Origin of the sequence: Sphingomonas sp. ASV193, from assembly GCF_040203355.1 — a bacterium.
Lineage (GTDB): Bacteria > Pseudomonadota > Alphaproteobacteria > Sphingomonadales > Sphingomonadaceae > Sphingomicrobium.
Genome location: NZ_JBEHBW010000004.1, coordinates 54,322 through 109,852, shown reverse-complemented (window position 1 = coordinate 109,852; position 55,531 = coordinate 54,322). Strand labels below are relative to the sequence as shown.

General features: G+C 69.4%; 55 protein-coding genes, 1 tRNA gene and 1 pseudogene (2 of these 57 running past the window's edge). 17 read left to right on the top strand and 40 right to left on the bottom strand.

Annotated features, from left to right (window positions below; genetic code table 11):
* The 4 genes in view from lptC to rpoN are tightly spaced (at most 13 nt apart) and all read left to right on the top strand, a layout consistent with a single transcriptional unit that may run on beyond the window.
* Positions 1–554: the 3' portion of an LPS export ABC transporter periplasmic protein LptC gene (gene lptC / locus ABDK56_RS08935; RefSeq protein ID WP_349807919.1), read on the top strand. Its footprint begins 82 nt before the window's first position; the window shows 554 of its 636 coding nt (coding positions 83–636); its start codon lies beyond the left edge, outside the window; the stop codon is at positions 552–554.
* Positions 551–1,087 carry an LptA/OstA family protein gene (locus ABDK56_RS08930; RefSeq protein WP_349807918.1) on the top strand — a complete coding sequence of 179 codons (537 nt, stop codon included), beginning with the start codon at positions 551–553 and terminating at the stop codon, positions 1,085–1,087. Before lptC ends, ABDK56_RS08930 begins: the two co-directional genes overlap by 4 nt.
* A 9-nt stretch (positions 1,088–1,096) precedes the next feature.
* Entirely contained in the window at positions 1,097–1,870 is a 774-nt protein-coding gene (gene lptB / locus ABDK56_RS08925; protein WP_349807917.1) for an LPS export ABC transporter ATP-binding protein, read from the top strand.
* 13 nt (positions 1,871–1,883) lie between these two features.
* On the top strand, positions 1,884–3,332 hold the full coding sequence (gene rpoN, locus ABDK56_RS08920) for an RNA polymerase factor sigma-54 (RefSeq protein WP_349807916.1): 1,449 nt from the start codon (positions 1,884–1,886) through the stop codon (positions 3,330–3,332).
* A 10-nt stretch (positions 3,333–3,342) separates the two neighbouring features.
* Here rpoN and ABDK56_RS08915 read toward each other — a convergent pair whose 3' ends face one another.
* The 12 genes from ABDK56_RS08915 to ABDK56_RS08860 all read right to left on the bottom strand — a co-directional run bounded on the left by ABDK56_RS08915 (position 3,343) and on the right by ABDK56_RS08860 (position 19,135).
* Positions 3,343–4,110, bottom strand: coding sequence for an endonuclease/exonuclease/phosphatase family protein (locus ABDK56_RS08915; protein WP_349807915.1), 768 nt, complete (start codon positions 4,108–4,110; stop codon positions 3,343–3,345).
* Positions 4,111–4,147: 37 nt separating this feature from the next.
* Complete coding sequence (gene gyrB, locus ABDK56_RS08910) at positions 4,148–6,622, bottom strand: DNA topoisomerase (ATP-hydrolyzing) subunit B (protein WP_349807914.1); 2,475 nt, start codon at positions 6,620–6,622, stop codon at positions 4,148–4,150.
* A 79-nt stretch (positions 6,623–6,701) separates the two neighbouring features.
* Positions 6,702–8,186 (bottom strand): DEAD/DEAH box helicase, encoded by a 1,485-nt coding sequence (locus ABDK56_RS08905; protein ID WP_349807913.1) that lies wholly within the window; start codon positions 8,184–8,186, stop codon positions 6,702–6,704.
* A 192-nt stretch (positions 8,187–8,378) separates the two neighbouring features.
* Positions 8,379–9,437: a DNA replication/repair protein RecF gene (gene recF / locus ABDK56_RS08900; RefSeq protein WP_349807912.1), complete on the bottom strand. Its 1,059-nt coding sequence runs from the start codon at positions 9,435–9,437 to the stop codon at positions 8,379–8,381.
* 142 nt (positions 9,438–9,579) lie between these two features.
* Positions 9,580–10,683, bottom strand: coding sequence for a DNA polymerase III subunit beta (dnaN, locus tag ABDK56_RS08895; RefSeq protein ID WP_349807911.1), 1,104 nt, complete (start codon positions 10,681–10,683; stop codon positions 9,580–9,582).
* A 114-nt stretch (positions 10,684–10,797) separates the two neighbouring features.
* Positions 10,798–13,548: an ATP-binding protein gene (locus ABDK56_RS08890; protein WP_349807910.1), complete on the bottom strand. Its 2,751-nt coding sequence runs from the start codon at positions 13,546–13,548 to the stop codon at positions 10,798–10,800.
* 181 nt (positions 13,549–13,729) lie between these two features.
* On the bottom strand, positions 13,730–14,302 hold the full coding sequence (locus ABDK56_RS08885; protein ID WP_349807909.1) for a fasciclin domain-containing protein: 573 nt from the start codon (positions 14,300–14,302) through the stop codon (positions 13,730–13,732).
* Positions 14,303–14,316: 14 nt separating this feature from the next.
* The gene (locus ABDK56_RS08880) at positions 14,317–15,399 is read right to left on the bottom strand and encodes a hypothetical protein (protein ID WP_349807908.1); all 1,083 of its coding nucleotides are present in this window, start codon (positions 15,397–15,399) and stop codon (positions 14,317–14,319) included.
* 69 nt (positions 15,400–15,468) lie between these two features.
* On the bottom strand, positions 15,469–16,713 hold the full coding sequence (locus ABDK56_RS08875; protein WP_349807907.1) for a spinster family MFS transporter: 1,245 nt from the start codon (positions 16,711–16,713) through the stop codon (positions 15,469–15,471).
* A complete protein-coding gene (locus tag ABDK56_RS08870; protein WP_349807906.1) occupies positions 16,710–17,870 on the bottom strand; it encodes a kynureninase/PvdN C-terminal domain-containing protein in 1,161 nt (386 codons plus the stop codon). Before ABDK56_RS08870 ends, ABDK56_RS08875 begins: the two co-directional genes overlap by 4 nt.
* On the bottom strand, positions 17,867–18,628 hold the full coding sequence (locus ABDK56_RS08865; RefSeq protein WP_349807905.1) for a tryptophan 2,3-dioxygenase: 762 nt from the start codon (positions 18,626–18,628) through the stop codon (positions 17,867–17,869). Before ABDK56_RS08865 ends, ABDK56_RS08870 begins: the two co-directional genes overlap by 4 nt.
* A gap of 48 nt (positions 18,629–18,676) precedes the next feature.
* Positions 18,677–19,135, bottom strand: a complete 459-nt coding sequence (locus ABDK56_RS08860; RefSeq protein ID WP_349807904.1) for an outer membrane protein assembly factor BamE — start codon at positions 19,133–19,135, stop codon at positions 18,677–18,679.
* A 115-nt stretch (positions 19,136–19,250) separates the two neighbouring features.
* Here ABDK56_RS08860 and ABDK56_RS08855 point away from each other — a divergent pair, with 115 nt between their 5' ends.
* The gene (locus ABDK56_RS08855; protein WP_349807903.1) at positions 19,251–19,757 is read left to right on the top strand and encodes a ubiquinol-cytochrome C chaperone family protein; all 507 of its coding nucleotides are present in this window, start codon (positions 19,251–19,253) and stop codon (positions 19,755–19,757) included.
* A complete protein-coding gene (locus tag ABDK56_RS08850) occupies positions 19,754–20,269 on the top strand; it encodes a YceD family protein (RefSeq protein ID WP_349807902.1) in 516 nt (171 codons plus the stop codon). The genes ABDK56_RS08855 and ABDK56_RS08850 overlap by 4 nt, the downstream gene beginning before the upstream one ends.
* Positions 20,270–20,275: 6 nt before the next feature.
* Here the strand turns inward: ABDK56_RS08850 and ssb are convergent, their stop codons facing one another.
* The 5 genes from ssb to ABDK56_RS08825 form a co-directional block, all read right to left on the bottom strand.
* Complete coding sequence (gene ssb / locus ABDK56_RS08845) at positions 20,276–20,782, bottom strand: single-stranded DNA-binding protein (RefSeq protein WP_349807901.1); 507 nt, start codon at positions 20,780–20,782, stop codon at positions 20,276–20,278.
* Between the two features lie 10 nt (positions 20,783–20,792).
* Positions 20,793–22,643 carry a ferrous iron transporter B gene (gene feoB, locus ABDK56_RS08840; RefSeq protein ID WP_349807900.1) on the bottom strand — a complete coding sequence of 617 codons (1,851 nt, stop codon included), beginning with the start codon at positions 22,641–22,643 and terminating at the stop codon, positions 20,793–20,795.
* On the bottom strand, positions 22,640–22,894 hold the full coding sequence (locus ABDK56_RS08835; protein ID WP_349807899.1) for a FeoA family protein: 255 nt from the start codon (positions 22,892–22,894) through the stop codon (positions 22,640–22,642). Before ABDK56_RS08835 ends, feoB begins: the two co-directional genes overlap by 4 nt.
* 79 nt (positions 22,895–22,973) lie before the next feature.
* Positions 22,974–23,630, bottom strand: a complete 657-nt coding sequence (locus ABDK56_RS08830) for a COQ9 family protein (protein WP_349807898.1) — start codon at positions 23,628–23,630, stop codon at positions 22,974–22,976.
* Between the two features lie 5 nt (positions 23,631–23,635).
* Positions 23,636–24,547, bottom strand: coding sequence for a DMT family transporter (locus tag ABDK56_RS08825; protein ID WP_349807897.1), 912 nt, complete (start codon positions 24,545–24,547; stop codon positions 23,636–23,638).
* Positions 24,548–24,575: 28 nt separating this feature from the next.
* On the opposite strand from ABDK56_RS08825, the pseudogene ABDK56_RS08820 reads away from it, so the two are divergent.
* Positions 24,576–25,667 (top strand): annotated as a pseudogene (locus tag ABDK56_RS08820) (alkene reductase).
* A 33-nt stretch (positions 25,668–25,700) separates the two neighbouring features.
* Complete coding sequence (locus tag ABDK56_RS08815) at positions 25,701–26,339, top strand: SOUL family heme-binding protein (protein WP_349807896.1); 639 nt, start codon at positions 25,701–25,703, stop codon at positions 26,337–26,339.
* Here the strand turns inward: ABDK56_RS08815 and ribH are convergent.
* The 10 genes from ribH to ABDK56_RS08765 all read right to left on the bottom strand — a co-directional run bounded on the left by ribH (position 26,336) and on the right by ABDK56_RS08765 (position 35,227).
* Positions 26,336–26,752: a 6,7-dimethyl-8-ribityllumazine synthase gene (ribH, locus tag ABDK56_RS08810; RefSeq protein WP_349807895.1), complete on the bottom strand. Its 417-nt coding sequence runs from the start codon at positions 26,750–26,752 to the stop codon at positions 26,336–26,338. The genes ABDK56_RS08815 and ribH overlap by 4 nt on opposite strands.
* Positions 26,752–28,035, bottom strand: coding sequence for a 3,4-dihydroxy-2-butanone-4-phosphate synthase (ribB, locus tag ABDK56_RS08805; protein ID WP_349807894.1), 1,284 nt, complete (start codon positions 28,033–28,035; stop codon positions 26,752–26,754). Before ribB ends, ribH begins: the two co-directional genes overlap by 1 nt.
* A gap of 45 nt (positions 28,036–28,080) precedes the next feature.
* Entirely contained in the window at positions 28,081–28,683 is a 603-nt protein-coding gene (locus ABDK56_RS08800) for a riboflavin synthase (protein WP_349807893.1), read from the bottom strand.
* 9 nt (positions 28,684–28,692) lie between these two features.
* Positions 28,693–29,646 (bottom strand): bifunctional diaminohydroxyphosphoribosylaminopyrimidine deaminase/5-amino-6-(5-phosphoribosylamino)uracil reductase RibD, encoded by a 954-nt coding sequence (gene ribD / locus ABDK56_RS08795; protein ID WP_349807892.1) that lies wholly within the window; start codon positions 29,644–29,646, stop codon positions 28,693–28,695.
* A gap of 10 nt (positions 29,647–29,656) precedes the next feature.
* Positions 29,657–29,971 (bottom strand): hypothetical protein, encoded by a 315-nt coding sequence (locus tag ABDK56_RS08790; RefSeq protein ID WP_349807891.1) that lies wholly within the window; start codon positions 29,969–29,971, stop codon positions 29,657–29,659.
* A gap of 34 nt (positions 29,972–30,005) precedes the next feature.
* The gene (locus ABDK56_RS08785; RefSeq protein ID WP_349807890.1) at positions 30,006–30,662 is read right to left on the bottom strand and encodes an energy transducer TonB; all 657 of its coding nucleotides are present in this window, start codon (positions 30,660–30,662) and stop codon (positions 30,006–30,008) included.
* A gap of 86 nt (positions 30,663–30,748) precedes the next feature.
* Positions 30,749–32,062, bottom strand: coding sequence for a glutamate--tRNA ligase (locus ABDK56_RS08780; RefSeq protein WP_349807889.1), 1,314 nt, complete (start codon positions 32,060–32,062; stop codon positions 30,749–30,751).
* Between the two features lie 45 nt (positions 32,063–32,107).
* The gene (locus ABDK56_RS08775; RefSeq protein WP_349807888.1) at positions 32,108–32,806 is read right to left on the bottom strand and encodes a hypothetical protein; all 699 of its coding nucleotides are present in this window, start codon (positions 32,804–32,806) and stop codon (positions 32,108–32,110) included.
* A 1-nt stretch (position 32,807) separates the two neighbouring features.
* Positions 32,808–33,536 (bottom strand): hypothetical protein, encoded by a 729-nt coding sequence (locus ABDK56_RS08770; protein ID WP_349807887.1) that lies wholly within the window; start codon positions 33,534–33,536, stop codon positions 32,808–32,810.
* 38 nt (positions 33,537–33,574) lie between these two features.
* Positions 33,575–35,227 (bottom strand): NAD+ synthase, encoded by a 1,653-nt coding sequence (locus ABDK56_RS08765; protein WP_349807886.1) that lies wholly within the window; start codon positions 35,225–35,227, stop codon positions 33,575–33,577.
* A gap of 91 nt (positions 35,228–35,318) precedes the next feature.
* Here ABDK56_RS08765 and ABDK56_RS08760 point away from each other — a divergent pair, with 91 nt between their 5' ends.
* The 4 genes from ABDK56_RS08760 to rplT all read left to right on the top strand — a co-directional run bounded on the left by ABDK56_RS08760 (position 35,319) and on the right by rplT (position 37,684).
* The gene (locus ABDK56_RS08760) at positions 35,319–36,251 is read left to right on the top strand and encodes a ribose-phosphate pyrophosphokinase (protein WP_349807885.1); all 933 of its coding nucleotides are present in this window, start codon (positions 35,319–35,321) and stop codon (positions 36,249–36,251) included.
* Positions 36,252–36,295: 44 nt separating this feature from the next.
* On the top strand, positions 36,296–36,955 hold the full coding sequence (locus ABDK56_RS08755; protein WP_349807884.1) for an SDR family oxidoreductase: 660 nt from the start codon (positions 36,296–36,298) through the stop codon (positions 36,953–36,955).
* Between the two features lie 144 nt (positions 36,956–37,099).
* Positions 37,100–37,303: a 50S ribosomal protein L35 gene (gene rpmI / locus ABDK56_RS08750; RefSeq protein WP_349807883.1), complete on the top strand. Its 204-nt coding sequence runs from the start codon at positions 37,100–37,102 to the stop codon at positions 37,301–37,303.
* 12 nt (positions 37,304–37,315) lie between these two features.
* Positions 37,316–37,684: a 50S ribosomal protein L20 gene (gene rplT, locus ABDK56_RS08745; protein ID WP_349807882.1), complete on the top strand. Its 369-nt coding sequence runs from the start codon at positions 37,316–37,318 to the stop codon at positions 37,682–37,684.
* Positions 37,685–37,808: 124 nt separating this feature from the next.
* Here rplT and aceB read toward each other — a convergent pair whose 3' ends face one another.
* From aceB to aceA, 3 genes are read right to left on the bottom strand one after another with little or no spacing between them, the layout of a single operon-like run.
* A complete protein-coding gene (gene aceB / locus ABDK56_RS08740; protein WP_349807881.1) occupies positions 37,809–39,377 on the bottom strand; it encodes a malate synthase A in 1,569 nt (522 codons plus the stop codon).
* Complete coding sequence (locus ABDK56_RS08735; protein ID WP_349807880.1) at positions 39,374–39,568, bottom strand: DUF4170 domain-containing protein; 195 nt, start codon at positions 39,566–39,568, stop codon at positions 39,374–39,376. The genes aceB and ABDK56_RS08735 overlap by 4 nt, the downstream gene beginning before the upstream one ends.
* 37 nt (positions 39,569–39,605) lie before the next feature.
* Entirely contained in the window at positions 39,606–40,880 is a 1,275-nt protein-coding gene (aceA, locus tag ABDK56_RS08730; RefSeq protein ID WP_349807879.1) for an isocitrate lyase, read from the bottom strand.
* A gap of 136 nt (positions 40,881–41,016) precedes the next feature.
* Here aceA and ABDK56_RS08725 point away from each other — a divergent pair, with 136 nt between their 5' ends.
* Genes ABDK56_RS08725 through pheT form a run of 3 tightly spaced genes read left to right on the top strand, consistent with a single transcriptional unit; the run spans position 41,017 to position 45,897 of the window.
* Entirely contained in the window at positions 41,017–42,420 is a 1,404-nt protein-coding gene (locus ABDK56_RS08725; protein ID WP_349807878.1) for a helix-turn-helix domain-containing protein, read from the top strand.
* 46 nt (positions 42,421–42,466) lie between these two features.
* Positions 42,467–43,531 (top strand): phenylalanine--tRNA ligase subunit alpha, encoded by a 1,065-nt coding sequence (gene pheS, locus ABDK56_RS08720; protein WP_349807877.1) that lies wholly within the window; start codon positions 42,467–42,469, stop codon positions 43,529–43,531.
* Positions 43,528–45,897 (top strand): phenylalanine--tRNA ligase subunit beta, encoded by a 2,370-nt coding sequence (pheT, locus tag ABDK56_RS08715; protein ID WP_349807876.1) that lies wholly within the window; start codon positions 43,528–43,530, stop codon positions 45,895–45,897. Before pheS ends, pheT begins: the two co-directional genes overlap by 4 nt.
* On the opposite strand, the gene ABDK56_RS08710 is transcribed toward pheT, so the two are convergent.
* From ABDK56_RS08710 to ftsE, 5 genes are read right to left on the bottom strand one after another with little or no spacing between them, the layout of a single operon-like run.
* Complete coding sequence (locus ABDK56_RS08710) at positions 45,894–46,331, bottom strand: PaaI family thioesterase (RefSeq protein ID WP_349807875.1); 438 nt, start codon at positions 46,329–46,331, stop codon at positions 45,894–45,896. The two genes, pheT and ABDK56_RS08710, sit on opposite strands and share 4 nt — an antisense overlap.
* Positions 46,332–46,354: 23 nt before the next feature.
* Positions 46,355–47,047, bottom strand: a complete 693-nt coding sequence (locus ABDK56_RS08705) for a lysophospholipid acyltransferase family protein (RefSeq protein ID WP_349807874.1) — start codon at positions 47,045–47,047, stop codon at positions 46,355–46,357.
* Position 47,048: 1 nt separating this feature from the next.
* Positions 47,049–47,579 (bottom strand): YdcF family protein, encoded by a 531-nt coding sequence (locus ABDK56_RS08700; protein WP_349807873.1) that lies wholly within the window; start codon positions 47,577–47,579, stop codon positions 47,049–47,051.
* Complete coding sequence (locus ABDK56_RS08695; RefSeq protein ID WP_349807872.1) at positions 47,576–48,451, bottom strand: cell division protein FtsX; 876 nt, start codon at positions 48,449–48,451, stop codon at positions 47,576–47,578. The genes ABDK56_RS08700 and ABDK56_RS08695 overlap by 4 nt, the downstream gene beginning before the upstream one ends.
* Positions 48,448–49,152, bottom strand: a complete 705-nt coding sequence (ftsE, locus tag ABDK56_RS08690) for a cell division ATP-binding protein FtsE (protein ID WP_349807871.1) — start codon at positions 49,150–49,152, stop codon at positions 48,448–48,450. The genes ABDK56_RS08695 and ftsE overlap by 4 nt, the downstream gene beginning before the upstream one ends.
* Before the next feature lie 113 nt (positions 49,153–49,265).
* Between ftsE and ABDK56_RS08685 the strand changes: the two genes are divergently transcribed.
* Positions 49,266–50,123, top strand: coding sequence for a zinc-ribbon domain-containing protein (locus ABDK56_RS08685; RefSeq protein ID WP_349807870.1), 858 nt, complete (start codon positions 49,266–49,268; stop codon positions 50,121–50,123).
* A gap of 7 nt (positions 50,124–50,130) precedes the next feature.
* Here the strand turns inward: ABDK56_RS08685 and ABDK56_RS08680 are convergent, their stop codons facing one another.
* On the bottom strand, positions 50,131–50,412 hold the full coding sequence (locus tag ABDK56_RS08680) for a hypothetical protein (RefSeq protein ID WP_349807869.1): 282 nt from the start codon (positions 50,410–50,412) through the stop codon (positions 50,131–50,133).
* 157 nt (positions 50,413–50,569) lie between these two features.
* Between ABDK56_RS08680 and ABDK56_RS08675 the strand changes: the two genes are divergently transcribed.
* Positions 50,570–50,656, top strand: a tRNA-Leu gene (locus tag ABDK56_RS08675).
* Between the two features lie 91 nt (positions 50,657–50,747).
* On the opposite strand, the gene ABDK56_RS08670 is transcribed toward ABDK56_RS08675, so the two are convergent.
* From ABDK56_RS08670 to ABDK56_RS08655, 4 genes are all read right to left on the bottom strand, one after another.
* Positions 50,748–53,471, bottom strand: coding sequence for an MSCRAMM family protein (locus ABDK56_RS08670; RefSeq protein ID WP_349807868.1), 2,724 nt, complete (start codon positions 53,469–53,471; stop codon positions 50,748–50,750).
* A gap of 31 nt (positions 53,472–53,502) precedes the next feature.
* Positions 53,503–54,315: a fimbrial biogenesis chaperone gene (locus ABDK56_RS08665; RefSeq protein ID WP_349807867.1), complete on the bottom strand. Its 813-nt coding sequence runs from the start codon at positions 54,313–54,315 to the stop codon at positions 53,503–53,505.
* Between the two features lie 169 nt (positions 54,316–54,484).
* On the bottom strand, positions 54,485–55,027 hold the full coding sequence (locus ABDK56_RS08660) for a DUF4402 domain-containing protein (protein ID WP_349807866.1): 543 nt from the start codon (positions 55,025–55,027) through the stop codon (positions 54,485–54,487).
* Between the two features lie 249 nt (positions 55,028–55,276).
* Positions 55,277–55,531, bottom strand: the 3' portion of a protein-coding gene (locus ABDK56_RS08655; protein WP_349807865.1) for a DUF4402 domain-containing protein. 300 nt of this gene lie beyond the right edge of the window; 255 of the gene's 555 nt are visible here — the last part of the coding sequence; the start codon falls outside the window, past its right edge — the gene reads right to left on this strand; the stop codon is at positions 55,277–55,279.

The window sequence follows — 55,531 nt, the reverse complement described above, 5'->3', positions numbered from 1 at the left end:
CCAAGTGGGGGCTGCCCGGCGCGGCGATCGCGCTCGGCGCGCTGCTGCTGATCGCGCCGCTTGGGCACAAGCAGGAAGTCAGCTTCATCCTCGACAAGAAAAAGGTCGACTCGACCAAGGAACGGATGTGGCTCGAGGACGCGAAATATCGCGGCGCGGATAACGAGGGGCGCGCCTTCGCGATCAACGCGACGCGCGCGATCCAGCCGTCGAGCAGCCAGCCGGTCGTGGTCATCCACGGCATGTCGGCGAACCTCGACCTGCCGCGTGGGCCGGTGACGATCGCCGCCGATCGCGGCCGCTACAACCTCGACAAGCAGCTGGTGAACGTCGACGGGCCGGTCGGCGTGTCGGGCCCCGACGGCTACAAGCTGGCGACCCGCGACGTGGTGGTCGACCTCAAGACTCGTCGGATCGACAGCACGGGGCCTGTCCAGGGCGTGACCAGCCTCGGCCCGTTCAGCGCCAACCAGATGACCGCCGATCTCAATTCGCACAGCGTGGTGCTGTCGGGGGGCGCGCGGTTGAAAATCGTTCAAGGGGCGGTCAGATGAGGATCATGAAACGCACCTTTTCCCTCGCCGCAGCGGGCGGACTGACGCTGCTGATCGCCGCCGTCGGCCCCGCCGCCGCGCCGACCTCGGCGCTGAAGGGGCACAACAGCAACGCCCCGGTCGACGTCAACGCCGACCGGATGGAGGTGCAGGACCGCGCCGACCGCGCGATGTTCGTCGGCAACGTCCATGTGAAGCAGGACGAGCTGACGCTCGACACCGCGCGCCTGACGATCGCCTATTCGTCGGCGGGCAAGATCCAAATCCAGCGGCTCGACGCGGCGGGCGGGGTGGTCGTTCGCAGCCCGACCGAGACCGGGCGCGGCAATTTCGGCATCTACGACCTCAACCGCAAGCTGATCACGCTGATCGGCGACGTCCGACTCGACCGCGGCGGATCGAGCCTGATGGGCCAGCGGCTGGTGATCGACCTCAACAGCGGACGCGCGGTGGTCGACGGCGGACCGCCCGGGGTCAACGGCGCCGGCGGGCGCGTGTCGGGTCATTTCACCGTGCCGCAGAAGAACGGCTGACCGGCGGCGATGAACGACGTCCAAGCCATCGAGCGCTCAGAGCCGCGCGGTGACGCGGGCTTTCGCGGGCTCGAGGTCCGCTCGATCGCCAAGGCCTACGACCGGCGCGCGGTGCTCCACGACGTCAGCATGCGCGTCGCGCGGGGCGAAGTGGTCGGGCTGCTCGGCCCCAACGGCGCGGGCAAGACCACCAGCTTCTATTCGGTGATGGGGCTGGTGAAGCCCGACGCGGGGCGAATCCTGCTCGACGGGCAGGACATCACCGGGCTGCCGATGTATCGCCGCGCGGTCCTCGGGCTCGGCTACCTGCCACAGGAAACCTCGATCTTTCGCGGGCTGACGGTCGAACAGAACATATTGTCGGTGCTCGAGATCAGCCAGCGCGATTCCGCGGTGCGGGCCGCGCGGCTGCAACAGCTGCTCGACGAATTCGGGCTCGACCGGCTGCGCGAATCGCCCGCGACCGCGCTGTCGGGGGGTGAGCGGCGCCGCTGCGAAATCGCCCGCGCGCTCGCCGCCGACCCCAAGATCATGCTGCTCGACGAGCCGTTCGCGGGGATCGACCCGATCTCGATCAGCGACATTCGCGACCTGGTGAAGGATCTGAAGCGCCGCGACATCGGCGTGCTGATCACCGACCACAACGTCCGCGAAACGCTCGACATCGTCGACCGCGCCTGCATCATCTACGACGGGCAAGTGCTGTTCGAGGGCACGCCGCAGGCGCTGGTGGCCGACGAGCAGGTCCGCCGCCTCTACCTCGGCGAGAGCTTCGCGCTCTGATAAAGCCCTGACCATGGGCCTAGGTCCGCGTCTCGATCTTCGCGTTTCCCAGTCGCTGGTGATGACCCAGCAGCTGCAGGCGGCGATCAAGCTGCTGGCGCTGACCAACCAGGAAATCGAGGCGGTGATCGCCGAGGAACTGGCGAAGAACCCGCTGCTCGAGGCGCAGGGACTCGGCGGCGAAGGCGCGGTGGTGGTGCGCGAGGACCGCGAATATGGCGACGAGGCGGCCGACCCCGACGGCAGCGACCGGCTGATCGAGCGGCTCGGCGGGGTCGACGACGGCGCGCTCGACGTCGACTGGCGCGAGGCCGCGCTCGACAATGACTCGGCCAGCGACGCCGCGCGCGGGGGCGACGTGGACGGTTTCGACTTCGACCGGCTGGCGGCGTGCGAAACCGGGCTGTGCGAACATCTGATGGGCCAGCTACACGGCATCGGTGGAACGGTCGGTCGGCTGGCGGCGGGGATCGTCCACGAGCTCGAGGAAACCGGTTATCTCGATACGCCCCTCTCGGTGATCGCCGACGAGCTTGGCGCGACGGCGAAGGAGGCCAACGAGGCGCTGGCGCTTGTCCAGTCGCTCGACCCGCCGGGGGTCGCCGCGCGCAGCCTCGAGGAGTGCATCGCGCTCCAGGCGCGCGCCGCCGACCGCTACGACCCGGCGATGGCGCGGCTGATCGCCAACCTCGACCTGCTCGCCAAGGGGCGCACCAAGGATCTGAAGCGGATCTGCGGGGTCGACGACGAGGACCTCGCCGACATGATCCGCGAGCTTCGCGGCTACGACCCCAAGCCCGGCTGCCGCTTCGCCGCGAAGGAGCCCGACAGCATCGTCGCCGACGTGCTGGTGCGGCGGACGCGCGAGGGGTGGGCGGTCGAGCTCAACGCCGCCGCGCTGCCCCGCGTGCTGGTCAACCGCCGCTACCATGCCGAGCTGAAGCGCGGGGCGAACGACAAGGCGTCGAAGGCGTGGCTGACCGACCAGCTGCAATCGGCCAACTGGCTGATCAAGGCGCTCGACCAGCGCGCGCGGACGATCGTCAAGGTCGCGACCGAGATCGTGAGGCAGCAGCAGGGCTTCTTTGAACAGGGCATCGCGGCGCTGAAGCCACTGACGATGGGCAAGGTCGCCGAGGCGATCGAGATGCATGAATCGACCGTCAGCCGGGTCGCCGCGAACAAATATCTCGAATGCGAGCGCGGGCTGTTCGAGCTTCGCGCCTTTTTCGGCTCGGGGGTGGCGAGCGGCGACGGCGAGGGCGCGGCGGCCGAGGCGGTCAAGGCCGAGATCGGCAGGCTGATCGAGGCCGAGACCGACATTTTGAGCGACGACGCGATCGCCGGGCTGCTCAAGGCCAAAGGCTACGACATCGCCCGGCGCACGGTGGTCAAATATCGCGAGGCGATGGGAATCGGCTCGTCGATCGAGCGGCGGCGGCGGCGCAAGATCGCCGGCTAGGGCCGCTTCGTCAGAGCTTCAGCCGCGCCCAGACCGGCAGGTGATCGCTCGCCTTTCGCGCCTCGGCCGAGCGGTGGGTGCCCGCCTCGTCGATCGTCAGCCGGTGGTCGACAATGATCCGGTCGAGCGCGGCGACCGGCTTGCGACTGTGGTAGCTCGGTCCGGTCGGCGCGATCCGGTAATGGCGGCCGAATTCCTGCAACGCGCCGTTCGCGTTCCGCCATTCGTTGGTGTCGCCCATCAGCACCGTCGGCATCGCCCGGTGGCGGCGCGCGATATGGTCGAGGATGGCGCGCACCTGTCGCCGCCGCATGACGCCCGACAGGTCGAGGTGCATCCCGACGATCCGCAAATCCTGCCCCCGCACGTTGAGTTCGGCGATCACCGCGCCGCGCGGCTCGATCGTCGGCAGGTGCAGCGCCTCGTAGCCGGTGACCTCGATGTCGTGCTTTACCAGGATGGCGTTGCCGTGCCAGCCGAGGTTTCGCGTCGCTAGCCCGAGCCGGTCCTCGATCGCCTCGCCGAACGGGATCGCGTGGGCGAGGCGCGAATGCGACACGCCGAACTCGACCGGCTTGTAGAGGCCGTGATCGTCGATCAGTGCGTGCGGCACCGCCGAGGCGCGAGTGCCGAAGCGGCGGTCGGCCTCCTGCAACGCGACCACGTCGGCGTCGATTTCCTGGAGCACGTGGAGCACCCGGTCGGGCCGCCGCCGCCGGTCGGTCCCGATCGCCTTGCGCATGTTGTACGACGCGACGGTGATGGTGCGGGAAGTCACGCCCTCGCCAACCCGTGCCGTCACCACCCGGTTCCGCCTAGACGTCGAGGTTCGCGACGCTCAGCGCATTGTCTTGGATGAATTCGCGGCGCGGTTCGACCACGTCGCCCATCAGCCGGGTGAAGATCTCGTCGGCGACGTCGGCCTGCGACACCTCGACCCGCAGCAGCGAGCGGTTCGACGGGTCGAGCGTGGTTTCCCACAATTGCTCGGCGTTCATTTCGCCGAGGCCCTTGTAGCGCTGGATGCTGAGGCCCTTGCGGCCCGCGGCGAGCACGGCGTCGAGCAGTTCGGACGGGCGGGTGACCTTGGTGGACTTCTTGGTGTCGACTTCGGCTTCCTCGCCCTCCTCGGTCGCCTCGACCTTGGCGGCGGAGGCCTTGACCGACCGGAGCGTCGCCGGACTGGCGTAAGTTTCGGCCTGCTCGGCGGCGAGCGAGTGGAGCTTGCGCGCCTCGGCCGAGACAAGGAAGCTCGGCTCGACGATCGTCGCGTCGGTCACCCCGCGCCAGCGACGACGCAGGACATAGCCGCCCTCCTCGGCGACTTCGCCCGACCAGGCTGCTTCGAGATCGCCGCGACCGAGCCATTCGGCAACAAGCGTCGCGGCCTCGCCTTTGCGCGTCTCGGGAAGCGTCGGGTCGAGCGCGCCCAGGAGCGCCAGCGCCTCGATCAGCGCCGGGTCGTATTTCTTGGGGGCGTAGCGCATCAGCGTGCGCATCCGCCGGGCATGGTCGACCAGCGAGCGCAAATCGTCGCCGCTGCGCTGTCCGCCCGCCCCGTCGAGCACCAGCCCTTCGAGCCCGGCGTTGACGAGATAGTCGTCGAGCGCGGCATCGTCCTTGACGTAGACCTCGCTGCGCCCGCGCGACACCTTGTAGAGCGGCGGCTGGGCGATGAAGAGATGCCCCGCCTCGATCAGCTCGGGCATCTGGCGGTAGAAAAAGGTCAACAGAAGCGTGCGGATATGCGCGCCGTCGACGTCGGCGTCGGTCATGATCACGATCTTGTGATAGCGCAGCTTGTCGAGCTTGAAGTCCTCGCGCCCGATGCCGGTGCCGAGCGCCTGGATCATCGTCCCGATTTCCTTCGAGCCGAGCATCCGGTCGAACCGCGCGCGCTCGACGTTGAGGATCTTGCCCTTGAGCGGCAGGATCGCCTGGTTGTGGCGGTTGCGGCCCTGCTTGGCCGAGCCGCCGGCGCTGTCGCCCTCGACGAGGAAGAGCTCGGAAAGCGCCGGGTCCTTTTCCTGGCAGTCGGCGAGCTTGCCGGGGAGCGAGGCGATCCCCATCACCGACTTGCGGCTGGCCTCGCGTGCCTTGCGCGCGGCTTCGCGCGCCGCGGCGGCGTCGATGATCTTCTGGATGATCGTCCGCGCGTGCGCCGGGTTTTCCTCGAGCCATTCGGCGAGCTTGTCGGCCATCAGGCTTTCGAGCGGCTGGCGCACTTCGGAGCTGACCAGCTTGTCCTTGGTCTGCGATCCGAACTTGGGGTCTGGAAGCTTGACCGACACGATCGCGGTCAGGCCCTCGCGCATGTCCTCGCCGGTGAGGCCGATCTTCTCTTTCTTCAATATGCCCGACTTGTCAGCGTAATTGTTGAGCGTGCGGGTCAGCGCGGCGCGGAACGCGGCGAGGTGGGTGCCGCCGTCACGCTGCGGGATGTTGTTGGTGAAGCACAGGACGTTCTCGTAATAGCTGTCGTTCCATTCGAGCGCGACGTCGATGCCGATGTCGTCGCGTTGCCCGGTGACCGAGATCGGCTCGGGGATCAGCGCGGTCTTGGCGCGGTCGAGCCACTTCACGAACGCCGCGATGCCGCCCTCGTAGAACAGCTCGACTTCCTTGCGCTCCTCGTGCCGCGCATCGGCGAGCACGAGCCGGACGCCCGAGTTGAGGAACGCCAGCTCACGATAGCGATGCTCGAGGCTTTCGAAGTCGAACTCGGTGATCTTGAAGGTCGCCGGGCTGGGCAGGAAGGTGACCTTGGTCCCCTTCTTGCCGTTGGCGGGACCGACCACCTTGAGCGGGGCGACCGCGTCGCCGTGGGCGAAGCGCATGAAATGCTCCTCGCCGTCGCGCCAGATGGTGAGGTCGAGATATTCGCTGAGCGCGTTGACCACGCTGACCCCGACGCCGTGGAGGCCGCCCGACACCTTGTAGGCATTGTCGTCGCTGGTATTTTCGAACTTACCCCCGGCGTGGAGCTGGGTCATGATGACCTCGGCCGCGCTGACCCCCTCCTCGGGGTGGATGCCGGTCGGAATGCCGCGGCCATTGTCCTCGACGCTGACCGAGCCGTCGGGGTTGAGCGTGATCAGGATCCGGTCGCAATGCCCGGCCAGCGCCTCGTCGATCGCATTGTCGCTGACCTCGAACACCATGTGGTGGAGGCCCGACCCGTCGTCGGTATCGCCGATGTACATGCCCGGGCGCTTGCGCACCGCGTCGAGGCCCTTGAGCACCTTGATGCTGTCGGCGCCGTAGGAGTTCTGGTTGGGATCGCTAGCCATGGTCATGCTCTAATGGGGCGGGAACCCTCGCGCAACGCGCGCGTACGCGCGGGCGCGAGGGAAACGGGCTGGCGAGGCGTTACGCCGAGGCGCGGTTGCCGCCGCCTCCACCCCCGCCACGACGGCGACCGCGCGGCGAGCGGTTGCCCGGACGCCCGCCTTCGGGGCGATGGCCGGGATGGCCGTCGGCGCGCTGCGGATGGCGCGCCGGGTTGGGCCGCGCCGGATTGGGCTTGGGCCCGCGCGAGTCGTCGCGCCGCTCGTTGGTCGAGGCGCGGCGCTGGCCATCCGCCCGGCGATCGGCCTTCATGTCGATCGGCGCGTAGCGCGGACCGCGGTTGCGCGACGGCTGGCGATGGCGCTGCTGCGTCTCGTCCTCGCCGCGGCGCGGGGCGGGCTTCAGCCGCTTGATCGCCTCGACCGCCGCCATGAAGCCCTCGGGCAGCGCGACGGTCGCGATCTGCTGGCGGGTGAGCTTCTCGATATCCTTGAGATAGGGCCGCTCGTCGGGCGCGCAGAATGCGTGCGCAAGCCCCGACGCCCCCGCCCGCGCGGTCCGCCCGATGCGGTGGACATATTGTTCGGGGACGTTGGGCAGGTCGAAGTTAAGCACGTGGCTGACGCCCGGAATGTCGATCCCTCGCGCGGCGATGTCGGTCGCCACCAGCACCGGCACCTCGCCCGAGCGGAAGGCCGCGAGCGCCTTTTCGCGCTGCGCCTGGCTCTTGTTGCCGTGAATCGCGTTCGACGCGATTCCCGCCGCGCCGAGCATCCGCACGATCTTGTCGGCGCCATGCTTGGTGCGCGAAAAGACCAGCGCGCGCTCGATCTCGTTCGACTGGAAGAACAGGGTGAGCAGCGCCTGCTTCTCGGCCTGGTTGACGAAGGTGACCGACTGTTCGACCCGCTCGGCGGTGCTCGACACCGGGGCGACGCGAACTTCGGCGGGGTTGGTGAGGTAGGCATCGGCAAGCTGCTTGATCGACTTCGGCATGGTCGCCGAGAAGAACAGGGTCTGCCGCTTGGCCGGGATCAGCTTTACGATCCGCTTGAGCGCGTGGATGAAGCCGAGGTCGAGCATCTGGTCGGCCTCGTCGAGGACGAGGATCTCGAGCCGCGACAGGTCGAGCACGCGCTGGTCGACGAGGTCGAGCAGCCGGCCCGGGGTGGCGACGAGCACGTCGAGCCCGCGCGACACTTCGCGGATCGAGCGCGGGACGGGCACGCCGCCGAAGATCACGCCGACGCTGAGGTGCTGGCCCTTGGCGTAGGTGCGCGCGCTCTCGGCGATCTGCGCCGCCAGCTCGCGGGTCGGGGCGAGCACCAGCATCCGCGCCTTGCCCGGCAGCGGGCGGCTGTTCGACGCCGCGACCAGCCGGTCGAGGCTGGGCAGCATGAACGCGGCGGTCTTGCCGGTGCCGGTCTGGGCGAGGCCCATCAGGTCGCGCCCGGCGAGGATCGGCGGGATCGCCTGCGCCTGGATCGGCGTCGGCGTCGTGTAATTCTTGCTCGCCAGCGCGGCGAGCAGCGGCCGCGAAAGGCCGAGGTCGGTGAATTGGGTCATGGGAAATCCAATGAAAGGGAGCGGCCAGGCGCATCGTGCGCGGCCGGTCCGAATGGGGCTGGGCACCCCGCGTGAAAGGGGGCGCCGAAAGTTCGGGAGAGACGCGGGCCGAGCCTCGAAAAGGCCGATCACGCCGCTTGCAAGGCGTCTCGTGTTGCAATGCGATATAGCGATAATCGCCGGAAAGTCCAGTCAAGCGGGAAAAATCGTTCCGTGGTCGACATGAAGGCGGGTCGCCGCGCCGATCCCGTCGAACAGCGCCGCCTCGGTCCCGGTCATCCACACCTGCCCGCGACCCGCGAGCCGGTCGTACAGCGCGGCGCGGCGCGTGGGGTCGAGATGCGCGGCGACCTCGTCGAGCAGTACGACCGGCGGCTGGCCGCGCCGCTCGGCCACCAGCCCGGCATGGGCGAGGACGAGGCCGAGCAGCAGCGCCTTTTGCTCGCCGGTCGAGCCTAGCGCAGCGGGCTCGCCCTTCGCGCGGTTGGCGACCAGGAGGTCCTGGCGATGCGGACCTTCGACTGCACGCCCCGCCGCCGCGTCGCGCCCGCGGTTTGCCTTCAGCGTCGCCGCGAGATCATCGCCGCCCCAACCGTCGAGCGACAGGCTTGCCGCGGGGAAGTCGCGGTCGTCCGTGCCCGCCAGCGCCGTCCCCAGCGCGCTCACCGTCCGCCCGCGCGCTTCGGTCAGCGCCGCGCCATGTTCGGCCATCCCCGCTTCGAGCGCCGCGAGCCATTGCGGGTCGGCCGAATCGGGCTCGGCGAGCAGCTTGTTACGCGCGCGCATCGCCGCCTCGTAGCGCGAAGCATGCGCGGCGTGCGCGGGCTCGAGCGCGAGCACCAGCCGGTCGAGGAAGCGCCGCCGCCCGCCCGCGCTCTCGGTGAACAAGCGGTCCATCGCCGGGGTCAGCCACAACACCGCGACCCGTTCGGCCAGCGCCGACACCGGCGCCGTCGCGCCGTTGACCCGCACCTGGCGCCGCTCGGGCGCCGTCGCGATCGTCCCCGTGCCGAGATCGGTGCCGTCGGCCAGCCGCGCCGCGACCGCGAACCCGCCCGGCCCGTCGTGCCGAGCGACGTCGGACAACGCGGCCTGCCGGAGGCCTCGTCCGGGCGCGAGCAGCGACACCGCCTCGAGAATGTTGGTCTTGCCCGCCCCGTTCGGCCCGCTGAGCAGGACGAACCCCGACGCCGCCTCGATCAGGGCGGAGGCGTGGTTGCGCAGGTCGGTGAGGGCGAGGCGGGTGAGCACCGCTTTCCTGTGGTCGCGAACCGGCGCGGAGTAAATCCGCGCCGTCGGTCCTGTCCCCGAGAGCCGGGGCAGGCCGTCCGATCCTCGCCGTCTATCGCATAAGCCGCGCTCGCTTCGCTCCGCTTGGCTTATGCTCGGCGGCTCAGACTCGCATCGGCATGAGGACGTAGAGCGCGCTCGACTTGTCGTTCTCGCGCAGCAGCGTCGGTGCGGCGGCATCGGCGAGGTGGACCTCGACGCTGTCGCCCTCGATCTGCTGGAGAATGTCCATCAGGTAGCGCGCGTTGAAGCCGATCTCGATCGGGTCGGTGCTGTAATCGGCGGCGAGCTCCTCGGTCGCGAGGCCGTTTTCAGGGCTGGTCACGCTGAGCGTAAGCTTGTCGCGGTCGACCGCCATCTTGACCGCGCGGGTCTTTTCGCTGGCGATGGTCGAAACGCGGTCGACCCCGGCCATGAAGCTTTTCGGGTCGAGCTTGAGCAGCTTGTCGTTCGCGGTCGGGATAACGCGATTGTAATCGGGAAAGGTGCCGTCGATCAGTTTCGAGGTCAGCACAGCGGCGCCGAGCCCGAAGCGGACTTTCGTGGGCGACAGCGAGACTTCCACCGTGCCTTCGACCTCGTCGAGCAGCTTGCGCAGCTCGGCGACGCATTTGCGCGGGATGATCACGTCGGGCATGCCGTCGGCGCCCTCGGGCTTGTCCACCGTGACCCGCGCCAGCCGGTGACCGTCGGTTGCCGCCGCCTTCAGCTTGTCGTCGGCGACGTGGAGGAAGATGCCCATCAGATAGTAGCGGGTTTCCTCGGTGGAGATGGCGAAGCGCGTCTTGTCGATGATCTGACGCAGGAGCTGCGCGGGAAGGTCGAAGCGGGTCGGCAGCTCGCCCTCGGCGATCACCGGGAAGTCGTCGCGCGGCAGCGTCGACAGGTTGAACCTGGCGCGCCCGGCGACAACCTGCATCTTGCCGTCGGCGGCGGTCAGTTCGACCTGGCTGCCCTCGGGCAATTTGCGGACGATGTCGAAAAACGTGTGCGCGGGGACGGTCGTCGCGCCCGCCTGCGCGACCTGCGCGGCGACGCTTTCGTCGACCTGCAGGTCGAGGTCGGTCGCCATCAGCCGGAGCGACCCGTCGTCCTTCGCCTCGAGCAGCACGTTCGACAGGATCGGGATGGTGTTGCGCCGCTCGACCACCGACTGGACGTGGCTCAGGCTCTTCAACAGGGTCGCCCGCTCAATCGTCGCCTTCATGCTCGCCTCATTGCCCCATTTGCGGATTTGCGACCGTTATAGCGAGGCGATTCCCGCTGGCCAGAGGCAATGCGCGGCTTTTGCGGGGACGCTCGAGGTTCCGCGACCCCGGGTTCAGGCGATGTCGCGCAGCCGTGCCGCCTCGCGCGCGTCGATCGCGCGGGCGGTCGCCGCGGCGCAGCGTTCGAACGTCCGCACCGCGGCCTCGATCGACTGGCCGGGCGCGATGTCCTCGAGGTCGCGCGCCGCCTGCGCGAGGAGCGTCGCGCCGATGCTGTCGGCGGCCCCCTTCGCGCTGTGCGCCGCCGCGGCCAGCGCCGGGCGATCGCCGGCTTCCAAAAGAAGCTGGACCGCCGCGGGCCGTTGGCGGCAGTCGAGCGCGAGCAGCGCGAGCAGCTCGTCGACCCGATCGGCACCGAGACGGTCGGACAGCGCGGCCAGTCGGGCCTCGTCGAGCGCGAGCGCATCTGACGATGCCGCGGCCGCGCTCGCCGAGACGCCCTCGTCTCGCGAGGCGGCCAGCCTGCCCAGCGTCTCGACCAGCAGCGGCTCGTCGATCGGCTTGGTGAGGAAAGCGCTGAGCCCTGCGCCTTCGTAAAAGCGCTTGCGCTCGGGCGAGGCGTCGGCGGTCAGCGCGACGATCGGGGTCGCCGCATTCGGGCCGCCGCCGCCCCGGATCGCGCGGGTCGCGGCGAGGCCGTCCATCTCGGGCATCTGCATGTCCATGACGATCACGTCGAACGCCCGCGCCGTGGCGGCCTCGACCGCGAGCCGCCCGTTGCGGACGGTGTCGACCCGGTGGCCCCGGCGCGACAGATAGGCGCGCAGCAGCATCTGGTTGACCGGATTGTCCTCGGCGACGAGGACGTCGAGCGGCCGGTCGGTCGCGACGGCGGCTGGCGCACGCTCGCCGACCGGCGCGATCGGCGCGCTCGCGGGGAGAAGCGGCACTTCGAACCAGAAGGTCGATCCATGGCCGGGGCGCGACGTCGCGCCGATCCGCCCGCCCATCGCCGCGATGATCCCGCGCGCGATCGACAGCCCCAGCCCGGTGCCGCCGAACCGGCGCGCGATCGACGCCTCGGCCTGGACGAAGGGGTTGAACAGCTGGTCGGCATCGCCGTCGTCAAACCCGATACCGCTGTCCTCGACCTCGACCCGGTAGCGGGCGGCCTGGCCCGGCGCCGGGGCGTCCGCGAACAGGCGGACCTTGATCGTGCCGCGGTCGGTGAACTTGATCGCGTTGGACAGGAAATTGACCAGCACCTGCTGAAGCCGGACCGAATCACCGCGGACCGCGCTGGTCGCCTTCGCCGCGCCGCGGTCGAATTCGAGCAGCAGCCCCTTCCGCGACGCCGCGTTGGCGAAGAGGGCGAGCGAATTGTCGATCAGCGCTTCGAGGTCGAAGTCGATCGCGTCGATCGGCATGGCGTCGCTTTCGAGTTTCGAGAAGTCGAGCACGTCGTCGAGGACCGCCAGCAACAGGTCGGCCGACTGCTTGAGCGTCGCCAGATATTTCTGTTGCTCGTCGGGGTCGGGATCGACCCGCAACAGGTCGATCATCCCGATCACGCCGGTCAGCGGGGTACGGATCTCGTGGCTCATCTGGGCGACGAAATTGCCCTTGGCGGTGGCGGCGGCTTCGGCCGCGTCGCGCGCCTCGACCAGCTCGTCGTCGGCCTTGCGGCGGAGGGTCACGTCGGTCAGTCGCGCGACGAAGCCGAGCGCCTCGCCCGCGTCGACTTCGGGATAGATGTTGAGCTGGCCCCAGCGCGAGCCGTCCCCCGGCCGGGCAAGGCGAAACTCGCCCTCGGTCGGCTGCAGGCTCGAACGCGCCCGTTCCCACAGCGCACCGACCGCCGACGGTTCGCCCGGGTCGAACGCAGCGGCCCAGCCCATGCTGGCCTCGCCGAGCGCATCGGCCCCGGTCAGCTCCTTCCAGCGCGCATTGGCAAGCGTCGCCGCGCCGTCGGCACCGAGATAGACGATCCCCGCCGGCGAGGCCTCGGCGATTCGCGCGAACATCCGCTCGCTTTGCGCCATCCGGCGCGACAGCCGGTCGCGCTCGCCGATCAGCGCGCGCACCGGCAGGATCATGAACAGCATCGCCGCGGCGAACAGTTGCAGCACATAGTTGCGCGCGGTCGGGTCGGCGAGGTTGCGCGCGATCGGCCCCATTCCCTTGGCCGTCGCGGTCATCGCGACCGCCCCGACCGCCATCAGCACCACCAGCGCCCCAGCGATGCCGACGCGGAAGGTCGCGAACATCAGCAGCGGGGCGATCATGAACAGCACCGGCGCGGACTGGTTGAACACGACGTAGCCGAGCGCGACCCCGGCGATGGCGAGCAGCATCACCTCGCCGGCGCTGCGCTGGTCGCCATGCCGCACAGTCAGCAGGCTGGCGACGATCGGCACGAACAGCATCAGGCCGAGCGCATCAGCTACGTACCAGTCGACGAAGAACCTATACTGGTCCCCACCCGCCAACAGCGCCGTCGCGAGCACCGCCGAACTTGCCGGAGCGAGGATGGCGGCGACGAGCAGGAACCACAGGGTCGCGGGCGCCTTGTCGAACGTCAGCGGCCTTGGGGACCGGACGGCAAGCAGAAACGCCGCGAGCGACACTTCGAGGGAATTGGACAGCACAAAGCCTAGAGCGCGAAGCAAAGAATCGCCGATAACGAGATTGGCCGCGACGTTGGCGGCAGCCGCGGCGAAAAGCAGCGCGGGCCATTCGCGGCGCGCCCTGCCGACGAGGACGCCGACGGCGATGGCGTTCGCGATCCATACCGAGGCGATACGCCCGTTGGCGCGGGTCAGCTCGATCCCGCCGATGGCCGCCAGAAAGAAGGCGAGGCCCAAACAAGCGGCCGCAAGCCAAAGTTGATGCCGCGCGTGATTCCGAAACGCCATCATCTCCGTTCCCCTCGAAGTCGACGTGGGGATGCGGAGATGATGGTTAGTTGTCGCTTGTCACTGAGTCCAAAACGGAGCGGCCTTGCTTCTCGCTAGAGATCGCCGCCCCGCATTCGGTCCGCTTCGGTTACTTCGCCTTGCCCGGCTGGAGGACGCCGTCGATTTCCTGGACCACGCCGTTCGACCTTTTCTCGTCGGCCTTGCCGATCGTCGCCTTGCCGCCGCCGGCGTCGGTCAGCACGATTTTGTCGCCGTCCTTGGTCGCGGTGATCGTCCCGCCGCCCATCGTCGGCAGCAGCGTCTTGCCCTTTCCGGCGTCGATCGCCTTGCCGATGTCGGCGACCAGCATCGTCCCGGGGAGGATGTGGTAGGTCAGCAGCGCGGCCAGCTGGGGCTTGTTCTCGGGCTTGAGCAACCCGTCGAGGGTCCCGGCCGGGAGCTTGTCGAACGCCGCATCGGTCGGAACGAGGACCGTGTACGGCCCCGGCCCCGCCAGCGTCGCGTCGAGCCCAGCCGCCTTGGCCGCGGTCATGAACTTCGACTTGGCGTCGATGCCGGCGGCGATCGTGTCGCTGCCCGCCGCCTTCTGCGCGTTTTCGGTGGGCGCGGCCGATTTCTCGGCATCGCTCTTCTTGTTGCAAGCGCCGAGCGCGAGCGCAGAGGCCGCGCCCATCGCGAGCGCGATCGAACGAATAGTCATGAGCTTCTCCTGTTTCAGACCAGCGCCTTGGCGATCGCGGTGATCAGCTGCGTCGCCGGGTCGACCCGGTAGATGTAGCCGTCATTGTAGCGATACCAGTCATTCGGGGTGTCGTAATATTGGCTGCGATAGGCGAGCGGCACGTTGTACACCCCATAGTCGGCCGGAAGCCGCTGCCCGATCGCGAGGTCGCCCGCGAGCAGCGCGACGATCGACTGGACCATGTTGGTGCGCGGATCGACCCCGTAGATCGCGCCGTTGCCGTAGCGGTAGGCGAGGTCGCCGCCGTCGGGATAATAGCCCTGATAGGGATAGGGCACGTTGTAATAATTATAGTCTGCCGGATAGACGTCCCCGACCGGGTAATAGCCATAGTCGCTGATGCCGTAGGGGATCAGCGCGTTGACCAGGTTGTCGGCGCGGTCGACGCGATAGATCATCCCGTCGCCCATCCGATAATAATATTGGTTGTTGTCGGGATACCAGCTGCGCCAAGCACCGCCGAGCATGTCGTTGGCGTACGTCGCGGGAAGCGCCGAGCCGACATATTTCTTCGCCTGTCCGGGGGGCATGCAACCCTTGTTGGCGAGCCCCGGCGGGCAGCCGCCGACGCCATAGCCCTGCGCGTTATGCGACTGCGCATATTCGTGCATCGCGACCCCGCCGGCCACCGCCGCTGCCGCCGCGCCGCCGACCGCCATCGCGCGGCCATGGCCGTTGCCGCGCTCGGCCATTCGCTCCTGACGGGCAGCGCGGCCTTGCTCGACCCGCTGCGCCTGCCGTTCGACGCGCATGTGGTGCCCGCCGCCGCGTGCGTGCCCGCCACCATGCTGCTGGAAGCCGGCGAATGCAGGACGTCCGCCGCCGTGGCCGCCACCGGGGCCGCCGCCATGGCCACCGCCGTTGCCGTGACCGCCGCCGGGGCCACCCATCATCATGGCGTGTCCGCCGCCGCCGCCATTGCCGTGGCCTCCGCCCGGACCGCCGCCATGGCCGCCGCCGGGGCCACCACCGCCATGTCCGCCGCCCGGCCCGGCGAGGACCGGAGCCGCGCTGACCAACAGCGCAGAGGCGAGCGCAAGAATATGTTTCGACATCGGAAAATCTCCTTCGAATGTCGGCCAACGGACGGACCCGCGCTTGCGTTCCCGCACTTCGTTACGGGGTCAGTCGCCGATCATGTCGCGTTCGACCCGCGTCGCCGCGACCAGCGCCAGCAACGCCGCGAGAAGGTAGAAGGCGAGCACCTCGGTCGCCGCTATGCGCAGCGCCTCGGCCCCGTGGACCGCCTTCAGCCGGTCCGACAGCGCGCCGATCAGCAGCGGCCCGGCGCCCAGCCCGATGAGGTTGTTGATGACGAGGAAGGCGCTCGAGGCGGTCGCACGCTGCTCGGCCGGGACCATGCCCTGGACCGCGGTCGTCACCGGGCCGAGCCAGAGGATGTTGAGCGCGTTGGGAACGAGCAGCCACAGCCACGCCGCGGTCAGGCCCTGCGCATTGAGCCCGAGGGTGAAGAGGGGCGCGGTTACCAGCCACGCGATCGCCGGGAGCAGCGCGTACCACCGCCCCCGCGCGCGCCCCAGTCGGTCGGCGAGCACCCCGCCGAGCATCACCCCCGCGACCCCGCCGATCAGAAGCAGCGAGGCAAAGAATTGCCCCCGCGCGACCATCGCCAGCCCGAAGCTGCGTTCGAGGATCGACGGGGTCCACAGCGCCAGCCCGTAGCCCGCCAGCGAACTGCACGAGGAGGCGAAGGCGAGCAGCCAGAAACTCGGCTTCCGCGCCACCGCCGCCAGCGCCGCCCCGAGCGCGCCCGTGCTCGGCGCCGACCCGCTGCGCGGCCGGTCGCGCACCAGGCGTCGGAAAAGCGGTGCATAGGCCAGGCCGATCGCCCCCATCGTGACAAACGCCGCGCGCCAGCTGACCAGCGCCGCCAGATAGGCGCCGAACAAGGTCCCCGCCGCCAGCCCGACCGGCACGCCGAGCGAATAGAAGGCGAGCGCGCGGCCGCGCGTCGCGGGCGGGAAATGATCGGCGATCAGCGCATAGCTCGGCGCGACCCCGCCCGCCTCGCCGACCCCGACGCCGAGGCGATAGGCGAACAGCTGGCCGAAGCTGGCTGCGGTCCCGCATAGCGCGGTGAAGCCGCTCCATACCGCCAGCGCCCCGGCGATCACCCCGCTTCGGCTGGTGCGGTCGGCGAGCAGCGACAGCGGTAGCCCGAGCAGCGAATAGAGCAGCGCGAAGGCGAGGCCGCCGACCGCGCCGAACTGCCGGTCGCTGAGGTGGAGGTCGGCCTTGATCGGCCCGGCGAGGATGCCGAGCATCTGGCGGTCGAGGAAATTGAGGACGTAAGCGAAGGTCAACGCGAGCAGCACCCGCCGCGCGACACCTTGCGGCACCGCGTTCACAGCGACGCCAGCACGGCGACCAGCGCGTCGACGTCGCCGGCATCATGGTAGAGGCCGAACCCGATGCGGAGCACGTCGCCGCGAACGTCGGTGACCACCCCCGCCGCCGCCAGCGCCTCGCACCACCCCTGCGCGCGGGCATCGCGAAAGGCGAGGAAGCGGGCGTGCGGGCCGCCGGTGAGCGGATTGAGCAGTTCGGCAGCGGCGAGCGGCGTGCGCCCGATCGCGTCGAGCAGCCGCGCCTGGAGCGCTGCGGCGTGCGCCGAGATCGTCGCCGTGGTCAGCCCTTCGCGCGCCAGCATCCGCCGGACATGAGCGAAGCGATAGAGCGCCGAGGGATCGAAGGTCGCGCCCATGAAGCGCATTGCATCGGGCGCGTAGCCGACCGCGCCGGGGGGGAGGGTCAAATCCTCGAATTCGGCGTACCAGCCGGTCAACGGCGGGCGCGGCCCGAAGCCGGGTGGGCAATGCATGAACCCCATCCCCTCGCCGCTCATCGCATATTTATAGCCGCCGCCGAGGAAAAAGGCCGACGCCGCGATCTCCGCCCGAAAGGGCCGGTCGATCGCCATGAAGCTGTGATAGCCGTCGATCACGGCCCACGGCCCCTCGGGACGCGCGAGGCCCGCGAGCGCGGCGAGATCGCCGATCACTGCGCCGCTGCCGAACAGCAGCTGGCTGGCGAAGACGAGGTCGAACGATCCCGCCTGCGCCGCTGCCGACAAGCGCGCCGGCAGCGTGTCGAACGGCGCCGCCGCGACCCGCGTCACCGCCGCCTCGCCGCCCTCCTCCCACCGCGCCAGCTGCCGCCGCGCCGAGTGGAATTCGCCGTCGGTGGTCAGGACACGCAGCGCTGCGCCGCCGCGCCGGGGGCAAGCCGCCGCGAGCCGAAGCAGCAGGCTGTGAGTGTTGTCGGCGAACACGATCGCCGACGGATTGCCGCTGCCGAGTTCGGCCGCGATCTCGGCCTGCGCTTCGGGCCAGACCTCGCCCATCACCCGGTCCCACTTGCGGTCGGCGAGCCGCGCCGCATCCTCCCAGCATTCGACCTGCCCGTCGAAGCTGGCGTCGGGCCACAGGTGATGGCTGTGCGCGGCGAAATGGAGCCGTCCCGGCGCCGCGCCGAGGCTTCGCGAGAACAGCGGCTTGAAGCTCACAGCTCGGTCCTGAGCGACCAGAGCTCGGGGAAGGCGCGCTTGGCGAGCGTCGCGGCGAGATAGGCCGCGCCCGCCGACCCGCCGGTCCCGCTCTTGAGGCCGATGATCCGTTCGACCGTCATCAGATGCTTGTGCCGCCAGCCGGCGAGCGCATCGTCGATGTCGACCAGCTTCTCGGCCAGCGCATAAATCTCGAAATGGGTGTCGCTGTCGCGGTAGACCGCCAGCCACGAGGCGCGGACCGCGTCGGGCGTCGCGACGTCGAACCCGGCGCGGGCGAGCGCGGCCTTGGCCTCGTCCCACAGCGAGCGGTCGGCGAGCGCGGCCTCGAGCCGGGCGCGGCCCTCGGCGCCGCCTTCCTCGATCTCGAGATAGCGCGGGTCCTTCAGCCCGAGCCGATATTCGAGCTCGCGAAACTGCGCCGACTGGAACCCCGAAGAGGTGCCGAGCACGTGGCGGAAGGCGGCGTAATCGACCGGGGTCAGCGTCGCCAGCACGTCCCACGACATGGTCATCACCGCCTGGATGCGGCTGACGCGGGCGAGCGCCTTATAGGCTTCGTCGACGCGGTCGTCGCGCACCAGTCGGGTCGCCAGCGCGACCTCGTGAAGCATCTGCTTGAGCCACAGTTCCTTGGTCTGGTGGATGACGATGAACAGCATCTCGTCGTGGAGATCGCTGCGCGGTTCCTGCGCGTCGAGCAGCCGGTCGAGCCGCAGGTAATCGCCGTAGGTCATTCCGGCCGGGGTCGCGGTCATGCCGATCCGCCTAGGCGACAAGCCCGGCCCGCGGCAAGCGCCGAGGCCTTACTGGCCGCCCGCGCCGCCGCCGGGAAGCCCGCTGCCGACCGTGCCGATGTTCGAGAACAGCTCGCTGAGGAACGACTTCTTGCGACCGAAGGTCGGGGTCTGCTGCTTCATCGGGGCGACGTTGACCAGCTGGTTCTTGCCGCCCTTTTCGACCCGCACGACGTTGCCCGCCTGGTCGAACTGGACATGGAGCGTCTCCGCCTTAATCACGCGCGGGCGGGTCGCGCCGACTTCGCGGGTATCCTGCGACACATAATACCAGTCGTTCGGGTTGAACTGGCCGACGAAGGTCGGGCGGCCCATCGACTTGGCGACCGAATCCTTGTTGTCGACTCCGACCTGGATACCCTGCGCAAGCTGCGGGTCGATGACGAAGCCGCGATGCGAGTTGATCCCGCTGCAGCCGGCCAGGAGCGCCGCCAGTCCCGCGCCGATCGCCAGTTTCCCCACCGTCATCGTCTGTCACTCCACTCGTCGTGTCGCCGCACCCTTAGGCGGACTTCCCCTTGGCGCGCAAGGCGTTGACTCGGGCTGAACAAAAGCGTTTGCCGCATCCACCATGCGCTCGCTGATGGCCAAGCTCCGCCCGCGCCGCGACGATGCCGCCGCGCTTTATTCGCATCTCGTCGCCGAGGCGCGCCGCCCCGGCTGGTATACCGCCGGCGGAGTGCCCGACACGATCGACGGCCGTTTCCGCGTGCTCGCCACGCTGGCGGCGCTCGCGACGCTGAGGCTCGAGGCGGGGGACGAGGCGGCAGTGCGCCACTCGGTGCGGCTGACCGAGGCGTTCGTCGACGACATGGAGGCGCAGTTGCGCGAGGCGGGGATCGGCGACCCGACCGTCGGCAAGCGCGTTCGCGCGTTGGTCGGCTCGCTCGCCAAAAGGGTCGACCTGTGGCGCCCGGTGCTCGCCGAGGAACAGCGCCCCGGCTTCGCCGAAGCGGTCCGCGCCAGCCTTTACCCCGACGAGGCACCGGGCGAGGCCGCCGAGACCTTCGCGGGCGAGGAATTGCGCCGACTGCACGAAGGGCTTGACGGAATCAGCGACCGCAACCTGATCGAGGGGCGGATCGGGTGAGCGGCTGGCCGGGGCGAGTGCTGCTGTCGCAGATCCGCGACGGCGACCGGATCGAGGCTGAGGCCGACGAAGCCGAACGCGCCGCGATCGCCGAAAGGCTGCGGCTGAGCGCGCTCCACCGGCTCGAGGCGGTGGCGACGCTGACCCGCGATGGCGAGGCGATCCATGCCGAGGGTCGCTTGCGCGCCGCGCTGGCGCAGCCGTGCATCGCCACCGGCGACCCGGTCGAGGCCAGCGTCGACGAGCGCTTCAGCCTGCGCTTCCTGCCCGAGCCGAAAGCGGGCGCCGACGACGAGATCGAGCTTGGCGACGACGACCTCGACACCGTGTTCCACGATGGCGCGGCGATCGAGTTGGGCGATGCGCTGGCCGACACGCTGGCGCTGGGCCTCGACCCCTATCCGCGAAGCGCAGGGGCCGACGCGGCGCTGAAGGCCGCCGGGGTGATGAGCGAAGAGGAAGCCGGGCCGTTCGCCGGGCTAGCCGCGCTCAAGGACAAGCTTCGGGGCTAGGCCGCCTCAGAACGGCACATCGTCGTCCAGATCGCTGTCGAACGCCGCGGGCTGCGGGCGCGACTGCTGCTGGCGACCGCCGCCGCCACCGCCGAAGCTCGACCCGCCGAAGCCGCCGTCGTCATAGCCGCCCCCGCCGCCGAAGTTGCCCCCGCCGCCGCCTTCGCCACGCGCGTCGAGCAGCACCAGTTCGCCGCGGAATTTCTGGAGTACGATCTCGGTGGTGTAGCGGTCGTTGCCCGACTGGTCCTGCCATTTGCGGGTCTGCAGCTGGCCCTCGATGTAGACCTTGCTGCCCTTCTTCAGGTAGTTTTTCGCGACCCGGCCGAGATTCTCGTTGAAAATCGCGACCGAATGCCACTCGGTCCGCTCCTGCCGGTTGCCGTCGCGGTCCTTCCAGTTTTCCGAGGTCGCGATCCTGAGGTTCACGACCTCGCCACCGTTGCTGAAGCTGCGCGATTCGGGGTCCTGGCCCAAATTGCCGACCAGAATCACCTTGTTCACGCCCGCCATATTCGTCTCCTCAGCCGAGGCCCGCCCAGACCGCGATCCAGTAAGTCAGACCGGCGGCGGCGTAAGCCAATGCGAACAGGTAGCTAACCATGAACGCGGGCCACTTCCACCCGTTTGTTTCGCGGCGCGTGACGGCGATGGTCGAGATGCACTGCGGCGCGAACACGAACCAGGCGAGGAAGGCGAGCGCGGTGGCAAGGCTCCAGCGCCCGTGGAGCCTCTGTTCGAGCGTCTGGGCGCCCTTGTCGTCGCTCGCGTCGAGCGAATAGACCGTCCCGATCGCGCTGACCGCGACCTCGCGCGCCGCCATCGCCGGCAGCAGCGCCAGCGAAATATCCTGATTGAAGCCGATCGGCGCGACGAGCTTGTGGATGCCGCGCCCGATATGCCCGGCGATCGAGGCGTCGATCTGCCGCTGCCCCGGCGCGGCCTGCGGGAAGCTCGCCAGCGCCCAAAGGATGACGGTGGTGGTCATGATGATCCCGCCCGCGCGCTTCAGGAAGATCACCGCGCGCTGCCACAGGCCAAGCAGCACGTCGCCGAGCCGCGGCATCTGGTATTTGGGCAGCTCCATCATGAACAGCCCGCCACCGCCGCGCACCGCGGTCCGCCGAAGCACCAGCGCCGCGATCAGCGCGCTCGCGATCCCGGCGAGGTAGAGCACGAACATGACGAGGCCCTGCAGCCCGATTCCCGGCCCGACGTCGCGCGCGGGGATGAACGCGCCGATGATCAGCGTGTAGACCGGAAGCCGCGCCGAACAGGTCATCAGCGGCGCGACGAGGATCGTCGTCAGCCGGTCCTTCGGATCGTCGATCGTGCGCGTCGCCATGATTCCCGGCACCGCGCAGGCGAAGCTTGACAACAGTGGGATGAAGGCCCGCCCTGACAGCCCCGCGTGGCTCATCAGCCGGTCCATCAGGAACGCCGCGCGCACCATGTAGCCGCTCGATTCGAGCACGAGGATGAAGGCGAACAGGATCAGGATCTGCGGCAGGAACACGACCACCGCGCCGACCCCGGCGATCACCCCGTCGACGATCAGCGAGTTGAGAATTCCCGGCGGGAGTGCCGCGCCGATCTTCGCGCCGAGCGCGGTCATCATGGCGTCGAGCGCGTCGGCGGGCAGCTTCGACCAGGCGAACACCGCCTGAAACATCAGGAACAGGATGCCGGCAAGGATCAGCGGGCCGAAGATCGGGTGGAGCAGCCACCCGTCGAGCCGGTGGGTCAGCCGCCGGACCGGAGTCTCGCGAACGATCGCGCCGACCGCGATCTCGCGCGCGCGGCGCTGGAGCAGCAGCGGGTCGCGGGTCGGCCCCTCGCCCGCGCGCAGCCGGCGCGGCTCGGCGAGCAGCGATTCGAGCGCGCCGCGAAGCGCGTCGAGCCCGCGCTTCCGGACCGCTACCGTCTCGATCACCGGCACGCCGAGCTCGGCCGACAGCTTGGCCGCGTCGAGCTCGAGCCCGTCTCGCTTGGCCAGGTCGACCATGTTCAGCGCGACCACCGTCGGCAGCCCGAGGTCGATCAGCTGGAGCGCGAAGCGCAGGTGATTGTCGAGGTTCGAGGCGTCGACCACGATCACCAGCGCGTCGGGCAGCCGCTCGCCCGCCTGCTTGCCGAGTAGCACGTCGCGGGTCACCGCTTCGTCGGGGCTCGACGGGTCGAGGCCGTAGGCGCCGGGCAGGTCGACGAGATCGACCGGGCGGCCGTCCGCCAGCACCAGTCGACCGCTGTGCCGTTCGACGGTGACGCCGGGATAATTGCCGACCTTCTGCCGCGCGCCGGTCAGCGCGTTGAACAGCGCCGACTTGCCGGCATTGGGATTGCCGACCACTGCCACGAGCGGAGCCGCGTTCATGCCGCCTCGGGGGTCACCAGCACGGCGCGAGCGTGGCTTTTGCGGATCGCCACCGTCATCCGTCCGACCCGCACCGCGAGCGGGTCCTTGCCGAACGGGCCGAGGTAGAGCGGGGTCACCGCCACCCCCTCGTCGAAGCCGAACTGGCGCAGCCGGCGCGCGTCGCCCTCGCCGAGCGCGGCCCAGTCGATCGAGTCGATCCGCGCCTTGGTGCCGAGCCGAAGATCGTCGAGGGAAGTCGCCGCCGCCATTATTTGCGACCGATTATCAATAAGTCGCGCGACGCGCTAGGGGGTCGATAGCTCCGGCATCTGCGCGCCGGGTTTCCCCCTAGCGCGGCGGATACCGCAGGCGCCCGAGGAACCGGGTGAGGCTGGGTCGCATCGTCGAATTGCCGCGCCATTCGGCCTTCAGCTTTTCGAACCGCATCACGCCTTCGAGCCGGCGGTCGAGGAAGCCGGCGGTGTCGGTCCACCCCTCGCTCTGGTCGTCGAGCCAGGCGTAAAGCGTCGAGGCATAGACCCCCGACAGCGTCAGCCGCTTGGTATAGTGGTTGTAGTCGGTCGCGGTGTCGCCCGCGAGCCGCCACATCCGGTCGGCGCTCCGCCAGCCGGTGCGAAGCGCGAGCGGCACGTTCTGCGGCATCGACAGGATGCTGAGCGCGCTGCGTACCGCCTCGCGCGCGGGGCCGGCGGTTTCGAGCCGGAACCAGATCATGTTGCGGATCCGGTCGCGAATCTTCATTGCCGCGACGACCCCGGGCGTGAAATTTGCCTCCATCGCCGCGTCGATCCCGTCGATCCATGCCTCGATCATCCCCGGCGCGTCCTTCGGGAAGGCGAGCCGCGCCTGCGCCGGGTCGACCCCAAGCTGTGCCGCCGCCGCGTCGACCGCCTCTTCGTTCCAGCCGTCGAACGCGGCATTCTCGCCGACCGCGAGCGCCAGCTTGCGGCGGAGCGATTCGAGCGGGGTCTGCGGATCGGCCATGCGCCCTATCTGGGCTTGGCGCGCGGCGGGCGCAAGCGGACCAGCACGAGGGCCGCCCCGATCAACGCGGCGCCGAGGAAGTCGAGCCCGGTCATCGATTCGCCGTAATAGACCCAGCCGAGCAGCGCCGACAGCGCGGGCTGGGTCAGGAGCGCGAGCCCGACCACCAGTGGCGACAATTCGCCGATCGCGAACACCAGCAGCCCCTGCCCGACGACCTGGCTGACCAGCGCGAGCGCGAACACCCCGGTCCAGTCGGCGGGGATCATCGGTTCGCCCAGCGCGAGCGCGATCGGCAGCAGCGTCAGCGCGGCGAAGACGCTCGACAGCGCGAGCAGCCCGAGCGGCGGCACGTCGGCGCGCGCCTTGTCGACCGCGATCAGGTACCCCGCGTAGAGCAGGCCGGCGAGCGCCGAGAGCAGGTCGCCGTGGAGGTGGGCGAGCGACAGTTCGGCGCTACCCCACATCAGCAGCGCGCACCCGGTCGCCGCCCCGGCCAGCGCGAGCGCCTGGAACAGCGAGGGCCGCTGCCGCGCGAGCCACAGTCCCCACGCCGCGAACAGGAAGCTGCCGATATTGCCGAACAGCGTCGCGTTGCCGAGCTTGGTGATGAGGATCCCCGCGTTCCATGCCGCGACGTCGGTGCCGAAGAAGAACGCCCCGGCGGCGATGGTCAGCGTCAGCTTGCGGGTCGGCGGAACGATCCGCTGGCGGCCGAGACGCGCGAGGAGGATCAGGAACGGCACCGCCAGCGTCACGCGCCAGAAGCCCGCCGCGACCGGGCCGACCCCGCTGTGCCGCACGAGGAACGGCCCCATCGCCAGCGCGACATTGCCGAGCAGCAGCAGCGGGAAGGCGACCCGCGCCGCCCTTGATCGTGTCGCCGGCGCGACCATCTCTCGTAGTCCCTCAGCCATGACTTGCGCCCTAACAGAAAGCCCCGTGATGCCCAGCCTGTTCGATCCGATCGACCTCTCGCCCGCACTTCGCCTGCCCAACCGCATCCTGATGGCGCCGCTCACCCGGGGCCGGGCGACGCGCGAGGCGGTGCCGGTCGAGATGATGGGCACCTATTATGCGCAGCGCGCCGCCGCGGGGCTGATCATTTCGGAGGCGACCGGGATCAGCCGCGAAGGACTCGGCTGGCCCTATGCGCCGGGGCTGTGGAGCGAGGCGCAGGTCGAGGGATGAAAGCCGGTTGTCGGCGCGGTTCACGCCGCTGGCGGGAGAATCGTCGCGCAACTGTGGCACATGGGGCGGGTCGTGCCGTTTGGCGTGTCGGGGCTGCCCGCGGTCAGCGTCTCGGCGATCCGCGCCGAGCTCGACGGTCACAGCTATGACGGCAAGGAACCCTATCCGACCCCGCGCGAGGCGAGCCGCGACGACATCGCACGGATCGTCGGCGACTATGCGCTGGCCGCGGCAAACGCGATCCGGGCGGGGTTCGACGGGGTCCAGATCCACGGCGCGAACGGCTATTTGATCGACCAGTTCCTGCGCGACGGGACCAATCGGCGGACCGACGAATATGGCGGGTCGATGCCCAACCGGCTGCGCTTCATGAGCGAGGTGGTCGAGGCGGTCGGCGGCGCGGTCGGGCTCGACCGGACCGCGATCCGCCTGTCGCCGAACAGCTGGGCCAACGAGTGCAAGGGAAGCGACGACGCCGAGCTGTTCACCGCCGCCGCCAAGCGGCTCGGCGAGCTCGGCGTGCCGTGGATCGAGCTTCGCGAATCGGGCCCGCAATCGACCTTCCGCGCGACCCCGGCCCCGCCGGTCAGCCCGGCGATGCGGCAGGTCTACCCGGGAAAGATCGTGCTCAACAGCGATTATGACGGGGTCAGCGGGCAGCAGCGGCTCGATGAGGGGGTCGCCGACGCAATTGCCTTCGGGCGGACCTTTCTTGCCAACCCCGACCTGGTCGAGCGGATTCGCCTCGGCGCGCCGCTCAATGCGCCCGAGGTCGCCACATTCTATAGCCGCGGCGCGGCGGGATACACCGATTACCCAATGCTTGCGGAACAGGCCGAGGCTTAAGCCCGTTTCGTCTCCCGACGACAGGAGGCGATGATGGACGATTCGTTGAAGCGCAGGCTGGCTGCCGGGGCGGTGCTCGCGGGCGCAGCGCTGCTCGGCGGGGCGGTCTATGTGATGCGCGAGAAGCAGACCGAGGAGCCCGATTATCGCGCGCTCAAAACCGACGGCGACTTCCAGATCCGCGACTATCCGACGATCACCGTGGCCGAGACGATCGTCAACGGCCCGCGGCAGGAGGCTTTGTCTGACGGTTTCCGCGTCCTCGCCGACTATATCTTCGCCAAGTCGCGGCCCGGCGAGCCGATCGAGATGACCGCGCCGGTGATGCAGGACGCGGGCGACCCGATGGCGAGCGACCCGCCGCTGTTCGACGACGAGCTCGAGGGCGCGTGGCGCACCCGGTTCGTCATGCCCGCGGGCCGCGATGCCGAGGAACTGCCCGAACCGCCCGAAGGAGTCGAGCTGATCGACCTCGCCCCGCGCCGGGTGGCGGTGGTCAGCTTTTCCGGGCGCGCGACCGACAAGGCGCTGGCGGAGCAGGAGGACCGGCTGCGCGGCTGGATCGCCCGGCAGGGCGAGGCGAGCGAGGCCGAGCCCGAATATGCCTTTTACAATTCGCCGATGATCCCGCCGCCGCTTCGCCGTAACGAGGTGTGGCTGCCGCTCGACTAGAAAACCGACTTGAGCGCGAGCAGCGCCAGCGCCGCCTCGGCCGCGCCGGCGCCCTTGTTGGCCTGCGCGGGATCGGCCCGGTGGAGCGCCTGCGCCTCGTTCTCGACGGTGAGGATGCCGTTGCCGACCGCCAGCCCGTCGAGCGTCAGCGCCATGATGCCCCGCGCGCTTTCGCCCGCGACGATCTCGAAATGCCAGGTTTCGCCGCGGATCACGACGCCCAGCGCGACATAGGCGTCGAACCGTCCCGACTCGGCGGCTTGCGCGATCGCCGCGGGCAGTTCGAGCGCGCCGGGCAGGGTGATCGTCTCGTGGCTGTGCCCCGCCGCCTCGATCGCGGCGCGCGCGCCGGCGAGCAGCAGGTCGTTGAGGTGGGCGTAGAAGCGCGCTTCGGCGATCAGCAGATGGGCCATCAGGCGGCTCGTTCGATCCGGCGTTCCTCGACGATGGCGAGGCCGTAGGCGCTCAGCCCGACAAGGGTGTGACTGGTGTTGGTGAGCAGCACCATGTCGTGAACGCCGAGCGCGGCTAGGATCTGCGCGCCGACGCCGTAGCCGCGAAGCTCGGGCCCCTTCGCCGGGGCGCGGCCTTCGCGCAGGTCGGTCGAGCGGCTGAGCGAGCCCGGCGCGGCGGCGTGAAGCGCGACGACGACGCCCGAGCCCGCCGCCTCGATCATCGCCATCGCCCCGTCGAGCAGGCCCGCGCGCGGTCCCGCCTCGCCGAACACGTCGGCGAACAGGTCGAGGCTGTGCATCCTGACCAGCGTGGGGTTGGCGGGGTCGAGCGTGCCGTGGACCAGTGCGAGCTGTTCCTCGCCGCTCGACTTGTCGCGAAACACGCGCGCCTGCCAGCTCGCGCCGCGCCTGCTGGTGAAGCGCGTCTCGCTGACCGGCTCGACCATGTGGTCGCGGCGCAGGCGATAAGCGATGAGGTCGCGGATCGTCCCGATCTTGAGCCCGTGGGTGCGCGCGAAGTCCATCAAATCGTCGAGCCGCGCCATGGTGCCGTCGTCGCGCATGATCTCGCAGATCACGCCCGACGGATTGAGCCCGGCGAGCCGCGAGACGTCGACCGCCGCCTCGGTATGGCCGGCGCGGACCAGCACGCCGCCGGGACGCGCGACCAGCGGGAAGACGTGGCCGGGCGACACGATTGCCTCGGGACCGTTGGCGTGGTCGATCGCCACCGCGACGGTCCGCGCGCGGTCGGCGGCGCTGATCCCGGTGGTGACGCCCTCCTTCGCCTCGATCGAGACGGTGAAGGCGGTTTCCATCCGCGTGCCGTTGGCGCGGGCCATCGGCTCTAGGCCGAGCGCGTCGACCCGCTCCCTGTTCAGCGCGAGGCAGATCAGCCCGCGCCCGTGGCGGGCCATGAAGTTGATCGCGTCGGGGGTCGCCATCTGCGCGGGGATAACGAGGTCGCCCTCATTTTCGCGGTCGTCGTCGTCGACGAGGATGAACATCCGCCCGTTGCGCGCCTCGTCGATGATCGCCTCGGGCCCGACGAGGATGTCGGTCGTCCCCTTTGCCAGCAGCTTTTCGAGCTTGATCAGCGTGTCGGCAGTCGGATTCCAGTCGGCGTCGCCGAGCTTGCGGAGCGAGTTGGGATGGAGGCCGGCAGCGCGAGCTAGGCCGGCGCGGCTCACCTCGCCGGTAGCGATGACGGCTTCGAGCCGTTCGATGAGGGTGGCGGACATGACGCGCCGATATCACATCGAAATGTGATCGCGCAACCGCGATCGTCACATTCGCGCGTCGGCCATCCGCTTCAAATAGCGCGCGAGGACGTCGATCTCGAGATTGACGCCATCGCCGACCGCCCATCCGGACAATGTCGTGTGATCGGCGGTGTGCGGGATGATGTTGACTGCGAAGTCGGTTCCGTCGGCGCCGTCGCGGACTTCGTTGACGGTGAGCGACACGCCGTCGAGCGTCACCGACCCCTTGGCCGCGAGATAGGGACCGAGACCTTCGGGCGCACGGAGCCCAAAGCGGACAGAATCGCCCTCCTCGCAGCGCCCGACGATCGTCGCCACCCCGTCGACGTGGCCGGTGACGAGGTGGCCGCCGAGCTCGTCGCCGAGCCGAAGCGCGCGCTCGAGATTGACCCGCCGCCCCTCGGCCCACATGCCGGGCGCGGTGCGCGAAACGGTTTCGCCGCTGGCGTCGAAGGCGAGCCAGTCGGCCCCCTTGTCGACCACCGTCAGGCACACCCCCGAACAGGCAATCGACGCACCGAGGTCTATCGTCGCCGGATCGTAGTCGGTGGCAACGATCAGCCGCAGGTCGCCGCGCTGCTCGACGCTGCGAATGGTGCCGATGTCGGTGACGATGCCGGTGAACATGACGGCTCCCTACCGTGCCCGCTCGTACACTTCCAGCCGATCGACTCCCAGGCCCGCTCCGCCTTGCGCGCGCCAGCGGCCGTGCGCGTCGGCGATCGCGTCGAGCCCGATATAGCCGAACGACGACTTGCCCTCGCCGATCAGCAGCGGGGCGCGATAGATCAGGATGCGGTCGACCAGGTCTTCTGCAAGGAACGCCGTGGCGGTTGCCGCACCGCCTTCGACCAGCAGGTCGTTGACGTCATGAAGTCGCGCGATATCCGATGGCTTTTCAAGCACTTCCCAGCCCGCGACCGGGCCAAGCGTGCGGCTCAGCAGCGCGCGGCGGGGGCTTCGCTCCTCGAGCCCGGGAAGGCGGACGTCGAGCCTTGGCGTGTCGGCCTCGTAGGTCCCGCGCCCGACGAGGATCATGTCGCTGTGTGCACGTTCGAGGTGGACGTGGGCGCGCGCGTCCTCGCCGGTGATCCATTTTGATTCGCCCGAGGGGAGCGCGATCTTGCCGTCGATGCTGAGCGCGAGCTTGAGCGTGACCCGCGGGCGGCTGAGCGCGAGGCGGGTGAGATAGCCGGCCATGCTGGCGCGCGCCGCACCCTCGCCCTCGCCGACCGTCACCTCGACCCCCTGCGCGCGAAGCCGGTCGAAGCCCCGTCCGGCGGTGCGCGGGTCGGGGTCCTCGATCGCAGCGACGACCCGCGCGATTCCCGCCGCCGGGATCAACCCGGCGCAGGTCGGGCCGCGCGGGCTGGCATGGGCGCAGGGTTCCAGCGTGGTGTACAGCGTCGCGCCGCGCGTCGCCGCGCCCGCCGCGGCCAGCGCGACCGCCTCGGCATGGGGCCGGCCACCCGGGGCGGTCGCGCCGCGACCGACGATGGTGCCGTCCGCGGCAACGATCACGCAGCCGACGTTGGGGTTGGGCGCGGTCAATCCCCGCGCCGCTTCCCCCAGCCGCACCGCCTCGGCCATCAAGGCGGCGTCACTGGATATGGAACGCCTTTTCGAGTTGCTTGAACTGTTCCTGCTTCTTCTTGGCGAAGGCCTCGCGCTCGGCCTGGTCCTTTTTCTGGTCGGCCTTGATGTCGGCGTCGGTGCGGTTGGCGGCGTAATCCTCGACGTAGACGATCTGTTCGGGGGGCGCGGTATTCACCTTCGGATCGACCAGGAACACGATCAGGATGATGACGGTGATCAGCAGCGCCATCACCCCCGCCCAGACCTTTTCGCGCCCCGGCTGGCGAAGGAAGGCGGCGAGGTCGCGGAAGGCGGCGCGCGGGCCGGACACGGGCGGCATGACGGACATGCCGCCCAATGTAGGGACCCGCCGGTCAGGCGTCGAGGCGGAAGTGGACGGTGACGTTGAGACTCGATCCGACCGGCGTGTCGCCGTCGCGCGCCGGTCGATAGCGCCAGTGGGAGAGGATGTGGCGGCGCGCGGCGTCGAGAAAGATCGGATCGGCGCGGCCGAGCGGCGTCACCGCGGTCACTCGCCCGGTGGGGGAAATGGTCAGCGCGAGCGTCAGCGTCGCCTCCTCGCCCGCGTCCTGCTTGGCGACCGGGTAGGGCGGCATCACCTCGTTGGGCGGCGTAATGGCGACCGGCCCGCTGTGGACCAGCGGCGGAAGCGGCGGGATCGTCGTCCCCGCGCCGCCGCCCGAACCGGCGACGGGACCGGTCGGGCCTTTCGGCGGCAGCGTGTCGGTCGCCAGCGGAGGCGGATCGAGCGGCGGGAGGTCGACCTTCGACTGGGTGACGGTCGAGACGGGGTCGCGGCGCGGCTCGACCTTCGGGCGGGGGTCGGGCGGCGGTGGGGGCGGGTCGTTGGGAACGAAGCTGATCGTCGTCGAGTCGTGATGCCGGTCGACGATCATTTTCGCGCTGAGCGCGAGCGCGACGAGGCCGACATGGCCGGCGACGATCAGCGCGAGGGTGGCGGGGGAGCGGCGGCCGGGGGCGAAGCGATCGGGAGAAGCGTAAGGCAGCATCGATCGACTCCTTCAGTTGGGGTCGTTATGTTACATCATAACATTATATGTCCCGCAAGCGCTGTTTTCAGCCGGAAGGGCGGAAATCAGGCGGCGGCCTTCAGCCGGGCGATGGCGCGGGCACGGCCGATGCGCTTCAACAGCGGCGCCATCTCGGGGCCGTGCGCGCGCCCGGTAAGCGCGAGGCGGAGCGGCATGAACAGCGCCTTGCCCGACCGCTCGGTCGCCGCCTTGAGCGACATGGTGAGCTGCGGCCATGGCTCCTCGTCCCACTCGACCATGCCCGCGGTCTCGGCGGCGAGCGCGAGAAAGGCGCGGTCCTCGACCGACAGCGCGGGCGGATCGATCTCGCCGTCGAGTACCGGCAGCCAGTCGGCGAGCTCGGCGAGATGGTCGACATTGCCCGCCAGGATCGCCCATTCGCCCTCGCCGATCCCGGCCGGGACGCGATCGGCGACCGACGCATAATCGAGGTGGTGGAGCAGCTTGCGGTTGACTGCCTCGACCTCGGCCAGGTCGAAATGCGCGGGAGCGCGCCCGAAGGTCGAAAGGTCGAACCCCTCGGCCAGCTCGGCGAGCGTCGCCTTCGCCTCGACCGGCCGCGAGGTGCCGAGCCGGGCGAGCAGCGAATTGAGCGCCATCGGCTCGATCCCCGCTTCCTTCAGCGCGTCGACCCCGCTCGCGCCCAGCCGCTTCGACAGCTTGCCCTCGGCGGTGACGAGGAGCGCCTCGTGCGCCAGCGCGGGCGGCGTCGCGCCGAGCGCGGCGAACATCTGCAGCTGGGTCGCGCTGTTCGACACATGGTCCTCGCCGCGAAGCACGTGACTGATGCCCATGTCGATGTCGTCGATGACGCTGGGCAGAAGGTAGAGCCAGCTGCCGTCGGCGCGGCGGACAACGGGGTCGCTGATCAGTTTCGGGTCGAAATGCTGCGGGCCACGAACGAGGTCGGTCCATTCGATCAGGACCGAATGGTCGAGCCTGAACCGCCAGTGCGGGGCGACTCCCTCGGGTAGGGGTGCGTCGGTGGGCTTGCGCTCGTAGACCGGGGGAAGCCCGCGGCCGAGCAGCACCTTGCGGCGAAGCTCGAGTTCTTCCGGCGTCTCGTAACAGGCATAGACGCGGCCTGCCCCCTTCAGTCGCTCGAACTCGCGCTCATACAGATCGAACCGCGCCGACTGGCGGACTTCGCCGTCGGGAACGAGCCCGAGCCACCCGAGATCGTCGCGGATCGCCTCGACATAGTCCTCGCGGCTCCGTTCCGGATCGGTATCGTCGATGCGCAGCAGGAACCGCCCGCCGTCGCGCTTGGCCAGCAGGTAATTGTGGAGCGCGGTGCGGATGTTGCCGACATGAAGCCGTCCGGTCGGCGAGGGAGCGAAGCGGGTGACGGTGGTCATGGCGGCGAGGCCTAGCGAGGCCGCGGCCGGTTGACCAGCAATCGACTAGCGCCGAACGCTGATGGCCTTCGCCGCCCACATCTGGGCGCAGTCGCGGACCGGGCGCAACCCGGCCTGCGAGGGCACGCCGATCCCCATGGCGTGCGCCGTCGACGCGAGATCGGCCGATCCGACCTTGAGCGCCCGCAACTCGCCACGGATGTCGGCGGCGGCGAGACGGGCCTGGTCGCGATCGAATTGGGTCGGACGCCCGTTCAAAGGGTCGGCGAGGGTCAATCGGCCCCACTCGGATACGATCCGCTGGATCCGCGCGTTCGAGAATTCGACCTGCCGCCGCGTATTTTCGAAATCGCTCGCTTCCTGCGACCCGTGGCGATCGCGCAGCAGCCCGAACGAGCGCTCGCTCAGCGCGAGCGACTGGAAGGAGTCGAGCACGGGCCGGTCGCTCATTCCCGGGTCGAGCGGCCCGGCGGCGAGGCGGCGCATGATCAACGCCACCCGGTCGTCGAGACATTGCGCCGCGACCTGCCAGGCCTCTGCGGTCGAGGCATTCTCGGCCACTTGTTCCCGAAGGGCGGCCCGTCCCTGTTCCATGTCCGCCAAGGCGGCGCGATCGGCCATCCAGCTGGCAAGCCCCTGCGCGATCAGCACGCCGGCAATGACCACGAACAGCTCGAACAGGAACAGCCGCGCGGTATGCTGGCCGCTGCCCTCGCTCCACCAATGCCGGACGGTGCGGAACATCCTACGGCACCGCGTGCCATATGTGGCCGTGACGCCAGATTTCGGCGCAACTGGTCACCGGGACGTCGGGAATCGACAGCGCGTTGCCCGAGCCGAGCGGGACGATGCCGAGCTTGCGCGCATCGCCCTCGATCCGCCCCTGAAGCATCGCCATCCGGTCTAGCAGCCAGCGCAGCCGCAGACCGGCCGCGCGCATCGCCGCCCGGTCCGCCGGACCGGGCGCGCCCATGTCGGGGGCCAGATAGCCGAAGGCGGACCAAGCCGCGCTAAGCTCCTGCGGCATCGACTTGATGGTGGCGCCATTATTCATAATTCCACCGTAGATGTCGTCGACGGTATCGCCGTAGCGATCGCGGAAGGCGCGTTCGACGTCGGCGTTGAACGGTTCGACCGAATAGGTTCCGACCTTGGGCATGGCGAGGTCGCGCACCGTGAGCGGCGGTTCGAGCGTCCCGGCGGTGGCGGCGTGAAGCAGCTGATCGACCCGCGCGCGAAGACAGGGGATGGCGGCCTGCCAGACTTGCGCTGCGTTGCGCGCGCGACCCGTTTCGAACCGCAGGCGGGCGGCTTCCTTGGCGACGCCGGCGTCCTGCTGGCGCTGGCCGGCCCAATTGGCGAGGCCTTGGGCGATCAGCACCCCGAGGATGACCACGGTCAGTTCGAAGGCGAACAGTCGTGCCGTGTGCTGGCCGCTGCCCTCGCTCCACCAGTGCCGGACCGTTCGGAACACCCCTGTCGCCTCCCGTCAGGAAGCGGAGACTGTATCAGCTAATCGCCGGTGTGGAAGGCGTTGGTGATCGGGTAGCGGCGGTCGCGGCCGAAGTTGCGGGGGCCGAGCTTGACCCCCGGCGGCGCCTGGCGACGCTTGTACTCGGCGCGCAGCAGCTTTTTCTCGATATCGGCGACCAGCGTCTCGGGCTCGCCGGTGGCCGCGGCGGTCTCGGCGACCGAGCGTTCCTTTTCGACCAGCGATTCGAGCATCCGGTCGAGCACGTCGTAGGGCGGCAGCGAGTCCTGGTCCTTCTGGTTGGGACGAAGCTCGGCGGTCGGGGGCTTGTCGATCACGCGCTGCGGCATGACCGGCCCGTCGCAACCAAGCGCGCCGCGCGGGCGGTTCGCGTTGCGCCACCTCGACAGCGCGAACACGGTCGTCTTGTAGGCATCCTTCAAGACCGAATAGCCCCCCGCCATGTCGCCGTAGAGAGTGGCGTAGCCGACGCTCATCTCGCTCTTGTTGCCGGTGGTGAGCAGCATTTCGCCGCCCGAATTGCTGAGCGCCATCAGCGTCACCATCCGCAGGCGCGCCTGGATATTTTCCTGCGCGAGCGGACTGGCGTCGGGGAGCATCTTCGCCAGCGCGTCGACCCCGGGGACGATCGACACCGTGTCGAGCCGGCAGCCGAGCAGCCGCGCGCAGCCTTCGGCATCGTCGAGGCTGTCCTGCGATGTATATTTGGACGGCATCATCACGCACCGCACCCGCTCCGCGCCGATCGCGTCGACCGCGACCGCGGCGCTGAGCGCGCTGTCGATTCCGCCCGACAGGCCGAGGATCACGCCGGGAAAGCCGTTCCCGTTCACATAGTCGCGCAGCCCGCTGACCATCGCCTGGTAGATGTCTTCCGGGTAAGGCGCGAGGGTCGCGCGCTCGCCCGGAACGCAGCGCCAGCCGTCGGCGCCCTTTTCCCAGTTCGTGATCGCCAGCGCCTCGTCCCAATCGGGCATCTGCAGTGCCATCGTCCCGTCGGCGTTGACGACGAAGCTCGACCCGTCGAACGCCAGTTCGTCCTGCCCGCCGACCCGGTTGAGGTAAGCGAGCGGAAGGCCGGTGTCGGTCACCCGAGCTTCGACCAGTCGGCGGCGAAGATCGTCCTTGTCGAGCTCGAACGGGCTGCCGTTGGGAACGAGCAGCAGCTCGGCTCCGCGCTCGAGCAGGTGCGCGGTGACCGCCTCGAGCCAGATGTCCTCGCAGATCGGCACCCCCAGCCGGACCCCGCGCCAGTCGATCGGCCCGGGCAGCGGGCCGGGAGCGAACACCCGCTTTTCGTCGAAGGTGCCGTAGTTCGGCAGCTCGTGCTTGAACCGCCGCGCAACGATCCGCCCGCCCTCGGCGAGGATGACCGCGTTGTGGACCCGGCCCGCCTCCTCGTGGACCGACCCGAACAGCATCGCCGGGCCACCGTCGGCGGTGGCGTCGGCGAGCCGCTCCGCGGCCTCCATCGCGCGGCGGACGAACTCGGGCTTCAGGATCAGGTCCTCGGGCGGGTAGCCGGTCAGCTGGAGCTCGGGAAAGACGATGAGGTCGGCCCCATGCGCCTTGGCCCGCCAGTCGAGCATCGCCGCGGCGTTGGCGGCGAGGTCGCCCATGCGCTGCGTCGTCTGGGCGAGGGCGATGGTGAGATGGCGTGGCGTGTCGGTCACAGGGGCGATGTAACGAGCTTGCGCCCGCGAACAAGCTTGTCGCCGAACCGTCACGATGGCTAAGGGGACGAAACTTCGCGAGGGGCGACCGATGAAGCTGTTGGCCGGTAATTCGAATCTCCCGCTGGCGAAGGCGATCGCCGACTATCTCGAAATCCCGCTGACCGAGGCGAGCGTGCGCCGCTTCGCCGACGAGGAAGTGTTCGTCGAGGTGCACGAGAATGTCCGCGGCGAGGACGTGTTCGTGGTCCAGTCGACCAGCTACCCGACCAACGACAATTTGATGGAGCTGCTGATCTGCATGGACGCGTTGAAGCGCGCGTCGGCCAAGCGGATCACCGCGGTCATCCCCTATTTCGGTTATGCTCGGCAGGACCGGAAACCCGGCCCGCGCACCCCGATCTCGGCCAAGCTGGTCGCCAACCTGATTACCACCGCCGGTGCCGATCGGGTGCTGACGATGGATCTCCACGCCGGGCAGATCCAGGGCTTCTTCGATATCCCGACCGACAACCTCTGGGCCGCGCCGGTGATGGCCGCCGACATTCAGGCGCACCACGCAGGCAAGAAGCTGATGGTCGTATCGCCCGACGTCGGGGGAGTGGTCCGCGCGCGCAGCCTCGCCAAGCGGCTCGACAATGCCCAGCTGGCGATCGTCGACAAGCGGCGCGAGAAGGCAGGCGAATCGGAGGTGATGAACATCATCGGCGACGTCGAGGGCCACTGCTGCGTGCTGGTCGACGACATTGTCGATTCGGCGGGGACGCTGTGCAACGCCGCCGCCGCGCTGAAGGAACAGGGCGCGACCGAGGTGCTCGCCTACTGTAGTCACGGCGTGCTCAGCGGCGCGGCGGTGTCGCGCGTCGCCGCCTCGGTGCTGGGCGAGCTGGTCGTCACCGACACCATCCACCACGATGCCGAGCAGGCGAGCGACAAGATCCGCCGCCTGACGATCGCGCCGCTGTTCGGCGAGGCGATCCACCGCATCGCCGACGAGAGCAGCGTCAGCTCGCTGTTCGATTGATTCGCCTCTCCGCGTCCCCATCTGGCGGGACGAAGGAGATATTCATGCCAACCGTCCTTATCACCGGCGCCGCGCGTGGCCTCGGCCTCGAATTCGCGAAACAATATGCCGCCGAAGGGTGGGATGTGATCGCCACCGCGCGGGGAGACGCCCCCGACCTCGCCGCGACCGGGGCGGAGCTGTTCGCGCTCGACATGGACGATTTCGCAGCGGTTGCCGGTTTCGGGTCGCGGATCGACCGCCCGCTCGACCTGCTGATCGCCAACGCCGGTCAGATGGGACCGACCGAGGCGTCGTCTGCGGAGGCGGGCGAGCGATGGGCTGCGCTATTGCGAATCAATACCGTCGCCCCCGCCCTGCTGGTGCAGGCGCTGATGCCGCGGCTGGCCGAGGTGAAGGGCAAAGCGATCGCCATCTCGAGCCTGATGGGCAGCATCGACGACGCGAGCGGCGGCTACATCCCCTACCGCTCGTCGAAGGCGGCGCTCAACATGGCGTGGCACGTCCTCGCGCAGGAGAATCGCGTGTCAGGGGTGGCAATGGCGGTGCTTCACCCCGGCTGGGTCGCGACCGACATGGGCGGCCAGAGCGCCCCGGTCCAGCCGCGCGAGAGCATCGCCGGGATGCGCCAGGTGATCGACGCGTTGTCGATCGCGGACACCGGCAGTTTCCGCGATTACACGGGCAAGCCGCTCGCCTGGTGATCTTGCCTTCTCCGGCGCGGCTGCTATAGGCGCGCCACTTCCAGATCGTTGGAAAGACAACCGGCCCGGCCAGTTAGGGCTGCCGTGGCAGGTTGAAAACGTCGCCCCCTGGCCTGTGCCAGCGCGGGCAACAAGGAGACGAAAATGCCCAAGCTGAAGACCAAGAGCGGCGTCAAGAAGCGCTTCAAGCTCACGGCGACCGGCAAGATCAAGCATGGTGTCGCGGGCAAGCGCCACCGGCTGATCAGCCACAACGCCAAGTACATCCGCCAGAACCGTGGCACCGAGGTCCTCGCCGACGCCGATACGGCGCGCGTCAAGGCCTGGGCCCCCTACGGCCTCAAGTAAGGAGCAGGCGAGATGGCACGAATCAAACGCGGCACCACCACCCGCGCCAAGCACAAGCGGATCCTCGAACAGGCGAAGGGCTATTACGGCCGTCGCAAGAACACGATCCGAATCGCCCGCCAGGCGGTCGAAAAGGCCGGGCAGTACGCCTATCGCGACCGCAAGGTGAAGAAGCGGAGCTTCCGCGCGCTGTGGATCCAGCGGATCAACGCCGCGGTCCGCGCCGAGGGGCTGACCTACGGGCAGTTCATGCACGGGCTGAAGCTCGCGGGCGTCGATCTCGACCGCAAGGTCCTGGCCGACATCGCGATGCACGAAGGCGGCGCGTTCAGCGCGATCATCGCCCAGGCCAAGGGTGCGCTGGACAAGAAGGCGGCCTAAGCCTCCTTCGATTGCGGATTTGAAGGGCGTCGGGAGCCATCCCGGCGCCCTTTTTCGTCAGGGAGCGACGGAAAGGCGATCCAACAGCGGGACCAGTCGATCGACCTGGCCCCGCCTGATGGACTCAATGAAGCTGGCGATAGGCTGGAAGGGTCAGGAACTCCTCGAACCGCTTCCAGGTGACGAGCTGATAGAGCAGCTTCGCCGCCTGCGGCAGGTGCGCGAGGTCGCCGAGCGCATAAACCTCTTCCTGGTGCCAATGTTCGAATAGGTCGCGGGTCAGATGGCGGCCATCGTCGATCGGCGCTTCATATTTCAGCCATTGCCACAGCTGCGCGCGGCAGATTTCCGCCGTCGCCGCGTCTTCCATCAGATCGTAGAGCGGCACCGCGCCGCGCCCGCCGAGCCACGCGGCGATATACTGGATCGCGACCCGGATGTTCTCGCGCACTCCGGCCTCGGTACGCGGGCCGTCATGAAGCGTCAGCATCGCCGCGCGGTCGGGAAGGGTGTCGGGCATCACGCCGAGCTGGTTCGGCCCGTCGATCGCGGCGAACGCCTCCATCGCCACCGGCACGAGCGCGGGGTGCGCGACCCAGGTCCCGTCGTGGCCGTTGCGGACTTCGCGTTCCTTGTCGGCCTTGACCCGGGCGAAGGCCGCGGCGTTGGCGGCCTCGTCGCCCTTCACCGGGATGAAGGCGGCCATCCCGCCCATCGCGAACGCCCCGCGTCGGTGGCAGGTCGCGACCAGGCGCAGCGAGTAGGCGGCGAGGAAGGCCTTATCCATCGTCATCGCCGAGCGGTCGGGGGTCAGCCAGTCGGGCGAATCGCCGATCCGCTTGATCGCCGAAAAGATATAGTCCCACCGGCCGCAATTAAGCCCGACGATGTTGTCGCGCAGCGCGTAGAGGATCTCGTCCATCTCGAACGCCGCGGGCAGCGTCTCGATCAGCACCGTCACCTTGATCGTCCCGCGCGCCAGCCCGAGCGCCGTCTCGCAATGGGCGAGGACGTCGCTCCACAGCGCCGCTTCCTCCATCGATTCGAGCTTGGGCAGGTAGAAATAGGGGCCGCTGCCGCGCTCGATCGCCAGGTGCGCGCAATTGGCGAGGTAGGTGGCGGCGTCGAACAACGCCCCGGCGACCGCCTCGCCCTCGACCGTGACATGGTCTTCGGGGAGGTGGAGGCCGCGGGGGCGGACGACGAGCACCGCCGGGTCGGGGCCGAGCGCGTAGCGCTTGCCGCTCGCCGAATCGGTGAACGCCAGCCGGCCCGTCCAGCGGTCCTTGAGATTGAGCTGCCCCTGTACCAGCTCGTCCCAGCGCGGCGCGGTCGCGTCCTCGAAATCGGCCATGAAAACTTTCGCGCCGCTGTTGAGCGCGTTGATCACCATCTTGGCGTTGGTCGGGCCGGTAATTTCGACCCGCCGGTCGGTGAGGTCCGCCGGGATCGCCCCGATCGTCCAGCCCGATTCGCGAATGTCGGCGGTATCGTCGCGAAAGTCGGGCCGGTGGCCCGCCGCATAGCGCTCCTGCCGCGCGCGGCGCGCGTCGAGCAGGTCGCGGCGCCGCGCGTCGAATCGGTCGTGGAGCTCGGCGACCAGCCCCAGCGCGGAATCGGTCAGCACCTCGCCGGCGCGCGCGATCCCGCTCACCGCCGCTACCGCGCGCGGACGGTCAATGGTCTCGCTCATCGACCGTACTCGGCGGCGATCGAATAGCGTCGGCTGGCCGGGTTGCGGTCGCGGAAGGTCAGTCGCTTCCACTCGGTCTGCGCGCGGCGTTCGCTGCCGAACGGCCCGTGGACCTGTTCGCTGCCGGGGACGATCCGGTCGAAGTCGCAGTCGGCATAGTCGCCGCCGACGATCCAGTAACGTGAAGCCATGTCGTTGCTCCCTTGGTCTCTATGTTTCGTCATTCGCTCAGGCGTGGGCGAACTGGTCCGCCTCGGTCGATTCGCGGTAGGCGGTGGTCGAGGCCTGTCCCGCCGACACCGCCGTGGCGATGGCGTCGAAATAGCCGGTGCCGACCTCGCGCTGGTGGCGGGTGGCGGTATAACCGTCGGCCTCGCTGGCGAACTCGGCCTGCTGGAGCTCGGAGTAGGCGGCCATCCCGCGATCGCGATAGCCGCGCGCCAATTCGAACATGCCGTGGTTGAGCTGGTGGAACCCCGCCAGCGTGACGAACTGGAACTTGTAGCCCATCGCGCCAAGCTCGCGCTGGAAGCGGGCGATGTCGTCCTTGTCGAGTTTCGCTTCCCAGTTGAACGAGGGCGAGCAGTTGTACGCCATCATCTTGCCCGGGACCGCCTTCTGCACCGCCTCGGCGAAGCGCCGCGCGTCGTCGAGGTTGGGGTTGCTGGTCTCCCACCACAGCAGGTCGGCGTGGGGGGCGAAGGCGATTCCCCGCTTGATGCAATGATCGATACCGCTGCCCTCCTTCAGGCGGAAAAAGCCTTCGCCGGTCCGCTCGCCGGTCAGGAATTCATGGTCGCGCTCGTCGATGTCGCTGGTGATCAGCCGCGCGCTTTCGGCGTCGGTGCGGGCGACGAGCACGGTCGGCACCCCCATGACGTCGGCCGCCAGCCGCGCCGCGTCGAGGTTGCGGATGTGCGCCTGGGTCGGGATCAGCACCTTGCCGCCGAGGTGGCCGCACTTCTTCTCGCTCGCCAGCTGGTCCTCGAAATGAACCCCGGCGGCGCCCGCCTCAATATAGGCCTTCATGATCTCGAAGCAGTTGAGCGGGCCGCCGAAGCCGGCCTCGGCGTCGGCGACGATCGGCGCGAACCAGTCGCGCTTGGCCCCGCCTTCCATATGCTCGATCTGGTCGGCACGCTGGAGGGTGCGGTTGATCCGGCGGCACAGCTCGGGCCCGGCATTCGCCGGGTAGAGCGACTGGTCGGGGTACATCGCCCCGGCGGTGTTGGCGTCGGCCGCGACCTGCCAGCCGCTGAGGTAGATCGCCTTCAGCCCGGCACGGACCATCTGCATCGCCTGGTTGCCGCTCAGCGCGCCGAGCGCGTTGATGTAGGGTTCGGTCCGAAGCAGTTCCCACAGCCGCAGCGCGCCTTTCCGCGCCAAGCTGCATTCGGGGACGAAGCTGCCACGCAGCCGCGCCACCTCTTCGGGACCGTAGGGGCGGGCAATCCCGTCGAAGCGGCCGGTCGGGGCGGGAACGAACTGGTCAAAACTTGCCATCGGGCGACTCCTGGTCCGCGAGATGCGGATCTGCCCGACGAAAAGGCGCGAGATTCTCCAAGCTGTCACGACGAAAAGCGCGCGATTGTCACAAGTTGACTTGTGAATCTCGTCGGAAATTGACAGCCTTCGAGGCATGTCGACCAAGCTCTTCCTCGGCCATCGCCTTCGCCGCCTGCGCCGCGACCATGGCCTGTCGCAGACCGCGATGGCGCAGTCGCTCGGGGTCAGCCCGTCCTACCTCAACCATCTCGAGCGCAACCAGCGCCCGGTCACCGCGGCGTTGCTGCTTCGGCTGGCCGAGCAGTACGAGGTCGACATCCGGGCCTTCGCCGCAGGCGGCGGCCATCGCACCAGTCCCGAAGCGCTGACCGAGATCTTCTCCGACGCGATGCTTCGCGATCTGGGGGTGCCGCGCCACGAGCTGGTCGAACTCGCCAACAACGCGCCGTCGGTCGCCGACGCGATCGCGCGGCTCTACCGGATCGTCCAGGAAAGCGGCGCGCGGCTGGAGACCGGCGGCGACGGCGACATCCGTTCGGCGGTCACCCCCGAAAGCTGGGTCCGCGACTATATCCAGCAGCATCGCAACCACTATCCCGCGCTCGAGGAAGCCGCCGAAACGCTCGGCGGGGCGCTCAGCGACCCGCTGTCGATGGCCGAGCCGCTTCGCCGCCGGCTGAAGGAGGCGTGGGGGATCGACGCGCGGGTAGTGCCGCAGGCCGAGCTCGGCAATGTCAGCCAGGACTATGACGCCGATCGCCGCCGCTTCCTGATCTCCTCGCAGCTGAAGCTCGAGAACCGCACGTTCGCGCTCGCCTACCAGCTCGCGCTGGTCGAGTTCGCGGGGGTGATCGACCGGATGGTCGAAAAGGCTGCGCCGCCCGACCCGGGGATCCACCAGCTGCTCCACATGAGCCTCGCCAACTATGCCGCCGGCGCGATCATGATGCCTTACGGACGCTTCCTGAAGGCGTGCGAGGACATGCGCTATTCGATCGACCATCTGTGCGGCGAGTTCGGCGCCAATGTCGAGCAGGTCGCGCACCGCTTCACCACGCTCAACCGCCCCGGCCATCGCGGCGTCCCCTTCTTCATGCTTCGGGTCGACCCGGCGGGGAACATCTCGAAGCGCTATGCCGGCGACCAGTTCCCGTTCAGCCGGTTCGGCGGGACCTGCCCCAAGTGGAACCTCCACGCCGCCTTCCAGGCCGCGGGGCAGGTCGTCACCCAGCTGATCGAGACCCCCGACGGCCAGCGCTTCTTTACCGTGGCGCGGACGATTGAGCGACCGATCAAGGCCGAGATCAGCGGCGGGCTGCTCGCGATCGGATTGGGCTGCGACATCAGCCACGCACACAAGCTGCACTGCGCCGAGGCCTACGACCTCGCCAACGCGCCGGTCACCCCGGTCGGCCCGGCCTGCGCGGCGTGTCCGCGGGTCGATTGCGCGCTTCGGGCGACCCCGCCGACCGGACGCATGCTGGCGGTCGACCGCAGCCGCAAGACGATCTCGCCCTTCCCGTTCGTCGCCGGCTGACCGCGACCTTTGCGCCGCCGCGCGCGTGCCGCTAAGGCGCCTGCCGATGGACCGTGACACGCTGATCGCCCGCATTTCCGCCGCGCCCGACCTCGGTGCGCTCGACCAGCTGCGCGTCGAGACGCTGGGCAAGTCGGGCAGCGTCACCGCGCTCCTGAAGACGCTCGGTGCGATGGACGCGGCGACCCGCTCGGTCGAGGGGCCGAAGATTCAGGCGCTTCGCGAGGCGGTGAGCGACGCCCTGACGTCACGCAAAGCGGCGCTCGAGGCGGAGGCGCTCGAGGCGCGGCTGGCGACCGAGCGGCTCGATCTTTCGCTGCCGGTCGAGGCGGCGCCCGCGGGCAGCGTCCACCCGGTCAGCCAGGTGATGGACGAGCTGGCGGAAATTTTTGCCGATCTCGGATTCGCGGTCGCCGAAGGGCCCGAGATCGAGGACGACTGGCACAATTTCAGTGCGCTCAACATCCCCGAGAGCCACCCGGCGCGGGCGATGCAGGACACCTTCTACCTCGACCAGGTCGACGAGCATGGCCGTCCGCTGGTGCTCCGCACTCACACCTCGCCGGTCCAGATCCGGACGATGCAGGCCAGCCCGCCGCCGATCCGGATCATCGCCCCGGGGCGAGTCTATCGAAGCGACAGCGACGCGACCCACACCCCGATGTTCCACCAGATCGAGGGTCTGGTGATCGACAAGGGCATCCACATGGGCCACCTCAAGTGGACGCTCGAGACGTTCCTCAAGGCCTTTTTCGAGCGCGACGATATCGTCATCCGCCTGCGCCCGAGCTATTTCCCCTTCACCGAGCCGTCGGCCGAGGTCGATATCGGCTGGTCGACCGAAAAGGGCCGCCGCGTGGTCGGCGGGTCCGAAGGCTGGCTCGAGGTGCTCGGCAGCGGGATGGTGCACCCCAAGGTCATCGCCAATTGCGGGCTCGACCCCGACGAGTGGCAGGGGTTCGCCTTCGGCACCGGCGTCGACCGGCTGGCGATGCTCAAATATGGCATGAACGACCTGCGCGCCTTTTTCGACGGCGACCTCCGGTGGCTTAAGCATTACGGCTTCCGCGCGCTCGACGTGCCGACGCTCAGCGGGGGAGTCGGCGCGTGAAGTTCACCTATAGCTGGCTCAAGGAGCATCTCGATACCGACGCCGCGCCGAGCGTCATCGCCGAGCGGCTGACCTCGATCGGCCTCGAGGTCGAGAGCGTCACCAACCCGGCCGAGCTGCTCGGCCCGTTCCGCATCGCGCGCGTGCTGAGCGCCGCGCCGCACCCGCAGGCCGACAAGCTGCAGGTGCTGTCGGTCGATGCCGGGGACGGCCCGATGCAGGTCGTGTGCGGCGCGCCCAATGCCCGCGAAGGGCTGGTCGGCGTGTTCGGCGGGCCGGGGACCTATGTCCCGGGGCCGGCGTTCACGCTGGGCAAGGCGACGATCCGCGGGGTCGAATCGAACGGGATGATGTGCTCGGCGCGCGAGCTCCAGCTCGGCGAGGACCATGACGGGATTATCGAGCTTCCCGCCGACGCGCCGGTCGGCGCGGGTTACGCCGAGTGGGCGGGGCTCGACGACGCGCTGTTCGACATCGCGGTGACCCCCAACCGGCAGGACTGCATGGGGGTACGCGGGATCGCGCGCGACCTCGCTGCGGCCGGACTCGGCACGCTCCGCCCGCTGCACGAGGTCTATCGCCAGCAGAGCCTCGACCCGGTCGCGGGCGAGGCGCCGGGCCCCGACGTCCGGACCGAGGACAGCGAGGGCTGCCCCGCCTTCTACGCGCAGGCGGTGCGCGGGCTGACCAACGGGCCGTCGCCCGACTGGCTGCAGAAGAAGCTGAAGGCGGTCGGGCAGAAGCCGATCTCGGTGCTGGTCGACATCACCAATCTCATCACCCTCGACCTCGGCCGACCGCTCCACGTCTACGACGCGGCGAAGCTCGACGGCGGGCTGGTCGCGCGGCGGGCCCGCGCGGGCGAGAGCGTGCTGGCGCTCAACGGCAGGACCTATGCCCTCGACGAGACGATGACGGTGATCGCCGACGCGTCGAAGGTCCACGACATCGGCGGGATCATGGGCGGCGAAGAGTCGGGCGTGTCGGCGGAGACGACCGACGTGATCATCGAATGCGCATGGTTCGATCCCGAGCGGATCGCGCTGACCGGACAGCGGCTGACGCTGACCAGCGACGCGCGCCAGCGGTTCGAGCGCGGGGTCGACCCGGCGTTCCTCGACGAGGGGTTGAGCCTCGCCACCCGGCTGGTGCTCGACCATACCGGCGGCGCCGCCAGTGGCGTGACGCGCGCGGGAACGCCGCCGGTAAGCGCGCGGACGATTTCGTTCGACCCGGCGCGGACGGCGGCGCTCGGCGGGGTCGAGGTGCCCGAGGCCGAGCAGCGCGCGATCCTCGAACGTCTGGGCTTCGGCGTCGCGGGCGACTGGACCGTGACCGTGCCGAGCTGGCGTCGTGACGTCAGCGGTCCGGCCGACCTGGTCGAAGAAGTTGTCCGCATGGTCGGGACCGACGCGATCCCATCGACCCCGCTGCCGCGTCCCGACGGGGTCGCGCGGCCGACCGCGACGCGCGCGCAGGCGATCGAGCGCAAGATGCGCCGCACCGCCGCCGCGCGCGGGCTCGACGAGGCGGTGACGTGGAGCTTCATCGCCGCGTCCGAGGCTGCGGCGTTCGGGGGCGGCGCGTTCACCATCGCCAACCCGATCAGCGAAGAGATGAAGGTCATGCGCCCCTCGCTGCTGCCCGGGCTGGCGGCGGCGGCGCGGCGCAACCGCGATCGCGGCGCGGCGAGCATCCGGCTGTTCGAGATCGGGCGACGCTACCTCGCCGAGGGCGAGAAGCCGACGCTTACCCTGCTGCTGGCGGGGGACAAGCGCGCGCGCGGCTGGCAGGCCGGCAAGGCGGCGCGGTTCAACGCGTTCGACGCCAAGGCCGAGGCGGTCGCGCTACTCGAGGCGGCGGGCGCGCCGGTCGCCAGCCTCCAGCTGACGCCGGGCGCGGGCGAGGCATGGCACCCCGGCCGCTCGGCGAGCCTCAGGCTGGGCAAGGCGGTGCTGGCCAATTTCGGCGAGATTCACCCGGCGCTGGCGAAGACGCTCGACCTGCCGACCGACACGGTCGCGGCGGAAATCTTCCTCGACGCCATCCCCGCGGCGCGGGCGAAGGAGCGGGCGCGGGTCGCCTTCACGCCTCCCGCGCTGCAGGCGGTCACCCGCGACTACGCCTTCACCGTTCCGCTCGAGCTCAGCGCCGACGCGCTGGTGCGCGCGGTCCGCGGCGCCGACAAGGCGGCGATCACCGACGCGCGGCTGTTCGACCGCTACGACGGCGGCGATGCGCTGAGCCTGGCGATCGAAGTGACGATGCAACCGGGCGAGAAAAGCTTCACCGAGGCCGAACTCGCCGCGATCTCCGAACGGATCGTCGCCGCCGCCGCCAAGCTCGGCGCGGCGCTCCGCGGCTAACGCTCGAATACCAGGAGCGATGAGGTCGCGCTGGCGATCAGCCGGTCGCGCTCGTCGATCAGCCTGGCCTCGGCGAACGCCGCGCGGCGACCGAAGCTCAGCAACTCGCCGATCGCGCGGACCGGGCCGCTGTCGGCGGACAGCGGGCGATGGTAGGCGACCTTGAGCTCGAGCGTCGTATAGCCCTGCGTCGCGCTGAGCCGACTATGCACTGCGCATCCGCACGCACTGTCGAGCAGAGTCGCAGCGAACCCGCCGTGAACCGTCCCGATCGGGTTGGTCGCGTGCGGGCCGGGGTGGCCGGTGAATACCACCCGGCCTTCCTCGACCTCTTCGAGCCGGAAGTGGAGGGTGGCGCCGATGCTCGGCCCCTGCCCGGTCGCCATCATCGCGCGGAGTTGGTCGATCCCGGGGCGGTCGTCGAAGATGTTCATGCGCCGACCCTAGCGGATCGGTTTCAATCCACAACCGGTCCTAGCGCATTGATCGCGGCGTGGACGCGCGCCTCTACGTCGTCGCGCTTGAGGCCGGGCGGGATCGGGTCGCCGACGCGAAAGCGCACGCGCCCCGAGCGCTTGAGGAAACCCTTGCCCCACAGTCGCCCGACATCGTGCGCGACCGGAATCACCGGCAGGGCGAGCGCGCGATAGAGTCCGGCGAAGCCCGGCTGGAGCGGGGGCTCGGCGCCGAACGGGACCCGGGTGCCCTCGGGAAAGATGATCACCGGGCGGCCCGAGGCGGCGGCGGCCCTGGCTTCCTTCATCATCTCGCGAAGCGCGGCCGCACCCGCCTCGCGGTCGACCCCGATCGCGCCGTAGCGGCGGGTCACCCAGCCGAACAGCGGCATCGAGGTAAGCTCGCGCTTCATCACCACCACGGGGGTGTGGCCGAAGCGGAGCGTGTCGACCGCCTCCATCATCGAATGATGCTTGACCGCGATCAGGTAGGGCCCGCGCGGGATCTCGCCCTCCCAGCGCACGTCGAGCCCGACGACGTGGCGCACCAGCCACCAGTGGAACGCCGACCAGCCGTGCACCACCTTGCGCACCGGCGCGGTGCCGAGCGGCGAGACGAGGATCGTCGCGAGCACGTAAAGCAGCGTGCCGGGATAGAAGAGCAGCGCGAACAGCGCCGAGCGGAGCGCGATCATCTCAGACGTCGAGCCAGACGCTTAGCCGGCGAAGGACATATTTATTATATTCGGCGAACAGCGTCATCAGGTTCGGCTCGGTATGCACCGCGTCGAGCCGGATTGCGTATCCGTCGCCGAGCAGATGCTCGAACTCATAGGCCGCGCGGCGCATGTGCCAGTCGCTGGTGACCAGCCGGAAGCGGGTGAAATGGTGGGCGTCGAGCCAGCGCTTGGCCTCCTCGGCGTTCGAGCGGGTGTCGACCGATTCGGTACCGATGTCGATGCAGCAGGCGAGCAGCGACGCGCTGCCGACGCGCGGGGCGAGGTCGGCCTTGGTCACCGACGGGTCGGCTCCGGCGATCAGCATCCGCTGCGCCGCGCCGGCCTTCATCAGCGCCGCGCCGCGTTCGATCCGCCCCGCGCCGCCGGTGATGACGACGATCGCCTGGTCCTTCGCCGACGCGTCGGCGGGACGATCGAGCGTCACCGCGAACAGCGCGAAGCCGAGCGCGTAGAGCAGCAGGAGGATCGAGAGCAGGCGGGCGATCATAAGGTCTCGCGCAAGGTAGCGAGCACCGTCCTTCGTGCAATGACCGCGGCAAGAATCACCACCCCGGCGGGGAGCGCGGCAAGCACGGCATATTCGGGCCAGCCGAGCAGCGCCCCGCCGGTCCATTGCCCGAGCCCCGCGAGCCCGCCCGCCACCAGCAGCAACAGCACCACCAGCGCGGCGGCGGTGCCGATACCGCTGCCGACCAGCGCCTCGATCGCGATCTTGCGCTGGAACAGCCGGGTGATCTGGGCATCGGTCGCGCCGATCCCGTGCATCACCTCGATCGTTCCACGCTGCGCGGCGAGCGCGCTCCGCGTCGCGAGGATCACCGCGGCGGCGGCGGCGGCGATCACCAGCAGCACGATCCCCGCGGCGACGAGCGAGAGCGCGTTGAGCGTGCCGAGCAGGGGCCCAAGTCGTTGCTCGTTCGCGGCGAGCGTCGCGGTCGGCGCGGCGGCGCGGACCGCGGCGGCGAGCGGGGCGGGATCGGCACCGGGGGCGAGGTCGACGTCGACCAGTGCGGGGATCGGCAGGTCGGCGGCCTCGTCGCGGGCGAGCGGGCCGAGCCACTGGGCGAGCGTCGCGCGGACTTCGGCCTCCGGCACCGGCGCGACCAGCGTGACGCCCGGCGTGGCGCGAAGCGCGGCGGTCAGGCGCGGCAGCGCGGCGGCACCGTCGGGCACTTCGACCAGGAAGCGGTGGCGAACCCCATCGCCGACCTTGCGCGCGCTGGCCGAGAGCGCGAGCCCGGCGGCGGCGACGACCAGCGTGACGAACACCATGATCGTCAGCAGCCACGCGGTCGCGCCGCCCCGCCCGGCGGGAAGCAGGCGCCGTTCGGGCGGGGTGGCGGCGAACGGGCCGATCATCGCGCGGCCACCGGCGGGTTGCGCAGCGCCCCGGTCGGATCGACGAGGTTACCGTTTTCGAGCCGGATCAGCTGCGCGCCGGGGGTCGCGGCGATGATGCCGAGGTCGTGGGTCGCGACCACCACGGTGGTGCCGAGCCGGTTCATCGCGGTCAGCAGGTGGAGGATCCGGGTCGCCATCGCCGCGTCGACGTTGCCGGTCGGTTCGTCGGCGACCAGCAGCTCGGGGCGCCCGATCACCGCGCGGGCGATGGCGACGCGCTGCTGTTCCCCGCCCGAAAGCGTCGCCGGCCGCGCGCTGGCGCGATCGGCGAGCCCGACCCAGGCGAGCATCTCGCGCACTGGTCCCTCGACCTCCTGCTCGCTGCCCCCCGCGATCCGCAGCGGGAGCGCGACATTGTCGAACGCCGACAGGTGGCGGATCAGCCGGAAATCCTGAAACACTACCCCGATGCGGCGGCGAAAAGCGGGCAGCGCGTCGCGGTCGGCCTCGCTCAACTCCTCGTCGAACAGCCGGATCCGTCCCCGGGTCGGACGCTGCGCGAGGTAGAGCAGCTTGAGCAGCGAGGTCTTGCCCGCGCCCGACGGACCGGTGAGGAAGTAGAAGCCCCCGCGCGCCAGCCGGAAGTCGAGGTCGCGAAGAACCTCGGCCCCGGTGCCGTAGCGCAGGCCGACCCGATCGAATTCGGCAATCGTCGCCAAGAAAACCGGGCTCCCTTCCCCCTCTTGATCCCGTCTGTCGCACAGGGGGAGCCGCCTTGCCAAGCGAGCGCCATTGCTGTTTACCGAAGTATGACAGAACAGCGGGATAACGCATGATCCTGACCTGCCCCGAATGCGAAACCAAATATGTCGTCAAGGACGGCGCCATTCCGGCGGGCGGGCGGCAAGTGCGCTGCGCGTCGTGCAAGCATAGCTGGCACCAGGACCCCGAGCCGGCGGCCGAGAGCGATGGCGAGGCGCTTGCCGTCGGGCCGGCGCAGGCCGTCGATGCAGGTTATGCCTCGACCGTCGCCGAACCGCCGGTTCCGGCGATGGCGGACGACGCGCCTCCCGCTTACGCCGACGAACCCGAACAGGCGATCGCCCATGACGAGATCGCCGACGCGCCCGAGCCGGTGATCGAGGAAAGCGCCTCGGTCGAACAGGCGGCGCTGGTCGATCCCGAGCCCGTATCCGCCACCCCGATCGCGGCCGAGCCCGACGACGACTGGGGCCGCGAGCCGGTGGGTCGCGAGGAGTGGGACGAGGCGCCCAAGCGGCGCTGGCCGATGCTGCTCCTTCTGCTGCTGGTGCTGATCGCGGCGGGGGCGGCGGCCTTCTGGTTCCTTGCCCCCGACAATCTGAAGGCGCGGGTCGGAATCGCGTCGAGCGGCCCGACCCCGCTCAAGATCATGGTCACCACCCGCGACCGGCAGCAGATGCCGAGCGGCAACGAGCTGGTGTCGATCAGCGGGCGGGTGATCAATCCGAGCCAGGGCGAACAGGTCATCCCCCCGATCCGTGCCGAGCTTCGCAACCACGACGGCGGCAAGCTGGTTTACGGCTGGACGATCTCGCCCCCGGCGCGGTCGCTTCCCGCGGGGGCAAGCGCGAGCTTCAACAGCGCGGTCGAAGTGCCCAAGGGCGGCGACGACGTCAGCCTGATCCTCGGCGGCAACGCGGCGGGCTGACCCGCCGTCACTCGAATTCGTAGGCGAGCACCTGCTGGGCGCTGTTGCCCGGCCCCGACGCGGTAACCAGTCGCGGCGTCATCCCCTTGCCCGGCGCGGGACGGCCCGGCCCGACCTCGACCGCGCGGAGGATCGTTACGGTCGCGTAACCCGTCGCGCTCCCGCGCGCGGCGAACACCGGGCTGTGCTGAAAGGCGGGCGCCGCCGGCTGCGCGCGTGAAGAGGGCGTGCCGTGCGGGACGCCTTGCGTGGCACCCGCCATGGCCAAGAGTGAGAGCGCCAGTCCCATGCCGCCGACCTAACGCGCCGCGCGGACAAAGGTAAACAGCGCCTTTACCAATGTCCCGCCAAGGGACGTGCGGCGCGCAGTTGCGCGCGCGAAATCGCTTTGCTAGAGGCCGCGCCTTACCAGGGTCGGGGCGGATCATCGCCACGACGGGGCACGTGCGGTCGTGGCGGAACTGGTAGACGCGCAACGTTGAGGTCGTTGTGTCCGAAAGGACGTGGAAGTTCGAGTCTTCTCGACCGCACCAGCCTGCTCCCTGAACAGGCCAAGCCCCTGGAAATCCCATCGAAATCGAAAAGTCGTGCGGCACGACTTCTGGTTAACGCGAAGCTGTCCGGTCAGTTGGCCGAGGCGAGCTTCGGCAGCGCGGTGACGATGATCGAGCCCATCCGCAGCAACGGATGGTCGCGATTGACCTCGGCCGCCTTGCCGAGGTCGACCGGCATGTTGAGCGCGGCGGCGCTCCCCTTGCTTAGCCGCAGCGAATAGCGACCGTATTTCACCCGCTCGAACAGGAAATAGCCATCGATGTCCGACCGGGTGGTCGCGACGACCTTGCCCGCCTCGTCGACCAGTTCGATGTCGGCGCCCTCGATCTCGCGCTGGTCCGAGCGCATCAGCGCGCCCTCGATCGACCCGCCGCCGACCAGCGCGATGTCGACGAAGGTGACCGTTCCCGGCCGCGGCACCACCACCTGCACTGCCTTGGCCGGGGTCAGCGCGGGATTGTCGAGGCTGGTCTGGTCGATTCCGACCGGAATCGGCTGGTAGGGGGCGAGGCCGCCGACGGTGACTTCGCCGCGCCGGTCGGTCGCGCTGAACACCTCGTGCGAGCCGGTCGTGACCATCGCCTTCTGTTCGAGCGGCTCGCCCGGGTCGTATTTCCCGTTTTCGTTGAGATCCTCGAACACCCGCGCCTCGACGGCGCCGTTGGTGGCGAGCTTTTCGCGGGTCGGGCGCAGGCCGTTGCCGTTAAATGGGGACAGCGAGAAGCTGAGGCTGATCCCCGCCGCGATCGACCCGTCGGTCGCCGCCTCGGCGGTGAACCCGGCATCGACCACCGAGAAGCGGTGGATGTGGCTGAACCGCGCCCGCCCGCGATGGTAGAGCGCGTCATAGGCGAGCGCCGCCTGCCATTCGGCGCGCTCGCCCGACGACCAGCTCGCCTCGATCTCGGCATTTTCGAACCGCTTGACCGGGGCGATGTCCCAGCGGGCGGTCCCGCGCCAGCGGATCGCCCCGACCCGCGCCGTGCCGATCAGCTCGGTATCGACCTGGTCGCTCGATTGTCCGCCCTCGCCGGGCGGCGCGCGTTCGCGAACGAAATGGGTTTGCGAGGAAAGGTTGAACCGGCCGATCTGCGCCCCGATCCGCGCGCTCGCGGCCAGCGCGGAGCTGCCGTCGACACGGACGAGCCGGCTGATGTCGGCGCTGACCGGGACCAGAGTCTTGCCGAGCCGCAGCGGCGCCGAGACCCCGAGCGTCTGCTCGCTCTTCGCCGCCCGGTCGTAGACCGCGCCGAAGCCGTTCGTGAAGCTGTTGGCCGCGTTGAGGGTGAATTGGCCGAATTTTGCCGCGATCTGGGCGCGCGCGGCGAACTTCCCGCGCGAATCGACCGCGACGGCGGTCTCGACCATCGCCTTGCCGAGGCTGTAGCGCACCGCGCCCTCGACGAAGGTCACCCGTGCGTCCTCGATCATCGCCGATTGCGCCAAGGCGGCGACCGACAGTCGCTCGCTGACGCCATATTCCGCGCTGGCGGAAAGTTCGGGGCCGGGTGAGACGGCTCGCCGGCTGATCGTTTCGCCCGTCGCCGGGTCGGTCGTGGTCGCCGGCGGCGGGTGGAAGCTGATCAGGTCGGTACCCGGCTGGCGCGCGCCGACCCAGTACCACAGCTTGCCCTTGGGGACATTGTCGCGGCCGACGTCGATCGATTCTCGGCGATGCTGTTCCTGGCCCTGCGGGCCGTAGAGGATGATTTCGAAGTCGTTCTCGCCATAGCTCATCTCGACGTCGTCGAAATGGTAGCGGCGGTCGCCCGACTTGCCGCCGTCGAACCCGACCAGCGCGCCGTTGCGATAGAGTTCGGCGTCCCAACCGGGGGGCAGGTCGCCGCTGAACTGAGTGCGGTCGAACCGGCTGTTGTGCGCCAGCGGGCGGTTGGTGATCATCGCCCCGCGGCCATTGTCGCCATTGCCGCCGAACGCCGACTGAAATCCCTCGACGTCGCCCACCGCGACGTTGGTGGCGTGAAGCGGGCCGAGCAGGTTGCCGTCGGGGTCGGCGCGGTAGAGGGTCGCTCGAACCGACTGCGGCTTGCCCGCCAGGTCGCCGCTGGCCGAGGCCTTGTAAGACATGGCGGCGAGTTCGCCGGCCATGAACATCGCCGCCGAGCGGTCGACCCTAACCCCGCTGCCGGCGTTGTAGGTGAGGCCGGCATTGACGACGAATTCGAACGCCGGGGCGCGCCACATCCGGTACGGCAGCCGCACGCGCGGCGCGCCGGTAAGGTCGAGTGCCGCCGCCGATTTGAGGCCCGACGCACGGTTCTGCCGCTCCATCGCCGCCTCGATCGGCAGCGTCTGGGTCGATTCGACCAGCAGCATCGAATTGTTGGTGTCGGCGGTGAACTCGATCCCGAGCCAGCGTCCGAGCGTCTTGCCGTCGACGCACCACCCTTCGGGCGCATCGTGGATCGCGCTTGTTGCAATTGATTCGCGTTTGCCGCGGATCGTCGCCGCAGAGGCGGCGCGGTCGATGACAACCGTCTGCTCCTGCCTGAAGGCCCAGCCGGTCGCCTTTCCGGCGACGAGGTCGATCTTGATCGGCACGTCGAGCGCCTGGACTACGTCCCCGAGGATGAGGCAGGTGCCCATCGGCGCCTGGTAGGCGCGCACCCCGTCGCCGAGCCGGAGCCGGTGGAGCGAGACGTCCAGATTATATTGTTCTTCGGGATCGGCGCGCCAGCCGTCGCCGACCGGCGACGACGCGGGAAGGACCGCGCCGGCGCCGATCAGCGCCAGCGCGGCCATCGCCCGCCACAGGGTGCGCAGCGCGCCCATCGGTTGCGGCCTAGCCCCCCAGCTCCCGGCCTTAGCGGAGCACCGCGCTGGTTTCGGCGACCAGGTTCGCGCCGTTGTCGCCGGTTTCGAGATACTGGACGGTCACCGGCCCGGCGATCGGGCCCTTGTAGGCGCTGTCGACCGGGATCACGACGCGACGCTGGGTCAGCTCCTTGTAGACCGCGACGCCCTTGACCTCGGCGATCGGTTCCTTGACCCCGGCGCGGATCACGCGGACCTCGCCGAAGGTCGAACGCCCACCCTGGCGGGTAAGCTCGAGCGAGATCGCCTCGCGCCCGCGGACCGTCTCATGCTCGACCGCCGCGATCCCAGACTTGGCCTCGAGATTTCCGAAGCGGACGATCACCGGGATGGTGACGCCGTAAATCGGGATCAGCTTGAACGCGATTCCCTTGGCGTCGCCGGGCGCCTCCGCCGGGGTCGGCGGGGGGAGCGCGCGGAACAGCAGGTGGACGCGGTATTCGCCGTCGGGCAGCCCGACGGGGGCGTGCGCCGACACGCGGATCGATTGCGGCTGGTTGGGCGGAAGCGTCACCTTGCGCGGGGCGAACAGGACCATGTCCTGCGCCGCTTTCTCGTCGGCGTTCGGGTCCTTGACCTCGACCAGCGAACCATCGGGCATCATCCGCCGCAGCTCGGCCGAGATGCGGTAGGTGGCGGTGTCGGTGCCGATATTCTTGAGGATGACCTCGGTCCCGCGCCCCCCGTTGAGGACGAGGCGGGTCGGCGCGACCAGAAGGTCGCCGATCCCGGCGCTCGCCGGCGCGGCGACCAGCATGCCGGCCGCGGCCAGCCCGATGGCGGTGAGTACTGACTTGCCCATGACGCTCTCCCCGGATCAGAATTGATCCATGCCGGAGGAGGTTTGGCCACAAATGGTTACCATCTTTCTAACCATAACGGACTAATCGCAGTTGAACGCGAAGCGGCGGACCCGGCCATCGCCGGATCCGCCGCCCGAGTGTCGATCGCGCCCCCGCGGGGACGGGCGATCAGTTGTAGTTGGCGGTCACCGTGAAGGTGCCCGAATAGCTGCCTTCGACCGTCGCGTCCGAGACGGTCATGCTGCCGCCGACGTAGAAGTTGGTGCCGGGCGAGCCCGAGTTGGCGAGCGAGGTGACGTAGTTGCCGCTCGACACGTTGGCGCCGAGGCTGTTCGAGGTCGTCACCGTGATGGTCGACGCGTTGGCCGCGTTGGTCAGCGTCACCGTGTTCGGGATGTTGACCGTCAGCGGCGTGTTGTTGGTGCCGGTGAGGTTGAACAGCGCCGAGCCGGTGGTCCCGGTGCAGGTGAAGCCGGTCGCGCAATAGGTGCCGCTCTGGCTGGCGGCGGCGCTGATCACGAAATTGCCAGTGTAGGTCGCGGTGCTCGGCGTGAAGATGTTGCCGAAGGCGACGGTGCCGCCGCCGGTCAGCGTCAGCGGCTTGACCACCTTGGCGGTGACCGTGGCGTTGGCGGTCGCGGCATTGGCCTCGACCGGCGCGAGGAAGGCGAGGCCGATGGCCAGGATCGCCGCGGTTGTACGAGCATTCAACATAGGACGAAACTCCCCACCCGTCGCGCCCGACATGGTTCGCGATCAAGGTCACCGCCGCATTAACCCTGTCGATCTTTCGATCCGGTTCGGATTCATGGTTACCGTTGCGGTAAGGTTTACGCTCGGCGCGCGAAAAAGGGCGGGGAGCCACCGGCCCCCCGCCCGCTTGCCGATCCGCCGTGGCGGCCGGTCAGTCCAACTTGGTGTCAGTCCAACTTGGCCTAAGCCAACTTGGTGTCGGCCAACTCAGTTATAGTCGGCGTAGACGTTGAACGAGCCGGTGTAGACGCCGTCGGCCGTGCCGGCCGGGACGTTGAGCGTCCCCGCCACGCCGAACGCAGTCGCCGTGGTGCCGAGCTGGGTCGCGGTCGGCGCCGCGAGGTCGGTCACGAAGTTGGTGACATTGACCGTGCCGCTGACCGAGCCGGTCAGGTTGACCGGACCGGTCGGAACGTCGACGTGAACGAACGCGCCCGGCGTTCCCGAGACGGTGAACTGCGC

Coding starts and splice junctions, on each gene's coding strand:
- ABDK56_RS08785 (WP_349807890.1), bottom strand. CDS start 30,662: ATGCTGCCTTACGCTTCTCCCGATCGCTTCGCCCCCGGCCGCCGCTCC.
- ABDK56_RS08790 (WP_349807891.1), bottom strand. CDS start 29,971: ATGCCGCCCGTGTCCGGCCCGCGCGCCGCCTTCCGCGACCTCGCCGCC.
- ABDK56_RS08885 (WP_349807909.1), bottom strand. CDS start 14,302: ATGACTATTCGTTCGATCGCGCTCGCGATGGGCGCGGCCTCTGCGCTC.
- ABDK56_RS08905 (WP_349807913.1), bottom strand. CDS start 8,186: ATGACCCAATTCACCGACCTCGGCCTTTCGCGGCCGCTGCTCGCCGCG.
- ABDK56_RS08670 (WP_349807868.1), bottom strand. CDS start 53,471: ATGGGCGCGCTGCGCACCCTGTGGCGGGCGATGGCCGCGCTGGCGCTG.
- ABDK56_RS08705 (WP_349807874.1), bottom strand. CDS start 47,047: ATGATCGCGCTCCGCTCGGCGCTGTTCGCGCTGCTCTTCTATCCCGGC.
- ABDK56_RS08825 (WP_349807897.1), bottom strand. CDS start 24,547: ATGGCTGAGGGACTACGAGAGATGGTCGCGCCGGCGACACGATCAAGG.
- ABDK56_RS08755 (WP_349807884.1), top strand. CDS start 36,296: ATGCCAACCGTCCTTATCACCGGCGCCGCGCGTGGCCTCGGCCTCGAA.
- ABDK56_RS08760 (WP_349807885.1), top strand. CDS start 35,319: ATGAAGCTGTTGGCCGGTAATTCGAATCTCCCGCTGGCGAAGGCGATC.
- ABDK56_RS08700 (WP_349807873.1), bottom strand. CDS start 47,579: ATGATCGCCCGCCTGCTCTCGATCCTCCTGCTGCTCTACGCGCTCGGC.
- rpoN (WP_349807916.1), top strand. CDS start 1,884: ATGGGCCTAGGTCCGCGTCTCGATCTTCGCGTTTCCCAGTCGCTGGTG.
- rplT (WP_349807882.1), top strand. CDS start 37,316: ATGGCACGAATCAAACGCGGCACCACCACCCGCGCCAAGCACAAGCGG.
- ABDK56_RS08880 (WP_349807908.1), bottom strand. CDS start 15,399: ATGTCGAAACATATTCTTGCGCTCGCCTCTGCGCTGTTGGTCAGCGCG.
- ABDK56_RS08780 (WP_349807889.1), bottom strand. CDS start 32,062: ATGACCACCGTCACCCGCTTCGCTCCCTCGCCGACCGGACGGCTTCAT.
- ABDK56_RS08725 (WP_349807878.1), top strand. CDS start 41,017: ATGTCGACCAAGCTCTTCCTCGGCCATCGCCTTCGCCGCCTGCGCCGC.
- ABDK56_RS08775 (WP_349807888.1), bottom strand. CDS start 32,806: ATGTTCCGCACCGTCCGGCATTGGTGGAGCGAGGGCAGCGGCCAGCAT.
- ABDK56_RS08685 (WP_349807870.1), top strand. CDS start 49,266: ATGATCCTGACCTGCCCCGAATGCGAAACCAAATATGTCGTCAAGGAC.
- ABDK56_RS08835 (WP_349807899.1), bottom strand. CDS start 22,894: ATGGCGGCGGCGACTTCCCTCGACGATCTTCGGCTCGGCACCAAGGCG.
- ABDK56_RS08665 (WP_349807867.1), bottom strand. CDS start 54,315: ATGGGCAAGTCAGTACTCACCGCCATCGGGCTGGCCGCGGCCGGCATG.
- ABDK56_RS08830 (WP_349807898.1), bottom strand. CDS start 23,630: ATGGCCGATCCGCAGACCCCGCTCGAATCGCTCCGCCGCAAGCTGGCG.
- gyrB (WP_349807914.1), bottom strand. CDS start 6,622: ATGGCTAGCGATCCCAACCAGAACTCCTACGGCGCCGACAGCATCAAG.
- ABDK56_RS08800 (WP_349807893.1), bottom strand. CDS start 28,683: ATGTTCACCGGCATCGTCACCGACATCGGCACCATTCGCAGCGTCGAG.
- ribB (WP_349807894.1), bottom strand. CDS start 28,035: ATGTCCGCCACCCTCATCGAACGGCTCGAAGCCGTCATCGCTACCGGC.
- lptB (WP_349807917.1), top strand. CDS start 1,097: ATGAACGACGTCCAAGCCATCGAGCGCTCAGAGCCGCGCGGTGACGCG.
- ABDK56_RS08815 (WP_349807896.1), top strand. CDS start 25,701: ATGGACGATTCGTTGAAGCGCAGGCTGGCTGCCGGGGCGGTGCTCGCG.
- ssb (WP_349807901.1), bottom strand. CDS start 20,782: ATGGCGGGCGTGAACAAGGTGATTCTGGTCGGCAATTTGGGCCAGGAC.
- aceA (WP_349807879.1), bottom strand. CDS start 40,880: ATGGCAAGTTTTGACCAGTTCGTTCCCGCCCCGACCGGCCGCTTCGAC.
- ABDK56_RS08865 (WP_349807905.1), bottom strand. CDS start 18,628: ATGACCGCGACCCCGGCCGGAATGACCTACGGCGATTACCTGCGGCTC.
- ABDK56_RS08710 (WP_349807875.1), bottom strand. CDS start 46,331: ATGAACATCTTCGACGACCGCCCCGGGATCGACCAACTCCGCGCGATG.
- rpmI (WP_349807883.1), top strand. CDS start 37,100: ATGCCCAAGCTGAAGACCAAGAGCGGCGTCAAGAAGCGCTTCAAGCTC.
- ABDK56_RS08930 (WP_349807918.1), top strand. CDS start 551: ATGAGGATCATGAAACGCACCTTTTCCCTCGCCGCAGCGGGCGGACTG.
- ABDK56_RS08695 (WP_349807872.1), bottom strand. CDS start 48,451: ATGATCGGCCCGTTCGCCGCCACCCCGCCCGAACGGCGCCTGCTTCCC.
- ABDK56_RS08680 (WP_349807869.1), bottom strand. CDS start 50,412: ATGGGACTGGCGCTCTCACTCTTGGCCATGGCGGGTGCCACGCAAGGC.
- dnaN (WP_349807911.1), bottom strand. CDS start 10,683: ATGAAGGCGACGATTGAGCGGGCGACCCTGTTGAAGAGCCTGAGCCAC.
- ribD (WP_349807892.1), bottom strand. CDS start 29,646: ATGGCCGAGGCGGTGCGGCTGGGGGAAGCGGCGCGGGGATTGACCGCG.
- pheS (WP_349807877.1), top strand. CDS start 42,467: ATGGACCGTGACACGCTGATCGCCCGCATTTCCGCCGCGCCCGACCTC.
- ribH (WP_349807895.1), bottom strand. CDS start 26,752: ATGGCCCATCTGCTGATCGCCGAAGCGCGCTTCTACGCCCACCTCAAC.
- ABDK56_RS08735 (WP_349807880.1), bottom strand. CDS start 39,568: ATGGCTTCACGTTACTGGATCGTCGGCGGCGACTATGCCGACTGCGAC.
- ABDK56_RS08860 (WP_349807904.1), bottom strand. CDS start 19,135: ATGACGGTGGGGAAACTGGCGATCGGCGCGGGACTGGCGGCGCTCCTG.
- feoB (WP_349807900.1), bottom strand. CDS start 22,643: ATGAACGCGGCTCCGCTCGTGGCAGTGGTCGGCAATCCCAATGCCGGC.
- ABDK56_RS08855 (WP_349807903.1), top strand. CDS start 19,251: ATGGCCAAGCTCCGCCCGCGCCGCGACGATGCCGCCGCGCTTTATTCG.
- aceB (WP_349807881.1), bottom strand. CDS start 39,377: ATGAGCGAGACCATTGACCGTCCGCGCGCGGTAGCGGCGGTGAGCGGG.